This window comes from Halobaculum roseum (assembly GCF_019880245.1).
GTDB classification, from domain to species: Archaea; Halobacteriota; Halobacteria; order Halobacteriales; family Haloferacaceae; genus Halobaculum; species Halobaculum roseum.
In genome coordinates this window covers 1,230,961-1,287,232 of the sequence record NZ_CP082286.1, presented here as the reverse complement: position 1 = coordinate 1,287,232, position 56,272 = coordinate 1,230,961, and the positions used below count along the sequence as shown (strand labels likewise).

General features: G+C 70.2%; 52 protein-coding genes, 1 tRNA gene and 1 pseudogene (2 of these 54 running past the window's edge). 27 read left to right on the top strand and 27 right to left on the bottom strand.

The window, feature by feature from the left end; genetic code table 11:
* Together K6T36_RS06485 and K6T36_RS06480 are read left to right on the top strand one after the other, a co-directional pair.
* On the top strand, window positions 1-2,318 hold the 3' portion of the coding sequence (locus K6T36_RS06485) for an adenosylcobalamin-dependent ribonucleoside-diphosphate reductase (protein WP_222923126.1). 826 nt of this gene lie to the left of the window's left edge; only the last 2,318 of its 3,144 coding nucleotides appear in the window; its start codon lies beyond the left edge, outside the window; its stop codon occupies window positions 2,316-2,318.
* 108 nt (window positions 2,319-2,426) lie between these two features.
* On the top strand, window positions 2,427-3,311 hold the full coding sequence (locus K6T36_RS06480; protein ID WP_222923125.1) for an alpha/beta fold hydrolase: 885 nt from the start codon (window positions 2,427-2,429) through the stop codon (window positions 3,309-3,311).
* Between the two features lie 9 nt (window positions 3,312-3,320).
* Here K6T36_RS06480 and K6T36_RS06475 read toward each other — a convergent pair whose 3' ends face one another.
* Window positions 3,321-5,138, bottom strand: coding sequence for a histidine kinase N-terminal 7TM domain-containing protein (locus K6T36_RS06475; RefSeq protein WP_222923124.1), 1,818 nt, complete (start codon window positions 5,136-5,138; stop codon window positions 3,321-3,323).
* Between the two features lie 274 nt (window positions 5,139-5,412).
* Here K6T36_RS06475 and ilvD point away from each other — a divergent pair, with 274 nt between their 5' ends.
* Both ilvD and K6T36_RS06465 read left to right on the top strand, forming a co-directional pair.
* A complete protein-coding gene (gene ilvD / locus K6T36_RS06470) occupies window positions 5,413-7,206 on the top strand; it encodes a dihydroxy-acid dehydratase (protein ID WP_222923123.1) in 1,794 nt (597 codons plus the stop codon).
* Window positions 7,207-7,315: 109 nt separating this feature from the next.
* A complete protein-coding gene (locus tag K6T36_RS06465) occupies window positions 7,316-8,245 on the top strand; it encodes a class I SAM-dependent methyltransferase (protein WP_222923122.1) in 930 nt (309 codons plus the stop codon).
* 48 nt (window positions 8,246-8,293) lie between these two features.
* Here the strand turns inward: K6T36_RS06465 and K6T36_RS06460 are convergent, their stop codons facing one another.
* The 12 genes from K6T36_RS06460 to K6T36_RS06405 form a co-directional block, all read right to left on the bottom strand.
* The gene (locus tag K6T36_RS06460; protein ID WP_222923121.1) at window positions 8,294-9,568 is read right to left on the bottom strand and encodes a lycopene cyclase domain-containing protein; all 1,275 of its coding nucleotides are present in this window, start codon (window positions 9,566-9,568) and stop codon (window positions 8,294-8,296) included.
* A gap of 71 nt (window positions 9,569-9,639) precedes the next feature.
* A complete protein-coding gene (locus K6T36_RS06455; RefSeq protein ID WP_222923120.1) occupies window positions 9,640-10,014 on the bottom strand; it encodes a CBS domain-containing protein in 375 nt (124 codons plus the stop codon).
* A 190-nt stretch (window positions 10,015-10,204) separates the two neighbouring features.
* Window positions 10,205-10,275 (bottom strand) — tRNA-Pro (locus K6T36_RS06450).
* Window positions 10,276-10,365: 90 nt separating this feature from the next.
* Window positions 10,366-11,478 carry a succinylglutamate desuccinylase/aspartoacylase family protein gene (locus K6T36_RS06445; protein WP_222923119.1) on the bottom strand — a complete coding sequence of 371 codons (1,113 nt, stop codon included), beginning with the start codon at window positions 11,476-11,478 and terminating at the stop codon, window positions 10,366-10,368.
* A 105-nt stretch (window positions 11,479-11,583) separates the two neighbouring features.
* On the bottom strand, window positions 11,584-12,483 hold the full coding sequence (locus K6T36_RS06440; protein ID WP_222923118.1) for an RNA-guided pseudouridylation complex pseudouridine synthase subunit Cbf5: 900 nt from the start codon (window positions 12,481-12,483) through the stop codon (window positions 11,584-11,586).
* Between the two features lie 2 nt (window positions 12,484-12,485).
* Window positions 12,486-13,064, bottom strand: a complete 579-nt coding sequence (cmk, locus tag K6T36_RS06435) for a (d)CMP kinase (RefSeq protein ID WP_222923117.1) — start codon at window positions 13,062-13,064, stop codon at window positions 12,486-12,488.
* A gap of 95 nt (window positions 13,065-13,159) precedes the next feature.
* A complete protein-coding gene (locus K6T36_RS06430; RefSeq protein ID WP_222923116.1) occupies window positions 13,160-13,993 on the bottom strand; it encodes a helix-turn-helix transcriptional regulator in 834 nt (277 codons plus the stop codon).
* A gap of 447 nt (window positions 13,994-14,440) precedes the next feature.
* The gene (locus tag K6T36_RS06425; RefSeq protein ID WP_222923115.1) at window positions 14,441-15,028 is read right to left on the bottom strand and encodes a MogA/MoaB family molybdenum cofactor biosynthesis protein; all 588 of its coding nucleotides are present in this window, start codon (window positions 15,026-15,028) and stop codon (window positions 14,441-14,443) included.
* 26 nt (window positions 15,029-15,054) lie between these two features.
* The gene (locus tag K6T36_RS06420) at window positions 15,055-15,531 is read right to left on the bottom strand and encodes a hypothetical protein (RefSeq protein ID WP_222923114.1); all 477 of its coding nucleotides are present in this window, start codon (window positions 15,529-15,531) and stop codon (window positions 15,055-15,057) included.
* A 76-nt stretch (window positions 15,532-15,607) separates the two neighbouring features.
* On the bottom strand, window positions 15,608-15,808 hold the full coding sequence (locus tag K6T36_RS06415; protein ID WP_222923113.1) for a helix-turn-helix transcriptional regulator: 201 nt from the start codon (window positions 15,806-15,808) through the stop codon (window positions 15,608-15,610).
* Window positions 15,805-16,215, bottom strand: coding sequence for a DUF2178 domain-containing protein (locus tag K6T36_RS06410; RefSeq protein WP_222923112.1), 411 nt, complete (start codon window positions 16,213-16,215; stop codon window positions 15,805-15,807). Before K6T36_RS06410 ends, K6T36_RS06415 begins: the two co-directional genes overlap by 4 nt.
* On the bottom strand, window positions 16,212-16,613 hold the full coding sequence (locus tag K6T36_RS06405; protein WP_222923111.1) for a hypothetical protein: 402 nt from the start codon (window positions 16,611-16,613) through the stop codon (window positions 16,212-16,214). Before K6T36_RS06405 ends, K6T36_RS06410 begins: the two co-directional genes overlap by 4 nt.
* 142 nt (window positions 16,614-16,755) lie before the next feature.
* Between K6T36_RS06405 and K6T36_RS06400 the strand changes: the two genes are divergently transcribed.
* The 3 genes from K6T36_RS06400 to K6T36_RS06390 all read left to right on the top strand — a co-directional run bounded on the left by K6T36_RS06400 (window position 16,756) and on the right by K6T36_RS06390 (window position 19,150).
* Window positions 16,756-17,796 (top strand): zinc-binding dehydrogenase, encoded by a 1,041-nt coding sequence (locus tag K6T36_RS06400; RefSeq protein WP_222923110.1) that lies wholly within the window; start codon window positions 16,756-16,758, stop codon window positions 17,794-17,796.
* On the top strand, window positions 17,786-18,148 hold the full coding sequence (locus K6T36_RS06395) for a DUF7977 family protein (RefSeq protein WP_222923109.1): 363 nt from the start codon (window positions 17,786-17,788) through the stop codon (window positions 18,146-18,148). Before K6T36_RS06400 ends, K6T36_RS06395 begins: the two co-directional genes overlap by 11 nt.
* Window positions 18,149-18,247: 99 nt before the next feature.
* Window positions 18,248-19,150, top strand: coding sequence for an alpha/beta fold hydrolase (locus tag K6T36_RS06390; RefSeq protein ID WP_222923108.1), 903 nt, complete (start codon window positions 18,248-18,250; stop codon window positions 19,148-19,150).
* A 318-nt stretch (window positions 19,151-19,468) separates the two neighbouring features.
* Here the strand turns inward: K6T36_RS06390 and K6T36_RS06385 are convergent.
* Window positions 19,469-21,145, bottom strand: a pseudogene (locus K6T36_RS06385) (ABC1 kinase family protein); the annotation flags it as partial.
* Window positions 21,146-21,150: 5 nt separating this feature from the next.
* On the bottom strand, window positions 21,151-21,507 hold the full coding sequence (locus K6T36_RS06380) for an Hsp20/alpha crystallin family protein (RefSeq protein WP_222923107.1): 357 nt from the start codon (window positions 21,505-21,507) through the stop codon (window positions 21,151-21,153).
* A gap of 106 nt (window positions 21,508-21,613) precedes the next feature.
* Between K6T36_RS06380 and K6T36_RS06375 the strand changes: the two genes are divergently transcribed.
* From K6T36_RS06375 to K6T36_RS06360, 4 genes are all read left to right on the top strand, one after another.
* Window positions 21,614-21,853 (top strand): hypothetical protein, encoded by a 240-nt coding sequence (locus K6T36_RS06375; RefSeq protein ID WP_222923106.1) that lies wholly within the window; start codon window positions 21,614-21,616, stop codon window positions 21,851-21,853.
* A gap of 115 nt (window positions 21,854-21,968) precedes the next feature.
* Complete coding sequence (locus K6T36_RS06370; RefSeq protein WP_222923105.1) at window positions 21,969-23,297, top strand: molybdopterin molybdotransferase MoeA; 1,329 nt, start codon at window positions 21,969-21,971, stop codon at window positions 23,295-23,297.
* Window positions 23,294-25,291: a molybdopterin biosynthesis protein gene (locus K6T36_RS06365; RefSeq protein WP_222923104.1), complete on the top strand. Its 1,998-nt coding sequence runs from the start codon at window positions 23,294-23,296 to the stop codon at window positions 25,289-25,291. The genes K6T36_RS06370 and K6T36_RS06365 overlap by 4 nt, the downstream gene beginning before the upstream one ends.
* A gap of 99 nt (window positions 25,292-25,390) precedes the next feature.
* The gene (locus K6T36_RS06360) at window positions 25,391-26,035 is read left to right on the top strand and encodes a hypothetical protein (RefSeq protein WP_222923103.1); all 645 of its coding nucleotides are present in this window, start codon (window positions 25,391-25,393) and stop codon (window positions 26,033-26,035) included.
* Window positions 26,036-26,085: 50 nt separating this feature from the next.
* On the opposite strand, the gene K6T36_RS06355 is transcribed toward K6T36_RS06360, so the two are convergent.
* Complete coding sequence (locus K6T36_RS06355; protein WP_222923102.1) at window positions 26,086-27,147, bottom strand: phosphate uptake regulator PhoU; 1,062 nt, start codon at window positions 27,145-27,147, stop codon at window positions 26,086-26,088.
* 282 nt (window positions 27,148-27,429) lie between these two features.
* On the opposite strand from K6T36_RS06355, the gene K6T36_RS06350 reads away from it, so the two are divergent.
* From K6T36_RS06350 to pstB, 4 genes are all read left to right on the top strand, one after another.
* Window positions 27,430-28,437 carry a PstS family phosphate ABC transporter substrate-binding protein gene (locus K6T36_RS06350; RefSeq protein ID WP_222923101.1) on the top strand — a complete coding sequence of 336 codons (1,008 nt, stop codon included), beginning with the start codon at window positions 27,430-27,432 and terminating at the stop codon, window positions 28,435-28,437.
* 68 nt (window positions 28,438-28,505) lie between these two features.
* Complete coding sequence (gene pstC / locus K6T36_RS06345) at window positions 28,506-29,465, top strand: phosphate ABC transporter permease subunit PstC (RefSeq protein ID WP_222923100.1); 960 nt, start codon at window positions 28,506-28,508, stop codon at window positions 29,463-29,465.
* Between the two features lies 1 nt (window position 29,466).
* Window positions 29,467-31,122 (top strand): phosphate ABC transporter permease PstA, encoded by a 1,656-nt coding sequence (gene pstA / locus K6T36_RS06340; protein ID WP_222923099.1) that lies wholly within the window; start codon window positions 29,467-29,469, stop codon window positions 31,120-31,122.
* 9 nt (window positions 31,123-31,131) lie between these two features.
* On the top strand, window positions 31,132-32,022 hold the full coding sequence (pstB, locus tag K6T36_RS06335) for a phosphate ABC transporter ATP-binding protein PstB (RefSeq protein WP_222923098.1): 891 nt from the start codon (window positions 31,132-31,134) through the stop codon (window positions 32,020-32,022).
* 94 nt (window positions 32,023-32,116) lie between these two features.
* Here the strand turns inward: pstB and K6T36_RS06330 are convergent, their stop codons facing one another.
* Window positions 32,117-33,190 carry an Ig-like domain-containing protein gene (locus K6T36_RS06330; protein ID WP_222923097.1) on the bottom strand — a complete coding sequence of 358 codons (1,074 nt, stop codon included), beginning with the start codon at window positions 33,188-33,190 and terminating at the stop codon, window positions 32,117-32,119.
* A 176-nt stretch (window positions 33,191-33,366) separates the two neighbouring features.
* Here K6T36_RS06330 and phoU point away from each other — a divergent pair, with 176 nt between their 5' ends.
* Window positions 33,367-34,038, top strand: coding sequence for a phosphate signaling complex protein PhoU (gene phoU / locus K6T36_RS06325; protein WP_222923096.1), 672 nt, complete (start codon window positions 33,367-33,369; stop codon window positions 34,036-34,038).
* Between the two features lie 386 nt (window positions 34,039-34,424).
* Window positions 34,425-35,504 carry a pyridoxal-phosphate dependent enzyme gene (locus K6T36_RS06320; protein ID WP_222923095.1) on the top strand — a complete coding sequence of 360 codons (1,080 nt, stop codon included), beginning with the start codon at window positions 34,425-34,427 and terminating at the stop codon, window positions 35,502-35,504.
* Between the two features lie 106 nt (window positions 35,505-35,610).
* Here the strand turns inward: K6T36_RS06320 and K6T36_RS06315 are convergent, their stop codons facing one another.
* Window positions 35,611-36,099 (bottom strand): hypothetical protein, encoded by a 489-nt coding sequence (locus K6T36_RS06315; RefSeq protein WP_222923094.1) that lies wholly within the window; start codon window positions 36,097-36,099, stop codon window positions 35,611-35,613.
* Window positions 36,100-36,460: 361 nt separating this feature from the next.
* Window positions 36,461-38,686 carry a CDC48 family AAA ATPase gene (locus K6T36_RS06310; protein WP_222923093.1) on the bottom strand — a complete coding sequence of 742 codons (2,226 nt, stop codon included), beginning with the start codon at window positions 38,684-38,686 and terminating at the stop codon, window positions 36,461-36,463.
* 271 nt (window positions 38,687-38,957) lie between these two features.
* Here K6T36_RS06310 and larC point away from each other — a divergent pair, with 271 nt between their 5' ends.
* Window positions 38,958-40,418: a nickel pincer cofactor biosynthesis protein LarC gene (larC, locus tag K6T36_RS06305; RefSeq protein ID WP_222923092.1), complete on the top strand. Its 1,461-nt coding sequence runs from the start codon at window positions 38,958-38,960 to the stop codon at window positions 40,416-40,418.
* Window positions 40,415-40,582 (top strand): FmdB family zinc ribbon protein, encoded by a 168-nt coding sequence (locus K6T36_RS06300; RefSeq protein ID WP_222923091.1) that lies wholly within the window; start codon window positions 40,415-40,417, stop codon window positions 40,580-40,582. The genes larC and K6T36_RS06300 overlap by 4 nt, the downstream gene beginning before the upstream one ends.
* Window positions 40,583-40,639: 57 nt before the next feature.
* On the opposite strand, the gene K6T36_RS06295 is transcribed toward K6T36_RS06300, so the two are convergent.
* Complete coding sequence (locus K6T36_RS06295) at window positions 40,640-41,380, bottom strand: RuvC family protein (RefSeq protein ID WP_222923090.1); 741 nt, start codon at window positions 41,378-41,380, stop codon at window positions 40,640-40,642.
* 117 nt (window positions 41,381-41,497) lie between these two features.
* On the opposite strand from K6T36_RS06295, the gene K6T36_RS06290 reads away from it, so the two are divergent.
* The 3 genes from K6T36_RS06290 to K6T36_RS06280 all read left to right on the top strand — a co-directional run bounded on the left by K6T36_RS06290 (window position 41,498) and on the right by K6T36_RS06280 (window position 45,147).
* A complete protein-coding gene (locus K6T36_RS06290; RefSeq protein ID WP_222923089.1) occupies window positions 41,498-43,909 on the top strand; it encodes a methyl-accepting chemotaxis protein in 2,412 nt (803 codons plus the stop codon).
* Between the two features lie 116 nt (window positions 43,910-44,025).
* Window positions 44,026-44,718, top strand: a complete 693-nt coding sequence (radB, locus tag K6T36_RS06285) for a DNA repair and recombination protein RadB (RefSeq protein ID WP_222923088.1) — start codon at window positions 44,026-44,028, stop codon at window positions 44,716-44,718.
* A gap of 54 nt (window positions 44,719-44,772) precedes the next feature.
* Window positions 44,773-45,147 carry a 30S ribosomal protein S8e gene (locus K6T36_RS06280; RefSeq protein ID WP_222608583.1) on the top strand — a complete coding sequence of 125 codons (375 nt, stop codon included), beginning with the start codon at window positions 44,773-44,775 and terminating at the stop codon, window positions 45,145-45,147.
* A 91-nt stretch (window positions 45,148-45,238) separates the two neighbouring features.
* On the opposite strand, the gene K6T36_RS06275 is transcribed toward K6T36_RS06280, so the two are convergent.
* The 5 genes from K6T36_RS06275 to pyrG form a co-directional block, all read right to left on the bottom strand.
* Window positions 45,239-45,574, bottom strand: coding sequence for a cupin domain-containing protein (locus K6T36_RS06275; protein WP_222923087.1), 336 nt, complete (start codon window positions 45,572-45,574; stop codon window positions 45,239-45,241).
* 351 nt (window positions 45,575-45,925) lie between these two features.
* On the bottom strand, window positions 45,926-46,795 hold the full coding sequence (locus tag K6T36_RS06270) for a hypothetical protein (protein ID WP_222923086.1): 870 nt from the start codon (window positions 46,793-46,795) through the stop codon (window positions 45,926-45,928).
* Window positions 46,796-47,022: 227 nt separating this feature from the next.
* The gene (locus K6T36_RS06265; protein ID WP_222923085.1) at window positions 47,023-47,358 is read right to left on the bottom strand and encodes a DUF7126 family protein; all 336 of its coding nucleotides are present in this window, start codon (window positions 47,356-47,358) and stop codon (window positions 47,023-47,025) included.
* Window positions 47,359-47,455: 97 nt separating this feature from the next.
* Window positions 47,456-48,373, bottom strand: a complete 918-nt coding sequence (guaA, locus tag K6T36_RS06260) for a glutamine-hydrolyzing GMP synthase (protein ID WP_222923084.1) — start codon at window positions 48,371-48,373, stop codon at window positions 47,456-47,458.
* Window positions 48,373-50,070 carry a glutamine hydrolyzing CTP synthase gene (gene pyrG, locus K6T36_RS06255; protein WP_222923083.1) on the bottom strand — a complete coding sequence of 566 codons (1,698 nt, stop codon included), beginning with the start codon at window positions 50,068-50,070 and terminating at the stop codon, window positions 48,373-48,375. Before pyrG ends, guaA begins: the two co-directional genes overlap by 1 nt.
* A 180-nt stretch (window positions 50,071-50,250) precedes the next feature.
* Between pyrG and K6T36_RS06250 the strand changes: the two genes are divergently transcribed.
* From K6T36_RS06250 to K6T36_RS06235, 4 genes are all read left to right on the top strand, one after another.
* The gene (locus tag K6T36_RS06250; protein WP_222923082.1) at window positions 50,251-51,189 is read left to right on the top strand and encodes a complex I NDUFA9 subunit family protein; all 939 of its coding nucleotides are present in this window, start codon (window positions 50,251-50,253) and stop codon (window positions 51,187-51,189) included.
* Between the two features lie 267 nt (window positions 51,190-51,456).
* Entirely contained in the window at window positions 51,457-52,638 is a 1,182-nt protein-coding gene (locus tag K6T36_RS06245; protein WP_222923081.1) for a tubulin/FtsZ family protein, read from the top strand.
* Window positions 52,607-53,398: a hypothetical protein gene (locus K6T36_RS06240; RefSeq protein ID WP_222923080.1), complete on the top strand. Its 792-nt coding sequence runs from the start codon at window positions 52,607-52,609 to the stop codon at window positions 53,396-53,398. Before K6T36_RS06245 ends, K6T36_RS06240 begins: the two co-directional genes overlap by 32 nt.
* A gap of 21 nt (window positions 53,399-53,419) precedes the next feature.
* The gene (locus K6T36_RS06235) at window positions 53,420-54,148 is read left to right on the top strand and encodes a CofC family guanylyltransferase (RefSeq protein WP_222923079.1); all 729 of its coding nucleotides are present in this window, start codon (window positions 53,420-53,422) and stop codon (window positions 54,146-54,148) included.
* 41 nt (window positions 54,149-54,189) lie between these two features.
* Here K6T36_RS06235 and K6T36_RS06230 read toward each other — a convergent pair whose 3' ends face one another.
* Window positions 54,190-54,516, bottom strand: a complete 327-nt coding sequence (locus K6T36_RS06230; protein WP_222923078.1) for a hypothetical protein — start codon at window positions 54,514-54,516, stop codon at window positions 54,190-54,192.
* 157 nt (window positions 54,517-54,673) lie between these two features.
* Window positions 54,674-55,342, bottom strand: coding sequence for an alpha/beta hydrolase (locus K6T36_RS06225; protein ID WP_222923077.1), 669 nt, complete (start codon window positions 55,340-55,342; stop codon window positions 54,674-54,676).
* Between the two features lie 438 nt (window positions 55,343-55,780).
* Between K6T36_RS06225 and cofG the strand changes: the two genes are divergently transcribed.
* Window positions 55,781-56,272, top strand: the beginning of a protein-coding gene (gene cofG, locus K6T36_RS06220) for a 7,8-didemethyl-8-hydroxy-5-deazariboflavin synthase subunit CofG (protein ID WP_222923076.1). It continues 654 nt past the right edge of the window; only the first 492 of its 1,146 coding nucleotides appear in the window; it begins with the start codon at window positions 55,781-55,783; its stop codon lies off the right edge, out of view.

Sequence of the window (56,272 nt, the reverse complement as noted above, 5' to 3'; positions counted from 1 at the left end):
TCGCGAACACCCTCCGCCTGAACGACCCCGACGACTTCACGCACACCTCGTTCGCGGACGCGCTCGACGAGGCGCGCGAGCTCATCGACGACGACGGGAAGGTGCCCAAGCACCTCCGAAACGCCGTCGAGGGCCACCTCTCGAACTTCAACATCTCCGTCGGCGTCACCGACGACTTCATGGAGGCGCTGGAGAACGGCGAGGAGTTCACGTTCACCAACCCGCGCACGGAGGAGCCCCACGTCGCGACGCCAGAGACGAAGGAGCTGTACGAGATGTTCGGCCTCGGCGAGCACGTCGAGGTCGGCGAGGAGCTGTCGGTGCCGGCCGCGGACCTGTGGGATCACATCGTCGAGGGCGCCCACGAGAACGGCGAGCCCGGCGTCATCTACCTCGAACGGGTGAACAAGCTCCACAGCTTCGACGTGGAGGAGCACCCCGACCACCGCATCCTCGCGACGAACCCCTGCGGCGAGCAGCCCCTCGAGGAGTACGAGGCGTGCAACCTCGGCCACATCAACCTCTCGACGCTCGCGGATCTCGACGCGCCCGACTGGCGCGTCTGGGTCGAGGAGCACGGCGACGAGTACGAGAGCGAGGAGGCCGCCGTCGAGGCGTTCCTCGAGGACGCCATCGACTGGGAGGAGTTCGACTACCGCGTCGAGATGGGGACGCGCTTCCTCGAGAACGTCGTCACCATGTCGGACTTCCCGGTGCCGAAGATCGAGGAGAAGGTGCGCGACATGCGCAAGATCGGCCTCGGCGTCATGGGCCTCGCGCAGCTGTACATCCAGCTCGGCGTCCGCTACGGCTCCGAGACGGGCAACCTGATCGCCGAGGAGCTGATGACCCACATCAACCACGGGTCGAAGGCCGCCAGCCACGAACTCGCCGAGGAGCGCGGTTCGTTCAACGACTGGGAGGACTCGAAGTACGCCGACCCCGTCCGCTACGCCGACTGGTTCGAGCAGTACGTCGGCGAGGACCCCCACGACTGGGCGGACGGCTACCCGATCCGCAACCACAACACGACGACCATCGCGCCGACGGGCACCACGTCGATGGTGGGCAACACCACCGGCGGCTGTGAGCCCATCTACAACGTCGCCTACTACAAGAACGTCTCCGACGACGTGCAGGGCGACGAGATGCTCGTCGAGTTCGACGACTACTTCCTGCGCACGCTGGAGGCGAACGACATCGACGTCGACGCCGTCAAGGAGGAGGCGCAAGCGCAGATGGCGAACAACGAGTTCGACGGCGTCGACGGCCTGGAGACGGTGCCGGACGCCATCGGCGAGCTGTTCGTCGTCACGGGCGACCTCACAGCGAAGGACCACGCGGGCGTGCAGGTCGCCTGCCAGACGGGCGTCGACTCGGCCATCTCGAAGACGGTGAACGCGCCCAACGACTCCACGCTGGAGGACGCTCAGGAGGTCTTCGAGTACATCTACGAGCACGGCGGCAAGGGCGTCACCTACTACCGCGACGGCACCCGCTCGAAGCAGGTGCTCACCACGCGCGCGGACAACGCCGACTTCGCCGACGAGAGCGAGGCCGCCGAGACGCTCGTCGAGCAGATCTCCGAGGTCTTCGGCGGCATCGAGGGCTTCCTCGAGAACGAGGACGTGCAGGCCGCGCTCGACGAGGAGGTGTCGGACCTGCTGGAGGCGGCCGACGAGAAGACGGTCCACATCGACTACACCGAGAAGCGCGCCCGGCCGGACTCGCTGCGCGGGGTCACCCAGCTCATCGAGACCGGCTACGGGAAGATGTACATCACCATCAACGAGGACCCCGAGACCGGCGAGCCGTTCGAGCTGTTCGCCAACATCGGCCACTCCGGCGGCTTCACGAACTCCTTCACGGAGTCGCTGGCGAAGGTCATCTCGACGGCGCTTCGCTCGGGGGTCGACCCCCGGGAGATCGTCGACGAGCTCCAGGGTACCCGCAGCCCGAAGATCGCCTGGGACAAGGGCGAGCAGATCCAGTCCATCCCGGACGCGATCGGCACGGCGATGCGCCGCTACCTCGACGACGAGGTGGAGAAGGGCTACCCCGAGCAGACGAGCCTCGACGAGGTCGGCGCCGGCGCCGACGCGCCCGCCCCCGAATCCGACGGCGGCACCGCCGTGGACTCGCCCGGTACCGGCGCACCCGGCCCGGAGGACGCCGGCGACGTCGAGCGGACGACCGACGCGGTCGACGAACTCATCGCCAACGGCGAGTCGCCCGAGTGTCCCGACTGCGGCAGCATGACGCTGTACTACTCGGAGGGCTGCAAAACCTGCGAAAGTTGCGGGTGGAGCGAGTGCTGAGCCGGGACTGACGGCGCAGTCCACGACTATTCGTCCGCGATCTTCCGTTTTCGCGCGCCCCCGGAAGCCGAGCAACCGCTATCCTCGCCCGGCGCGTACCGAGCGGATATGCCAACCGTGGAGACGAACGACATCGAGACGTACTACGAGCGCCGCGGGGACGGTCCGCCGGTCGTGTTCGTCCACGGTGCGGCCGTCGATCACACCCAGTGGGCCCCGCAGGTCGACGCGCTCGCCGACGAGTACACGGTCGTCGCGTACGACGTTCGCGGGCACGGCCGAACGGGCGGCTCCGACCGCGGGACCTACAGCATCGATCTCTTCGCCGACGACCTCGCGGCGCTCATCGACGCGCTCGATCTCGACCGGCCCGTGGTCTGCGGGCTGTCGATGGGCGGTTGTATCGCGATGACGTACGCCGCGCGCCATCCCGACGGACCGTCGGGACTCGTGCTCGCCGATACGTTCGGCCCGGTGCCGCTCACCCTCGGCGAGCGCCTCCAGCGGCAGTTACTCCGAGCGACGATCCCGCCCGCGCGGCTGGTCGGCTACGAACGCGTCGAGCGGGCGATGGTGTGGCTCCAGCGGCGCGTCTCCGGCGAGGGCGTCGCCGGCGACTACGACCGGATCGAGGCGATCCGCGAGCGGGGGCCGACGATGTCGACCGCGGAGTTCGCGAAGGTGATCCGCGCGCTCGCGGCGTTCGACCGGTCGGCGGTTGACCTCACGGCGATCGACGTGCCGACGCTTGCGCTGTACGGCGAGCACGACGCCGGGTTCATCCGGCGACAGATGCGCAGTCTCGCGTCGCTGGTGGGACACGCGCCCCTGCTCGTCGTCCCGAACGCGGGCCACGCGTCGAACCTCGACAACGAGGCGTTCGTCGACGGCGCGATCCGCGGGCACCTCCGGCGCGTGTGGCCGCACCACTCGCCGCGCCACGAGGCCGGACCGGGGCCGGCGCCCGCGCCGCCGGCGGGAGCGGACGGCTGAGTCACGAGGTCACGTCGACCGGACGGCCGCGGGGGGCTCCGACGCCTCGGCGAGGGGGACGGTCAACGAGACGACGGTCCCCTCGGGCTCCCTGTCGGTCACCTCGACGTCGCCCCCGGAGAGGCGGGTGATGCGGTTGATCAGCCACAGGCCGAGCCCGCTGGCGTTCTCGAGGGACGGCTCGATCCCGACGAGCACGTCCCGGTCGGCGGCGGGGATCCCGGGGCCGTCGTCGGCGACGCGTACCTCCGCGACCGACCGATCCGGGTCGACGGCGACCGACACGCCGAGCCACGGCCGCTCCCGCCCGGAGTGTTCGATCGCGTTCTCGATCAGGTTGTCGACGACGGAGGGGAACACCGCGACGGCCGACACCGACACCGGCTCCTCGGGGATCGTCGTCTCCAGTCGCACCTCCGGGTGTTCAACGCGGACCTGTTCACACCGGGAGCGAACGACCGTCGCGAGGTCGATCTGCCGGACCTCCGGGTCGCCGTCGACGATCCGTTCGGCGAGCGCGGCCTGTTCCGTGACGGCGAGCATCCCCTCGGTCCTGGCGATCAGGACCTCCAGCGCGTCGGTGACCGTCTCCGACTCCGCGTCCGCGAGTTCCCGTTCGAGGAGGTCGAGGTAGCCGTCGATCACGGAGATGTCGTTCCGGAGGTCGTGGCGCAACACGCGGTTGAGAACCGTCACTCGCCGTTCGGCGGCGCGCCGGTCGGTGATGTCCCGGAGCACGAGCACCGTCGCGTCGGTTCGATCGAGCGACCCGACGGAGACGGCGAACGTTCGCCGGTCGACCGCGACGGTCCCGTCGCCGGGGTCGGGCGTGTCGGGGGGAGCGGCGTCGGACGAGCGGTCCTCCGGCCGGGGGCGACGCGTTTCCCAGTCGATCGTGACGGTGGCCGGCGACTCCCCCGACGGCGGGCGCGTCCGGACCGCCTCGACGAGTTCCGGGTGCGCGCCGAACACGTCCCCGACCGATCGACCGACGACGCGGTCGTCCGCGAACAGCCGGGTCGCCGCCTCGTTCGTCGCCCGGATCGTCGCGTCGCCGTCGACGATCACCACCGGATCCGCGAGGTGGTTGGCGATGTGATCCTGTGCGACCGCGACGGAGTCGAGCAGCCGGTAGCGCGTGATCGCGACGCCGGTGAGCACCGTCGTCACCGCGAACATGGCCGGCGTGAAGTCGATCGGCGGGCCGTCCGTGGGGATCACGAAGATGCTCACCGCCCCCGCGACCGTCGGCAGCACCCCCGCCCCGAAGACGGCGATCCGCCTGGCTCGGGTCTTCCCGGTCGAGTCTCGGACGCTTCCCACCAGCCGCCAGAGCACGTACAGGTTCAGCCCGTACGACCACACGAGGAACACCGCGAAGCCGATCCCCGGCGTCACGCTCGCCCGGGTGACCCCGCCGACGACGACCAGCGACACGTCCGCGTAGACCAACCGGTGTGCCGGGTTCGATATCGCCAACCCGGCGAACACCAGCGGCACTCCCGAGACGACGGGAAGCCGTCGTCTGGTGAGCCATCGCTCGTCGCCGGCGACGGCGAACGCGAAGACGGGCCAGGCGGCCCCGACGACGCCGGTCCCGATCCACAGGAGGTTGTTGTACGCGAGGATCGTCGCGAGGGAGTCCGCGCGCAACTGGAGGGCGTACGACCACGACCAGACGGTCGCGCCGGCCGCGAGGCCGACGAACCCGACGATCTCGGGGCCGCCGATGCTCACGCTGCGACGCCACAACACCACCGCCAGCATCGTCGCGGCCGTGGCTCCGCCGATCACCAACAACGGTACGAGGTAGGTGACTGGACTCATCGTATGCGATCCCTCTGCGCGACCACGCCCGTCGGGATCCGGCACCCCCGTCGACGACTCGTGTGCGGACCTGCGAGTATACGCGATGCTCGTCCGGCCTCGGTTTAAGAATAACGTCGGACGCAACCGACTCCGAACCGCCACACGCCGTTTCGATCTCGCCCGTCCGCGTTCGTTCCCGCCCGATCCGTCCGTCTCGGTCGCGGTGGGCGTCCGCGACAGCAACATCTGTTCGTGTACGGCAGTTTATGGGGGCGGACGCCGACCCCGAAGTATGAGCAAGCAGGAGCCGCCCGAGCGCGACCGCGCCGGCGACGCGGCAGACGACGCCGCGGACGCCGACGCGTTCGCCGGCGAGAAGGACGAGTCCCTCCGCAGCCGCGAGGTCACGGCGGGCGCCGAGCGCGCGCCCCACCGCGCGATGTTCCGCGCGATGGGATACGACGACCAGGACCTCTCCTCCCCGATGGTCGGCATCCCGAACCCGGCGGCCGACATCACGCCGTGCAACGTCCACCTCGACGACGTGGCCGACGCCGCCCGCGAGGGGATCGAGTCCGCCGAGGGGATGCCCATCGAGTTCGGCACGGTCACCATCTCCGACGCCATCTCGATGGGGACCGAGGGGATGAAGGCGAGCCTCGTCTCGCGCGAGGTGATCGCCGACTCCGTCGAGCTGGTCTCCTTCGGCGAGCGCATGGACGCGCTCGTCACGGTCGCCGGCTGCGACAAGAACCTCCCCGGCATGCTGATGGCCTCCATCAGGACCGACCTCCCGTCGGTGTTCCTGTACGGCGGGTCGATCAAGCCGGGCGAGCACGCCGGCCGCGACATCACCGTCCAGAACGTCTTCGAGGGCGTCGGCACCTACGCCGAGGGCGACATGAGCGCGGAGGAGCTCGACGAGATGGAGCGCCACGCCTGCCCCGGCGCGGGCTCGTGTGGCGGGATGTTCACCGCGAACACGATGGCGAGCATCTCGGAGGCGCTGGGGATGGCGCCGCTGGGTTCGGCGTCGCCGATGGCCGAGTCGGAGGGCCGCTACGACGTGGCCCGGCGCGCGGGCGAACTCGCCTTGGAGTGCGTCGAGCAGGACCGGCGTCCCTCGGACATCATCAGCAAGGAGTCGTTCGAGAACGCCATCGCGGTGCAGGTGGCGATGGGCGGCTCGACCAACGCCGTGCTCCACCTGCTCGCGCTGGCGGCCGAGGCCGACATCGAGCTGGACATCACGGAGTTCGACGAGATCTCCCGGCGCACGCCGAAGATCGCGAACCTCCAGCCCGGCGGCACGCGCGTCATGCAGGACCTCGACGCGGTCGGCGGCGTGCCGGTCGTGATCCGGCGGCTCATCGAGGGCGGCTACATGCACGGCGACGCGATGACGGTCACCGGGCGGACGATGGCCGAGGAGATCGCACACCTGGAGGAGACGGGGCAGCTCCCCGCGGACGACGACATCGAGGCGGACTTCCTGTACACCGTCGAGGAGCCCTACAGCGAGGAGGGGGCGATCAAGATCCTGACGGGCAACCTCGCGCCCGACGGCGCGGTGCTGAAGGTCACCGGCGACGACGCGTTCCACCACGAGGGACCGGCCCGCGTGTTCGAGGCCGAGGAGGACGCCATGAAGTACGTGCAGTCGGGCGAGATCGAGTCCGGCGACGTGATCGTCATCCGCAACGAGGGGCCACGCGGCGGCCCCGGGATGCGCGAGATGCTCGGCGTCACCGCCGCCGTCGTCGGCGCGGGCCACGAGGACGACGTGGCCCTCCTCACCGACGGCCGCTTCTCGGGCGCGACACGCGGACCGATGGTCGGCCACGTCGCCCCCGAGGCCGTGGAGGGCGGGCCGATCGGCCTCGTCGAGGACGGCGACACCGTGACCGTGGACATCCCGAACCGTGACCTCTCGGTCGACGTGAGCGACGAGGAACTGGACCGCCGCGCCGACGCGTACGAGGCGCCGGAGCCGCAGTACGCGGGCGGCGTGTTCGCGAAGTTCGCCCGCGACTTCGGCAGCGCGGCCAACGGCGCCGTCACGAATCCCAAGGCGAAGCGGGACTGATCCGGCGCCCCTTCTCGACGCGTCGCCCGGCTTCGACCGTCGTATCGACACGCGAACAGAAACGACGTTCGCGGAACGTCCAAGTACGGCGCCGGCGACGCCCAGACGTATGCACGGTGGCGACGGCGAGTACGACGGCGTTTCCGACCGGGACCTGTCGGCGCGCTTCGAGGCGAACCGCGAGCACTGGGAGCGCATGGTCGAGCCGGTGTCGGTCGCCGACGGCACCGCCGAGATCGAGGCGTTCCTCGACGGCGAGTCGGCGCTGCTTCCGGTCCAGCGCCGGGAGGTGGGCGACGTGGCCGGCGACCGCCTGCTGGACCTGCAGTGTTCGATCGGCACCCGGACGCTGTCGTGGGCGCGGGCCGGAGCGACGGTGACCGGCGTGGACATCTCCGGCGAGAGCGTCCGGGTGGCCCGCGACCTCGCGGCGGCGGCGGGCCTCGAGGACGACGCGACGTTCGTCCGCGCGAACGTGTACGACCTCCCCGAGGCGCTCCCCGACCCGCCGGAGGGCGGGTACGACACCGTCGTCAGCAACTTCGGCGTGCTGTGTTGGCTGCCCGACCTGGACCGCTGGGCCGAGGTCGTCGCCGAGTCGCTGGCGCCGGGCGGGACCGTCCACCTCGCGGAACACCACCCGATCGCGACCGCCCTCTCGGACGACCTGAGCGGCGGTGCCGTCGCCGGCGACGACGCCGACGACGGCACCGGAAACACCGACGGCGACAGCGCCGGCGACGGAGACACCGCCGCCGACCGCGACGGCATCTCGGTCGAACATCCGTACTTCTCGACCGACGAGCCGATAGCCGACGGCGACACGCACAAGTGGACCCACGGGCTCGGGGAGATCCTGACGGCGCTCGTCGACGCCGGGATCGACGTTCGGTTCGTCCACGAACACCAGTTCTCGCCGGTGCAGCGTTCCGAGGCGATGGTCCAGGACGACGAGGGCCGCTGGCGCTTCCCGGACCACGACCTCCCGCTGCTCGTGACGGTGAAGGGGACGCGGCGGGACCCGGGTACCGGCGAGTGAGCGGCCGACGCCGCCCGCTATCGGGGAGTGGCGCCCTCGACGGGTCGCTTACTGCCCGCCCGTGTCGGGATCCGGGCCCGCGTCCTCGTCGCCGACGGCCGCGTCCCCGTCCCTGTCCCCGTCGCGGTCGGCGGTCGCCTCCGCCGAACGCCGACGCGGACGCGGGTTCACCGTCTCGTGGACGCCGAGCACGAGCGCCGGCACGACGAGCATGAACAGGTGCTCCTCAAGCGGGATCCCGAGCAGCTCGATCCCCGTGCGCATCGGGATCGAGAACACGCCCACCTCCAGGGTGTACCAGTCCCAGACGTACGCCACGGGGTAGACGGCGGCGACGGTGCGCGCGGCGCGCCACGACGCGTCCCTCCCGGCACGAACGAGCAGCACGGCCGCGGCCGCGCCGAACAGCGCCTCCGTGGCGAGGTAGGTGTACGGTCCGAGGAGGCTCACGTCGGGGAGCGCGACGCCCGCGGCCGCGAGCGGCCGGAAGAAGGTCGCGACGAGCAGCCCCGCGAGAAAGAGGTACGCCCCGCGGACGAGCAGCATCGTCGCCGTCGTCGCGTCCCGCCGCACCGCGACGGCCGCCACGGCGCCGAACGCGAGGCTAGCGGCGGGCGCGCTCGGGGGCAACACCTCGACGACGGTCAGCGGGACGACCGCGAACAGCCCGAGTGTGAGGGCCGCGGTCGCGACCCGACGGGCGCGCTCGGGACCGAGCGCGACGGCGACGGTCCGCTTGTCGATCGATCGGTCGTAGTCGTAGTCCTGGGCGTCGTCGATCACCTTCACGCCCGCGAGGATGACGACGAACACGGCCGACAGCGCCAGCGGCGCGACCGCGAGCGTCCCCGTCTGTGCGGCGTAGCCGCCGAGGAGACACAGGCCGATGCCGACCGGGTAGCCGAGGGTCGTCGTCGCGGGGTTGGTGTCGAGCTGCGGGGCGTGGAGGTAGCCGATGAGCCACATCGGCGCGGCGATCGCGACCGCGAGGGGCGTCGCCGCCGCCGCTAGGGCGGCGAGACACGCGAGAAAGCCGACGGTCGCGCCCGCGAGGCCGAGGCGACACCCCCGTTCGGTCATCGGGTGGTCGTCGTCCTCGCCGCGGCGGTGGAAGTCGACGTAGCCGTCCTTCACGTGGGCGGTGTAGACGGCGAAAAAGGCGGCGCCGGCGTACACGAGCGCGACGACGGGGTCGAACTCGCCCGCCAACGCCGCCCCGAACAGCGCCGTCGCCACCGGCGGGAGCATGAACACCGGGTGGACCTGCGAGGCGTACGCGCGGGCGGCGGCCGCGGGACCGGCGCCGTGGCGAGCGATCGCCATGGTGACACGTCGGCGCGGACCCGGTTAAAACCGCGCGCCGGCCCGGCGCGCCGGGTGCGCTCCCCGCCCGGTCACGAGAGGTACGCGGTCACGTCGGTCGAGGAGATCATCCCGACGTAGTCGTCGTCGACGACGGGGAGGTGTTTGATCCCGTAGGTGGTCATCATCTGTGCGACCTCCTCCATGTAGAGGTCCGGGGTGACCGTCTCGACGTCGGTCGTCATCACGTCGGCGACAGTGAGCTCGGAGACGTCCCGGCCCTCGGCGACGGCGTCGAGCACGTCCGTGCTGGAGACGATCGCGCGGGGCGTGGTCAACACGACGAGCGCGTTGATCCCGTCCTCGCGCATTCGCCGGGCCGCCTCCCGGACGGTCGCGTCCTTCGAGACGGTCTCCAGCGGCGTCGACATCACGTCCGCGACGGTGACCCTGTCGGTGGAATTCACGGTGGATCGGTCGTCCGCGGACGGTATGGTGTTTTCCCCGATGACGGTGAATGCCCCGTCGTCGTTCGGCCGTGGACCCGTCGGTCCGGTATCGGTCCGGTCGAATTCGAGTCGGGCCGTCGCAGGCCTCGCCCCGACGCCGTCCGGTGGCAGTTACACTGTGTCGGATGGTTTGTCTCAGAACGTGGAGTGGGACCGCCGAGATTCGAACTCAGGTCCTACGGACCCCATCCGCAGAGGATACCACTACCCTACGGTCCCGCACTCGGGTAGAAACGAGCGCCGGGGTTAAGCGCTTCGTTTCATCGAAGCCGCGTCGTCGTGCGATCCCACGGCGCGGGCTCGGGGAACTCACTCGTCCGCATCGTCTCGATCCCTCGGAACCACAAGACCCCCGTCGTCGCGGACGGCCATGCTCGCCACCGGCTGCCCCTCGTAAACCGCGACCCCCTCGGCGCGGCCGATCACGTAGCCGTCGTGCTCACTCTCGACGGTCTCGACCACTTCGCCGTGGGGGGTCACCACCTCGGCGACGGCATCGCCGGCCTCGACCGCCTCGCCGACGGACACGCGGTGCCGGACCAGTCCCGCCTCCTCGACGCGCGGGCCGACGAACCGCCGCACCGGATAGGTAACCGGCGCGCCCGGCACCCCCGACCCCGCCTCGGCAACACCCGTGGGTACGGAGTCGAGCAGTCCGAACTCGACCGCGGCGGCGACGACGCCCGCCACCCCGGCCCGCCTGGCGTCCTCCTCAACGACGCTGTGGCCGCCCAGTTCCGCCGTCACGGCCGGAACGCCGGCCGTGTTGAGCGCCGCGCCGCCCGTCGAGCGCTGGAGCGACTGCTCGACGTACTCCTCGGCGGGGTACTCGGTGAGGATCGGGAGCCCGAGCGCCGTCGCGAGGCGATCCAGGTCCTCGGCGAGGTCCTCGGCCTCCGCCTCGGTGCGCTCCTCGCCGTACAGCACCCGGTCCCTGATCGTGAACGGCATCGACCCGACCTGCGCGGTGTGGCAGTCGACGAGCAGGTCCGCCGACTCGGCGAGGGCGTCGAACAGCCGGGTGTCGATGCGCTCCTGTGTCTCGGGCGGGCGTGAGTCCTCGCGCTCCGTGTCGGGGAAGTAGCGGTTCGGGTCGCCCCCGCCGTAGTAGGAGGTACGCTCGTTGCGGCGGAGGCCCGCCGGGTTGACGACGGGAACGACGACGACGGCGCCCGCGAGGGTTCCCGCCCCGAGCTCGCCGTCGAAGGCCGCGGCGGCGTCCTGGGCCACGGCGACGCCGGTGGCCTCGTCGCCGTGGACGCCCCCCGTGACCCACAGCACCGGTCCCGCCTCGGCGCCGTTGAGCACGGTGACGGGAAGTCGCTCGCTCCCGCCGGTCGGGAGTCCGGTCGCCTCGATCCAGCCGTCCGCGCGCTCGCCGGGCGGCGCCGTCGCCGTGCCGACGGTGAGTGTCTCGTCCATGACGGACGCTGGGCTCCGGGGTCGAAAAAGGCCCGAGCATCGGCAGTCGGTGCGATCGGCGGCAGCCGGCCGCCGACGGGTGGTCGGGGCCGGTCCTCGATGTTCTCAGACCAGCACGCGCTCCAACTCGACGACCTCGCCGGCGTCGGCGTCCGGGTCGCCGACGAGCGTCCCGAGACAGACGGCCGAGCCGTTCGGCACGTAGCACGCGAGAAGGTCGCCCTCGGCGGGCGTGCCCGCGCCGACCTCGCCGCTCGCGAGGACGCCCGGCGCGTAGACGGGGGCGCCGTTGGCGACCTCGCGGGCGGCCGAATCGGCGATCGTCAGCGACGGAAGCCCCGTCAGCGCCTCCTCGGCCGGCCGGAGCACGTCCCGGAGCAGCGATTCGTCCGGCTCCCCGTCGGGGGTGTCCTCGCCCTCCGCGAACGCGACGCCGTCGACGAGGTCGTGCAGGGTGTGGAGGTCGCGGTCGTCGAAGGGGTCGGTCGCGGTGCGTCGGAGGTGGCCCATGTGGCCGCCGGTGCCGAGCGCGAGCCCGATGTCGTGACACAGCTTCCGGATGTAGGTGCCCGACTCACAGCGAACTCGGAGGAGCACCTGCCGGTCCGTCCGGTCGAGCACGTCGAGATCGTACACCTCGCGGGTCCGGAGTTTTCGCTTGACGGCGGACTTACGCGGCGGCTTCTGGTACACCTCGCCCTCGAACTCCCCGACGACGCGGTCGAGGTCCGTCGGGGCCGTGCCGTGGAGTTCCAACACGGCGACGTACTCCTTGGCCCCCTCGAGGAACACCTGCGCCATCCGCGTCGCGTCCCCGGTCAGCGTCGGGAGACAGCCAGTCACCTTCGGGTCGAGCGTGCCCGAGTGAGCCGCGCGGTCGACGCCCAGGACGTCGCGGACCCAGCCGGCGACCTGGTGGGCCGACGGGCCCGCGGGCTTGTCGAGGTTGACGACGCCGAAGTCGGCGAGGTCGTCGACCGTTCGCGTCTCGGGCGCCGGGCGCATACTCAGAAGTCGTAGTCGACGCCCTCGACGGAGATCTTCCCCTCGTCGGTGTCGGGGTCGTAGGAGTCGATCGCCGTGGTGAGCATCCCGAGCATGCCCTCGGGCGACCACCGGGCCGTGTTGTACACCAGGTCGTAGATGCTCAGGTCGTCGATGTCGATGTTGTAGTACTCGCGGTAGCGCTTCGCCTCGCTGCTCTCGCGGCGCCGCGTCTCCTCGATCACCTGTTCCAGCGGCTTGTCCTCGCGGTCGACGATCCGCTCACAGCGGACGTCCAGCGGCGCGTCGAGCCAGATGCGCAGGTCGGCGTGATCGCCGGCGAGCCAGCCGGCGAGGCGCGACTCCAACAGCACGTCCTCGCGCTCGACGGCGACGGTGCGCAGTCGGCGGTCGAGGTCGCGGTCGATCTGGTCGTCGTCCTCGGCGAGCTCGTTGAACTCGACGGGCGTCATGTCGCGCTCGGCGGCGAGTTCGCGGAAGATGTCGCCCCCGGAGACGTGTTCGAGGTCGAACGCCTCCGCGAGCGCGGCGGCGGTGGTGCTCTTCCCGCTTCCCGGCGGGCCGGAGACCGTTAGCAACATAACGACACTCGGCCCGTCGCGGTCAAAAAGGCGTCCATGTCTCCCGCGGTGTGTGGCGCGCTCGCGTGGGACCCCCGGCGGTCGTGGCCCGCGACTCACTCGGCGCCTTCGGCGTTGGCCGCCACGCCGTCTCGGCCGTCGCGGACCGTCTCGGGCGTCACCCGCTCGGCGCCGTCCCGGGCGCGCTCGAAGCGCTCGCGGGCCCAGTCCACGGCCGTCGGGTCGTCGTTGACCGCGACGCCGCCGACGCCGGTGTCGGTGTAGACGACGACGCCGGCCTCGTCGTCGCCGCCGTCGTGCGCGGCGATCCAGAGCCCGAAGGTGATCTCCACCGAATCGCAGAAGAACTCGAACGTGCCGTCGCGCAGGTTCGCCGCGAACCGCTCCCCGCGGCGCTCGATCAGGTGTTCCAGCACGGCGGGCGTGACGACCATCCGCGGCACCGCGCCGCCGGCGGTCGCCTCGTCGTCGAAGGTGTCGAGGTGGCCCGTCAGCGCCGCGGGGGCGACGCCGTACACCGCGTCCGCGCCCCGGACCGACTCGAAGAGGCGTTCGACGACGCCGTCGGGGACGCTCGGGTCCGGCCGACTGACCGCAGCGCCGGCGAGGAAGCGCCCGTCCAGCGGCGTCTCCTCGGGCAGCGAATCGAACAGCGGTTCGCCGCGCGCGAGCCCGTCGAGGCGCGCGTGGTACCGGTCGTGGGCGTCGAGCGCGTTCGTCCCCACGGCGGTCGCGCGGACGCCGCCGTCGGCGCGCTCGGCGAGCCCGGCGTCGACCAGTTCCCGGACGCCGCGGTCGAGCGTCGTCCGCGGCACGTCGAGCCGTTCGACGAGGGTCCGCTTTCGCACGGGCCCGCCGCACAGCGCCGCGAGGACCTCGCGCCGCTTCGCGAGCACCCCCGCGATCTCCGTCGCGTCGCCGGTCGTCATTCACCGGGAGAACGAACGGCCGACCCATGTTTGTTCCGCTTACCGGACTGTCGACCGAACAGTGGGAAGATCACCGGACGGTGAAGTAATACGTGGCTCCCCACTAGGATCGACCGCCCCCGAACAGACCGGTTCCCGACTGATCGGCCCTCCATGCCGAACCAACGGAACGCCGTGCCACCGCTCGATCCACTGCCACCACCCGAACCGCTGCCACCGACGGTTTCGCCGGTTCGTCTTCTCGCCGTTCGCAACGAGGTCTCGTTTCGCTCGACCTCGCTACTCGCGCCTTGCTATGTTCTGGGCGGAGCGGCACAAGACCGCTCCGCCGGTGACCGAGACGCTCGTTCGGGCTTCGCCCTCACTCGCGACTCGCTAGTTTCTGGGCGGCTCGCCCACGAGCTCGCCGCCGCGGGGTCGAGCCGCTCGTTCGCTTCCTCCCGTCGCTCACTCGCGGCTCGCTAACCCCGCGAGATGCCCCGCCTCCTCGACGATGATCTCCTCGCTCCCGAGCCGCGCGGCGTTCTCGCTGCCGGGCAGACAGAACACGGGGACGCCGCCGGCGACGCCGGCGGTCGCGCGCGTGCCCACGACCATCGTCCCGATCTCCTCGCGGCTCATCGCGCGGAACAGCTCGCCGAAGCCCGGAAGCTCCTTGTCGAACAGCGGAACCACCGCCTCGACGGTCACGTCGTCCGGGGTGACGCCCGTCCCGCCGGTGGTGACGACGCAGTCCACGTCGTCGCGGTCGACGAGGCGGTCGACGGTCACCTGTACGCCGTCGAAGTCGTCGGCGACGACCTCGCGGACGACCACCTCGTCGCCGGCGCCCTCGACGGCCGACTCGATGGCGTCGCCCGCGGCGTCGTCCTCGTGCCCTCGCGACGAGGAGACCGTCACGACCGCATATCGCAGGCTTTCGATGTCGTGGGCGTGGTGCTCGTGGTCGTCGTGGGCGCCCCCGTGGTCATGGCCGCCATGGTCGTGGTGGTGACCGTCGTCGTGGTCGTCTCCGTGATCGTGACCGTCGCTCATAGCGTGGCCTACCGGCCGCGATCGCTTCAACCCCGGGCACCCGCGCCGTCCCGGACCGCCCCGGCGACGAGGCGAACCCCGACGAGCAGGCCGCCGAGCGCGAGCGCGACGAGCCCGCCGACGAGGAGCCCGGCGCCGACGACCCAGACGGCGACCGATGCCATCCCCTGGAAGAGGAACGCGACCCCGAGCGTCAGCGCGAGCCCCACGGCCGCCGCGACCGCGCCGCCGGCGACGAGACGGTATGTGTTCGACCTGTCGACCAGCGGGCCGACGCGGAGCCGTCCCGCGCCGGGCGGGAGGCCGTAGCCGATGGCCGCGACGACGCCGGCGGCGACCGCGCCGACCACGGCGATGGCGAATCCGAACGCCGAGGGGAGCCCGTCGCCGGTCTCGGGCGGCGGCGGGAGGTCGAACGCGAACGCGGCGGCGGCGACGAGGCCTGCGAGGCCGACGGCGACTGTCGTGACGCGGAGGGCGGCGAGGGCGGTGGACCGATCCATGACCGGGGATCGACAGCACCGAACGATGGGTTTTGTGGTGGTCGAGCGACGCCGCGTGGCCGCCGACCCCGTCTCCTCATTCGTCGCCGTCAGGGTGGAACAGGTCCTCGATCCGGCACTCGAAGAAGTCGGCGAGCGCGAACGCGAGCTCCAGCGACGGGTCGTACCGTCCGCGCTCGATGCTGTTGATCGTCTGGCGGGTGACGCCGACCGCCTCGGCCAGCCCCGCCTGGCTCAGCCCGCGCTCCTCCCGTCGGGCGCGTACGTCGTTGTTCATCGGCCGCGCGCGGTCCAGGCCAGCGCCAGCGCGAACACGACCGCCATAGCGACGTACCCGTAGAGCGCGCCGGCGACGAACGGCGACCCCTCGTAGACGCCCAGCGCCGCGAGCGTCCGCGACCCCGACGCCCCGAGGACGAGCACCACCGCCATGACGACGAGGGTGATCTGACTCGCACGGCGTTCGAGGGCGTCGTCGCGTTCGTCGAACAGCGTCACCGGACTGAACCGCCACGCCGCGAGGGCGACCACGATACCCAGCCAGTAGACCGCCTCGGCGGCGATGGGGTACGAGGCGATCCGCAGCGCCACGTTCGCGATCACCCCGACGCCGATGGAGCCGAACAGGAGCCGGCGGTACCGCTGTCGGCTGGAGACGGTCGGCGCGGAGCCGGTGGCGGTCATCGCCCGGCCCTCACGACCGCGACCGCGGCGATCCACAGCAGGAACACCGCCGCGACGGTCGTCGCGACGCCGGCGGCGAAGGCGGTCCACGTGAAGTATCCCAGCCCCGACGCGAGCACGAGCGCCGGGAACACGACCGCCGATGTCAGCCCGAGCACCCGTATCGTGTACCCCGAGGCGGTTTCGAGCACGTCCGTGTCGCGCTCGTCGAACCGCACGCCGGCGAATCGTCGGTAGCCGACGGCGACGGCCGCGAGGAGGACGAACGCGCCGGCCGCGGCGATCTCGCGGCCGAGGGTGAGCAGTGCAACGTACGCGAGCGTCGCGGTCGCCCACACGGCGACGTACGCGAGGCGGTTCCGTGTCGGTCCGTCGTGGATGGCGTGTGTCGTCGTCATGGATGGGGGACGCGGGCTGTAAAGCTCGCTTTACAGTAAAGGAAACTTTACACACTCACTTATACCTGTCGCCGCGCCGATCCGTTCCGGTTCGCCGCGGGGAGTAGGGTTTAGTCCCCCGACGTGACAGAGGTAGACACGCATGAAGGCAGTCCAGTTCTCGGAGCACGGCGACCGCGACGTGATCGAGTACGGCGACTTCCCGGACCCAGAGCCGGGCCGCGAGGAGGTGCTCGTCGACGTGAAGGCCGGCGCGCTCAACCACCTCGACATCTGGACCCGAAAGGGGCTCCCGGGGATCGACCTGGAGATGCCGCACATCCCCGGTTCCGACGCGGCGGGCGTCGTCACGGAGGTCGGCGAGGGCGTCACCCGCTTCGAGGAGGGCGACCACGTCGCCGTCTCCGCGGGCGTCTCCTGCGGGGAGTGTGAGTTCTGCCGCCACGGCGAGGAGTCCCAGTGCGTCCGCTTCTCGATCATCGGCGAGCACCAGCGCGGCGTCCACTCCGAGCTCGCGGCCGTCCCGCAGGACAACCTCGTCCACGTTCCCGAGCACGTCGACTGGGAGGTCGCCGGCTCCGCCTCGCTCGTGTTCCAGACGGCCTGGCGGATGCTGCTGACGCAGGGCGAGCTCGCGCCCGGCGAGAAGATCCTCGTGCTCGGCGCCTCCGGCGGCGTCGGCCACGCGGCGGTGCAGATCGCCGACTACGTCGGCGCGGAGGTGTACGCGACAGCCTCGACCGAGGAGAAGCTCGGATACGCCGAGGAGCTGGGCGCGGAGCACGTCATCAACTACGAGGAGGACGACTTCGCGGCCGAGATCCGCGAGCTGACGGGTCGCCGCGGCGTCGACATGGTCGTCGACCACATCGGCGCGGCGACGTGGCACGACTCCCTGAAGAGCCTCGCGAAGGGCGGGCGCGTCGTCACCTGCGGGGCGACCACCGGCGGGCGCCCCGAGACCGACATCAACCGGATCTTCTGGAACCAGCTGAAGGTGATCGGCTCGACGATGGCGACGCCGGGCGAGGTCGACGACGTGCTCGAACTCGTGTGGGACGGCACCTTCGAGCCGCGGATCCGCGAGACGCTGCCGATGAGCGAGGCCGCGCGGGCGCACGAGCTGATCGAGGACCGAGAGGGCTTTGGCAAGGTGGTGGTAAGGCCCGACAGTGAGCTCTGAGGACTCCACCGCCCGCGGCGACCGCGTCGTCAACACCGGCGACGGGTTCGAGCGCGTCGACGACGCGGACGCCGGCTCGGCTGCGGCAGCCGCCGATCCGGACGTGGCCGACGCCGACGCGGACGCGGAAACCTCCGGGGGCGCCGAGGACGACCTCGGGCGTGCCGGCTGGGTGCTCGTGGCCGTCGTCGTGGTCGCGTTCCTGGTCGTCCCCGGGATCATCTACCTCCGCCCGACGGCGCCGGGCGAGCTCGGGCTCCGCTTCTTCGCGGCGATGCTCGTCCTGCCGTTCCTCCCGGCGCTGTTGCTCGGCGTGACGGCGGTGTGGAGCCTCGTCGCCGGCGACGGGTAGCCGTCGACGGCGCCCGGTGGGACGCCGCTGATCCGGCCGGTCCGCCTCGGCGACGTGGCCGGTACGTTTTGGCCCGCCGAGCGCGTACGGCCGTGCGAGATGCCATCCTCGCTCAGCGCGGCCGCCGATCCGGAGTCGCTCCCGTCGGACGTTCCGGGCGAGTCGACGTTCGTCGAGGCGAACGGGCGGACGTTCCACGTCGTCGAAGCCGGCCCCGAGGGCGGCGAGTTGGTCCTCCTGCTCCACGGGTTCCCCGAGTTCTGGTACGGCTGGCGCGACCAGATCCGCCCGCTGGCCAACGAGGGGTATCGCGTCGTCGTCCCGGACCAGCGGGGGTACAACCGCAGCGAGCGACCCGGCCGCGTCCGCGACTACCGGATCGAGGCCCTGTCGGCCGACGTGACCGGCCTGATCGACGCGTACGACCGCGAGACTGCGGCGGTCGTCGGCCACGACTGGGGCGGCGTCGTCGGCTGGTGGACCGCGCTTCACTCCCCCGACCGGCTGTCGTCGTTCGTCGCCGTCAACGCGCCCCACCCGACCGTGATCCGGCGGACGCTCTCGGGAGACCCTGCCCAACTCCTCCGGTCGAGCTACGCGTTGTTCTTCCAGCTGCCGAAGGTGCCGGAGGCGCTGACGCGGGCGGCGAACTGGCGGCTCCCGGTGCGGATGATGCGCGCGTCGTCGATGCCGGGCACGTTCTCGACGGCGGACTTCGACCGATACCGCGCGGCGTGGGGACGCGAGGGCGCGTTCACCGCGATGTTGAACTGGTACCGCGCGGCCGCCCGGCGACGGCCGACGCCCGAGACCGACGAGGTCGCGGTGCCGACGCGGCTGATCTGGGGCGTCCACGACCAGTTCCTCAAGCATCGCATGGCATACGACTCCCTCGACTACTGCGCCGACGGCCGGATCACGACCGTCCACGAGGCGACCCACTGGGTCCAACACGAACAGCCGGTGAAGGTCGCCGACGCGATCCGCGAGGAGCTCTCCTAAGCGGGGTGCCCGGTGGTAGCCTGGCGGTTGTCTGGCTGTCGTCCGGCGGTCGTCTGGTGGTCGCCCGGCGGTCGTCTGGTGGTCGCCCGGCGGTCGTCCGGATCGAGGGCGCGGCTACTGCTTCCCTTCGTCGTCGACGCCGATCGCGACGCCGCCGTCGTCGTCCCAGTCGCGGCGGTCGCGTCGCCGACCGCCGCCGGCCGCGTCGCCCGCGCCGGAGGTGGCGTCCGCGCCGCTGTCGTCGCCGCCGGCCTGGTTCACCGCGCCGGGCATCATCGAGCCGGCGGCACCCGATCCGTCCTCGCCCGCCTCCGCGGACTGCCGTTCCCGCATGCTCTGGCGGGTGAACTGCGGCTGCGCGCGGATACCGCGCTTGTCCTTCGTGAACGATCGGTAGAGGAAGAACACCATCGGCAGCGTCGCCACGACGATCCCGATCGAGAGGTACACGTCGAGCGTGTTCGACCCGAACGAGTAGATGATCGCCGCCGAGAGCCCGCCGACCGCGGTGAGCACGGAGTAGGCGATCCGTCGGGCGAGCCGGTCGAGGACGTGGTTACCGTCCTCCAGGGTGACGTTGACCGCGAGGTCCTCGCGCTGGACGGTGTCGAGCACGTCGTCGAGCTTCGGCGGTACCGTGAACAGCGCACGCGCCGTCTCGCGCGTCTGATCGGCGGCATCGCCCGCGAGCCGACGGGCCGTGTCCTCCAGGTACCCCTCCTCGGAGAGGTACTCGGTGGCGACCTCGATGAAGTCGAAGTTCGGGTCGAGCGTGACGCAGACGCCCTCGACGACCGTCGCCACCCGGAGCACGAGCGCCATGTTCTGCGGGAGCCGAAGCGGGAAGTCGTAGATCGTCGACTCGACCTGCTCGATCACCTGCTGGACGCGGTACTGTTCGATGTCCTCGCCGCGCACGTCGGCGATGGCCAGCTCCATCACGTCGGACATCACCTTCCGGTCGGCCTCCGGCGACAGCGTCCCCATCTCCACGAGCGAATCGAGGATCGCGTCGATGTCCTGGTTCGCGACGGCGATGTAGAAGTCGATGATCTTCTCCTGGATGAACGGGTCGACGCGGCCGGACATCCCGAAGTCGTAGAAGATGATCCGCCCGTCCTCGGTCACCGAGAGGTTGCCCGGGTGCGGGTCGGCGTGGAAGACGCCGTCCTCGGCGATCATCTGGAGGTACGCGCGCTGGAGCGTCGTCGCCAGCTCGGTGCGGTCGATCCCCCTCGCGTCGAGCGCGGCGGTGTCCGAGATCTTCGTTCCCGGGATGTACTCCATCGTGAGCACGCGCGGGCCGGAGGCGGCCGCGACGGGTTCGGGGATCACGACCCGGTCGTTCTCCTCGAAGTTCGCGCGGATCTCGCGAAGCACGCGCTGTTCCCGGGAGTAGTCCATCTCCTGGTGGATCGTCTTGTCGAACTCCTCGGCGAGGTTGTCCAGCGAGAACGCCTGCCCCTGCCCGACGAACCGCGAGAGGAACGGCACCGACCACTTGATGATCCGGAGGTCGGCCTCGACGAGCTCCTCGATCCCGGGGCGGCGGATCTTCACCGCGACTTCCTGTCCCTCGTAGGTGGCGACGTACACCTGCCCGAGGCTGGCGCCCGAGATGGGGTCGGTGTCGAACTCGTCGAACACCTCCTCGACGGGGCCGAGCTCGTCCTCGATCACGTTCTTCGACTCGGACCACGGCGCCGGCGGTACGTCGTCCTGTAGCGACGACAGCACCTCGATGTACGACGCCGGGAGGACGTCCGGCCGCGTCGAGAGGATCTGCCCGAGCTTGATGAACGTCGGCCCGAGGGTGAGCAGGGTGTCGAGCAGCACCTCCGCGCGCCGGAGCCGCATCTCGCGGGTCACCTCCCGGGACCCGCCGACGACGACGAACCGCTTCCGGTCGCGGAGGTACGCCCAGATCAGCGGCAGGAACCGATAGAGGACGAGGGGGAACCGTCGGTACGCACGCAGTGAGACCAGCGTCACCACCCGGATTACGCGTCCGTGACGGCGATATCGTGTTCGGGGGCGGCGGCCCGCTTGGGGAGCCGGACCGAGAGCACACCTCGCTCCATCTCCGCCTCGCTCCCCTCGTGGGTCGCGTCCGGCGGCAGCGGGATCTCGGCGTCGAGGAACAGCGGGCGGTCCTCCTCGACGTAGCTGAACTCGCGGTCGGGCGACTTCTCGCGGCGGGCCTCGACGTGGAGGCGACCGCGTTCGAGGCTCACGTCGGTCGTCTCGGCGCTGGCGCCGGGCAGGTCGATCACGAGGAGGTACGCATCGTCGCTCTCCAACAGATCGGCGAACACCGGCTCGGGAAGGTCACGGAGCGCCTCGCGTAGCTTCGACATGGACGGGCTAAGGGGCGGCGCGTCGAAAAATGCCGCGGTGGCGGCGGCGCGTCTGCGTGTGAGTGACTCCCGTGGGTTTTTGTGTGCGTGGCCGATCCGGTCGCACATGGTGGAGGGAGCGGACGAGTCCGACCGGGGGCGACCGACCGGTCGGGAGGACGACAGGGACGTGCAGGTGCGCGTCGAACCGGACGCAGCGGTGGTGTCGATGCACGCGCAGGTGCCGCCGGCGGCCGACGAGACGCCCGTCGCGTTCCGACCGGTGGCGACGGCGCGGGCCGTCGGCGGTCGGATCCGGCGGTTGGTGACCGAACGGGGAGGGGCGCGCTCGTCGGGCGACCGCTGACGCCGGCGACCGACCGGCCGTCGCGGACGCGGGGCGTCGCCGCGGCTCCTCGGCCGGCCGCGCGTCGCCCTCGGCGACTGGCGGCCTTTTTACTCCGGGACCGTAACGACACGGTATGAGTCACGACCGCACACGCTCCGGGTTCAAGGACCGAACCCGGGTCGCAGACGCGCGCGAGCGCCTCCTCGCGGCCGCCGCCCCGCACGGCCGCACCGAGACGGTCCCGCTGACGGCGGCCGACGGCCGCGCCGTCGCCGACGCGACGACCGCGCCGACGCCGGTGCCGGGGTACGACCGCGCCGCGATGGACGGGTGGGCCGTCCGCGCAGAGGACACCTTCGGCGCCTCCGCCCGATCGCCCGCCGTCCTGTTCACGGAGGACGACGAGGTCGCCCCCGAGGGAGCCGTTCGCGTCCACACCGGGAGCGAACTGCCGCCCGGCGCCGACGCGGTCGTCAAGATCGAGGAGGCCGAGCGCGTGCCGCGCAGCGGCACGGCCGGGTCGAGCGGGGAGGGAACCGACCCGCGAGACGAGATCGGCGAGGAGGTGGAGGTGTTCGACGCCGTCGCCGAGGGCGAGAACGTCGGCCCGACCGGCGAGGACGTGGCCGAGGGACAGACGCTGTACGAGCCGCCCCACCGGCTGCGACCGTCCGATCTGGGGCTTCTGAAGTCCGTCGGGATCGACGAGGTCGAGGTCGCCGACCGCCCGCGCGTGTCGGTGATCCCGACCGGCGAGGAGCTGGTCCAGGCCGATCCCGACCCCGGCGAGGTCATCGAGACGAACGGCCTGACCGTCTCGCGACTCGCCGAGCGCTGGGGCGGCGACGCCACCTACCGCGACATCGTCACCGACGACGAGGACGCGCTCCGCGGGGCGGTCGAGCGCGACCTCGACCACGACGTGGTCGTCACAACCGGCGGCTCCTCCGTCGGAGAGCGCGACCTGATCCCCGAGGTGGTCGACGAGATCGGCGAGGTGCTCGTCCACGGCGTCGCGCTCAAGCCGGGGCACCCGGTCGCGCTCGGGGTCGTCGAGGGGACGCCGGTGGTCATGCTCCCCGGCTACCCGGTCGCGTGCATCGTCAACGCCGTCCAGTTCCTCCGCCCCGTCATCCGCGAGATCGGCTCGCTCCCGCACGATACGCACCCGACGCGACGGGCGATCCTCTCCCGGAAGGTGTCCTCCGAGCCGGGCGTGCGGACGTTCGCGCGGGTGACGCTGGACCCGATCGACGGGCGCGGCGCCGACACCGACGGGGCGGGCGACGCCGCCCGCGACGGCGACGGGCCCGCGTTCGAGGCGACGCCGACGCGCGCCTCCGGGTCGGGGATGCTCTCGTCGGTCGCGCTGGCGGACGGCTGGGTCGTCGTCCCCGAGTCCCGGGAGGGACTCGACGCCGGCGAGGCCGTCGACGTGGATCTGTGGGAGGTGAGCGAATGAGCGACCGCCGGGAGTTCCGCGATCTCGCCGAGCCCGAGGAGGCCCACGAGGCGATCGCCTCGCTCGATCTGGCGCCCGAGCCGGAGACGGTGTCGCTGGACGAGGCGCGGGGGCGGGTGCTCGCCGAGCGGATCGACGCCGAGCTGGACGTGCCCGGCTTCGACCGCGCCTCGATGGACGGTTACGCGGTCCGCGCGCGCGACACGTTCGGTGCCGACGAGATGGACCCGGCCACGCTCGACCTGATCGGGGCGGTCCACGCCGGCGCCGAACCCGACGTGACCGTCGAGCCGGGAACCTGCGCGGAGATCTCCACGGGCGCGGTGATGCCCGACGGCGCCGACGCGGTGGTGATGGTCGAGCGGACCACCGAGGTCACGGGCGAGGACGAGAGCGGCGCCGACGCGGACGTGGAGTCCGTCGAGATCCGGACCTCCGTCGCCCCCGGCGACCACGTGATGTTCGCGGGCGCCGACATCGCCGCCGGCGGGCGCGCGCTCGGTCCCGGAACCGAGATAACCCCGCGCGAGATCGGGCTGCTGTCGGCGCTGGGACTCGACGAGGTGCCAGTTCGCGGGCGTCCGACGGTCGGTATCGTCTCCACCGGCGACGAACTCGTTCGCCCCGGGGAGGAGATCCACAGCGAGCGCGGGCAGATCTACGACGTGAACAGCTACACCATCGCCGCGGGCGTCGAGGAGGCCGGCGGCGAGGCCGTCCTCTACCCCCACGCCGGCGACGACTACGACGAGATGGAGCGCCTGCTCGTGGAGGCCAGCGAGGAGTGCGACCTGGTGCTCTCGTCGGGGTCCACCTCGGCGTCGGCCGTCGACGTGATCTACCGGGTGATCGAGGATCGCGGCGACCTCCTCTTACACGGCGTCGCGGTCAAGCCGGGCAAGCCGATGCTCGTGGGCCGCGTGGGCGACTCCGCGTACGTCGGCCTCCCGGGGTATCCCGTCTCGGCGCTGACGATCTTCCGCACGTTCGTCGCGCGGGCGGTGCGCGAGGCCGCCGGGAAACCGGAGCCGCGGACCGCCGCCGTGACCGGTCGGATGGCCCGGCAGGAACGCTACTCGGAGGGCCGGATGCGGCTCATGCCCGCGGGGCTGACTGAGACCGGGCCGACAGGCCCGGACCGGGGCGGCGAAGCCGCCGGAGCCCGGTCCGGGAACACGCTCGTCTACCCCGTCGACAAAGGGTCGGGCGCGACGACGAGCCTCGTCGAGGCCGACGGCGTGGTCGTCGTCGACCCCGACACCGAGTACCTCGCCGCGGGCGAGGAGGTCGAGGTGCAGCTGTTCTCGCCGGACGTGCGCGCGCCGACACTGTTCGCCGTCGGCGAGGACGACCCCGCCCTCTCCCGGCTGCTCGACCGGGTCGACCGCCCGCGGCACCTCGCGGTCGGTTCCCGTGAGGGACTGCGCCGCCTCCGCGACGGCGTCCCCGACGCCGCCGTCGTCGCCGGCGAGCCCGGGCGGGAGCCGGTCGCCGCGCCGGACCCGACCGCCGACGACGAGCCGGTCCCGACGGAGGTCCTCGGGGAGTGGACCCGCGAGTGGGGGCTGATCGTCCCCGCCGGCAACCCCGACGACGTGACCGGACTGGCGGACCTGATCGACCGCGACCTCCGGTTCGTCAACCGCGACTCGAACTCGGGGCTGCGGACCACCCTGGCGAACGCGCTCGCGGACCTGGCCGACGAGCGCGGGACCACTCGCCGGGAGGCGACCGAGGCCGTCGACGGCTTCGACCGCGCCGTCAGGGCCCACGAGTCGCCCGCGCGGCGCGTGCTGGCGGGCGACGCGGACGCGGGACTCGGGCTACGGGCGACGGCCGAGCGGCTCGACACCGGGTTCGTTCCGCTGGGAACCGAGCCGGTTCGCGTCCACGCGAACCCCGCCCGCGTCGACAAGGCGGGCGTGCGGCAGTTACGCGAGGCGGTCGCCGACGGCGACGACGTGTTCCAGGCACTGGCGGGGTACGATCACTGACTACCGGTCTTCGAGCGGTATTGCCGGTCATCCAGCGGTCGGTCGCCACGCCGCCGTTGGGGGGTGACTAACAATGCCTCGACGGGCCGGATCGCGACCGTGGCAACACGTACGTCCGGCGTCGGGGGTTCGATCTCGCGCCTGTCGGGAGTGGTCCGGCTGTCGGCGCTCGTCGTCTCGTTCACCGGCGTGGAGACGGTCGCGCTCGTGGTCTGGCTCGCGCTCGTCCGGGATGTCCCGGCGACATCGACGACCGCGGCCGTCGGGCTCGGCGTGCTCGGCGTCGGCCTCCTCCTCGAACACTACCTCACCAACCGGGCCGTCAACGGGGCGGGTGCGTCGTTCCCGCTCGGTCGGGGGGCGCTGTTCAGCGCCTCCGAGGCCGTCCTGTGGGCCCTGTGGCTCGGGATCGCCGAGCGCGTCGCCGGGGCGCGAGGGCTCCTCGTCGCCGCGGTCGTGCTCGCCGTCCTGCTCGTTCCGCAACACACCGTCGAGGACAACGTGCTCCGAGGGCGGGGGCTGTTCTCGTCGGTGCTCGACCCCCGAACGATCGGGTTCAGCGTCATCGAGTCGGCGGGCGCGACCGTCTGGCTCGCGTTCGTCCTCCACGGCGACGAGGCCGCCCCGCTCCTGCGGGACCTCGGCGCCGCCGGCGTCGACCCGGAGATCGTCGGGATCGCGGTCCTCGCGGCGTCGCTCCTGGTCGAACACGTCGTCGGCGTGTCGCTCTCGCGTCGGCGGTAGAACCGGCACGGTCGACGGAGGGAACCGGGTACCGGGGGACCGTTGACCCGTTACGGCGTCGGCGCGGCCTTCTGGAGGGCGGTCTCGGCGATGTTGCCGCCGTAGTCGGCCGACCGCGAGACGGAGTCGACGATGAGCCCGAGCAGCTGCGCGCGTGCGGGGTCCAACTCGCGGAGGAGCTCGTCGATCTCGCGTGCGCGCTGGTCGACGCCGAGCACGGCGCCGCGCGCCTCGTTCGCCAGCTCGGTCGCCTCGGTGCTGTCGTCGGCGAACAGCGCCTCCATCGCGCGGTCGACGACCTCGCGCGCGTCCTCGTCGAGCGCCTGGAGCGCCTCGTTGAACTCCGCCGGGAGCACCTCGCCGACGCCGTCCTCCGGGCTCGGGACCTCGCCGCCGACGGCGTCGGCCGCCTCGCTTCCCAGCAGCTCCAGGGTGAGATGGGCGATCTTCGTCGCGTGGTCGGCGACCCGCTCGAGCTGGCGCGCGCTGGAGTGGTAGTCGAAGCACACCTCCCGCGAGAGGCCGATGTCCTCGGCGGCCTTCGGCGTGCGCAGCGTCGCCCGGAAGATGCGCGAGACGACCATGTACAGCCGGTCCACGTCGTCGTCGCGCTGGATCACGTCCAGCGCCATGTCCTCGTCCCCGGTGGTGAGCGCGTCCACCGCGTCCTCCAGCATCGAGACGGCGATGAGGCGCATCCGGGTGACGGCGTTGTGGATCGACAGCTCCGAGGAGTCGAGCAGGTCGCGGATCACGACGCGATCGCGCGTCTCCTCCAGCACCTCCAGGCCGACGAGGCTCTGCACCGAGTCGCGGATGGTGCGTCGCTGGTCGTTGGTGATCCGGGCGGCCTCCAGCGCGATGATGTCGAACCCGGAGACGTACATCGTCATCACCGCGCGCGTGAGCTGGTCGCCCGACAGATCGCCGATGTCGAGCGTCCCCTCGGTGCGCTCCTCGTCGCTCACCGGCGTGAGAAACAGGGAGTCCCCCTCGGGGTAGAACTCGACCTCGGTGCCCGCGCTGACGCCGTTGTCCGTCGCCCACTCCTTCGGAATGGAGACGGTGTACGTCGACCCGCCCGTCACCTGCACCTTCCGTGTCTCGACCATCGTGGTAGGGTGTGGCCGTCCGCGAATTAAATCCACCGGTGTTCTATATATTCCAGTTTGTGTCCGCCGGATATGTCACAGTTATCTTCCTCGACTGATACTAATTCGCCGATCTCGATAGATCAGTCCTCTCGTCTATCTCTTCGGGTACGGTGATACGGTCCGTTTCGTGGCGTGTATCGAGCTGCTTCCGAACAGCCGCTCCGGATCACACGTTCTCACAGTATATCTATATATTTCTCATAGTAGGGTACTTACGTCTCACTCGGCTCCGATCGGGTGATGACGGATCAACCCGACTCCGCGACGCGGCGTGCCTTCATGACTGCTGCGGGAACGGCGGGCGTCCTCGGCCTGGCTGGCTGTACGAGCAACCCGGACTCCGGCGGGTCCGGCGGGTCCGACGGCGGTTCCGAGCAGCTCTCGGGCGACATCGACATCGCGGGGTCCTCGACGGTGTTCCCCCTGGCGACGGCGTTCGCCGAGACGTTCCAGCAGGAACACTCCGAGGTCAACGTCAACATTCAGTCGACGGGCTCGGGCGGCGGGTTCGCGAACTTCTTCTGTGCCGGCGAGACGGACTTCAACAACGCCTCCCGGCCGATCCAGCCCGAGGAGGAGGAGGCGTGTGCGGACAACGACATCGTCCCCGTCGAGCTGACGGTCGCGACGGACGCGCTGACGGTCATCGTGAACAACGAGGCCGACTTCATCGACTCGATGACCGTCGAGGAGCTTCGGACGCTGTGGTCCGCCGAGGAGCAGCCCGAGACGTGGAGCGAGGTCAACTCCGACTGGCCCGACGAGGAGATCGAGCTGTACGGCCCCTCGGACGCCTCCGGGACGTACGACTACTTCATCGAGTCCATCATCGGCGAGGAGGGTCCGGGCCACCGCCAGGACTACTCCGCCACCGAGCAGGACCGCACCATCGTCCAGGGCGTCCAGGGCTCGCAGTACGCCGTCGGCTACCTCGGGTTCGCCTACTACAGCGCGAACACCGACGCGGTGAAGGCGGTCGCCATCGACGACGGCGACGGCCCCGTCGAGCCGTCGCTCGAAACCGCGCGGACGGGCGAGTACACCCCGCTGTCGCGTCCGCTGTTCACCTACCCGAAGCAGTCGGCGCTGGCCGAGGACCACATCGCCGAGTTCGCCCGGTACTTCGTCGAGAACACGACCAACGAGGAGGTCGTCGCCGAGGATGTCGGCTACGTTCCGCTGACCGACGAGCAGCAGGCCGAGCAGCTGGAGACGCTGGAGGCCGCGATCGAGGAAGCGAACGCCTAGACCTGTCACCGAGGCCACGAACGGCCGAACGGAGAAATTTTTCACTACCCCACACAACCACCAACTGAATGAGCACCGACGACATCACGGAGGACCTTACCCGGGACACACAGAACTCGCCCGCGGAGCTGCTCACGCGGTCGTTCTTCTTCCTGTGCGCGGTGCTCTCGATCGTCACGACGATCAGTATCGTCGTCCTCCTCGTGACCGAGGCGGCGAAGTTCTTCACGCTCACGGCGCCGCTGATGGGCGTGGAGGGACCGACCGCCTCCATCGTGGACTTCCTCACCGGGACTACGTGGGAGATCAACAACGGGGAGTTCGGCGTGCTCACGCTCGTGTCCGCCACGCTGATGATCACTATCGGCTCGGCGGTCATCGCGCTCCCGCTCGGGGTCGCGACGGCCATCTACCTCAGCGAGTACGCCGCCCCGCGACACCGCGCGTTCCTGAAGCCGGCGCTCGAGGTGCTCGCGGGCATCCCGACGGTCGTCTACGGCTTCTTCGCGCTCATCTACATCACCCCCGCCATCCAGACCGTCCTCCCGGAGACGGGCACGTTCAACCTCCTGTCGGCGAGCATCGTCGTCGGTATCATGATCATCCCGATGGTCGCGTCGATCAGCGAGGACGCGATGTCGGCGGTGCCCGACGAACTCCGGCAGGCGGGCTACGGGATGGGCGCGACCAAGTTCGACGTGTCCACCGGCATCGTCGTCCCGGCGGCGCTGTCGGGGATCCTCTCGTCGTTCATCCTCGCGCTCTCGCGGGCCATCGGCGAGACGATGGCCGTCACCGTCGCCGCGGGCTCGCAGGCGCAGTTCCTGAACCCGATCGACCCCACGGCGTACCAGGAGGGCGCGCTCCCGATGACCGCGGCGATGGTCCAACTGCTGTTGGGGGACATCACCGGCGGGGGGCTCGCGTACCGGAGCCTCTTCGCCATCGGGCTGACCCTCTTCGTCATCACCCTCGTCATGAACGTCATCAGCGACCTGATCGCACAGCGGTACCGCGAGGAGTACTGAGATGGCGACCGACACGTCCACCGGCGATATCGAGAGCTTCGGAACGGTCAACAAGACCGTCGGCACCGTCTTCAAGTACGTCCTGCTGGCGGCGACGCTGTTCGGGCTCGTCGTGCTCGGCGCGCTGCTGGTGTACGTCGCCAACGACGCCATCCAGCCGCTCACCGCCGACCCCGGCTGGCACCTCACGTTCCTCCTCACGCTCGTGCTCCCGACGATCGGGGTCGGCACGTTCCTCTACCGACGCGATACCGACGCCCTCCGATTCGGCGCGACGACCGTCGGGATGACGGTCGTGACGCTCATGTTCTCCGGCGGCGTCGGGATGATCTTCGTCGACATCCTCTCGCCGTTCGTCTTCCTCTCGTACGTGCTCGCGCTGGCGCTTCCCTTCGTGCTCGTGCTCGCGCTCCAACGCCGGGCGCGACGGATCCCGTTCTTCACGCGGGCGGCCGCGACGACGGTGGCGTTCTACCTCTCGCTGTTCGGTCTCCCCGGGCCCGTCGGCGCGGTCGCCGGCATCCCGGCCATCGTCCCCGGACTCCCCGCGGTGATCCAGTCGGTCCCGACGATCCCGCTCCCTTGGATGTCGCTCACCGCGACGCTCGGCCTCGGCGTCGCCGCACTCGTCGGCGTGTACGCCGCCCGGATCCGCGACCGACGCGCCGGCCTGATCGCCGGGGCCGGCGCGCTGGCGGCCATCGGGGCGAGCGGCGCGCTCGGGCCCGCGCTCGGCGTCACCTCGGTACCCGCGGTGGTGCTCGCCTCGGTGGCCGTCGTTCCGACGGCGGCGTACGCCGCCGGCACCGCGGTCTCGCTGCCCGAGCGCCGGATCGGCCTGCTCGTGCCGGCGGTCGTCATCGGCGGGGCGCTCGCCGGCGAGGTCGCCGTCGGCGCCCTCGGCTTCGCGGGCCCGCAGTCGTGGGTCGACTGGCAGTTCCTCACGAGCGCACACAGCCGGACCGCCGTCAACGCCGGGCTGTACCCCGCGATCGGCGGCTCCATCCTGCTGATGGTCACGGTCGCGATCCTGTCGTTCCCGCTCGGCGTCGGCGCCGCGGTGTACCTCGAGGAGTACGCCCCGGACAACCGCTTCACGCGCTTCATCGACGTGAACATCTCCAACCTCGCGGGCGTCCCCTCCGTCGTGTACGGGCTGCTCGGGCTGGGCGTGTTCGTCACGTACCTCGGTCGGCCGACCGGGACCGTCCTCATCGGCGGCGCGACGCTGGCGCTGCTCATCCTCCCGATCGTGATCATCTCCTCGCGGGAGGCGATCCGGAGCGTCCCCAACGAGATGCGGCAGGCGTCCTACGGGATGGGGGCGACGAAGTGGCAGACCGTCCGCCGGGTCGTGCTCCCGCGGGCGTTCCCGGGGATCCTCACCGGAACGATCCTCGCGCTCGGCCGGGCGATCGGCGAGACCGCGCCGCTCATCATGATCGGGGCGCCGAGCGTCCTGTTCTCGCTGCCGACCGGCTTCACCTCGAAGGTGAGCGCGATGCCGCTGCAGGTATTCGCGTGGTCGAGCCTGTTCGCGAGCGAGGACTTCTACACGAAGGCCGTCCCCGCGGGCGTCGTGGTGCTCGTGGGCGTCCTCCTGGCGATGAACTCGATCGCGATCGTCCTGCGAAACAGGTATCAGAGCGAGCAGTAATCCACAACCATGACTGACGGACACGGACCGACGGACGACGGAATCGAGCCCGACGGCGGCGAAACGACCACCAGCGATCCGGCGACCGAGATGTCGATCACGACGGACGTCAGCGAGAGCGTGACCGCCAGCGACACCGACGGCGAGGCGGAGACGCTCGTCGAGGCACGCGACGTGAGCGTCTACTACAACGACGACCGCGCGCTCAACGACATCTCGATGGAGATCCCCGAGAAGCGCGTCACCGCGATGATCGGCCCCTCGGGCTGCGGCAAGTCGACGTTCCTCCGATGTATCAACCGGATGAACGACATGATCGACGCCGCCCGCGTCGAGGGCGACCTGTTCCTCCGCGGGAAGAACGTGTACGACGCCGACGTGGACCCGGTCGCGCTCCGACGGCGCGTCGGGATGGTGTTCCAGAAGCCGAACCCGTTCCCCAAGTCGATCTACGACAACGTCGCGTACGGGCTGGAGATCCAGGGGAAGGAGGGCGACTACGACCGGATCGTCGAGGAGTCGCTCAAGCGCGCGGCGCTGTGGGACGAGGTCAAAGACCAGCTCCACACCTCGGGGCTGGACCTCTCGGGCGGCCAACAGCAGCGCCTCTGCATCGCGCGGGCCATCGCGCCGGACCCAGAGGTCATCCTGATGGACGAGCCCGCCTCGGCGCTGGACCCCGTGGCGACCTCGAAGATCGAGGACCTCATCGACGACCTCGCCGAGGAGTACACGGTCGTCATCGTCACCCACAACATGCAGCAGGCGGCCCGCATCTCCGACAAGACGGCGGTGTTCCTCACCGGCGGCGAGCTCGTCGAGTTCGACGACACCGACAAGGTGTTCGAGAACCCCGACTCCCAGCGCGTCGAGGACTACATCACCGGCAAGTTCGGGTAACGCCCCGGGTCCCGCAGCCCGGCCCGTCGCGCTCCGTCGTTAGTCTCGGTTCTCGCGCTGTCCGGTTCCGTACCCTCCCGGTTCCCTTCTCCCTTCAGCGGTCGCCATCGGCAGCCCTCGATCCGATATCGATCCTCCCGTCCGTCAGCCGAACCACGAGCGGCCCGCGAGCCGGACACCGCGCGAACGACCGTCGCGTCTCCTCGCCGTCGCGGGTCGCCGAGACGGTGAACCACCCCGCGGGCGGGACCGCCGTCGGCAGCCGAACCGTCGCGCCCGCGGCCGGGTAGACGGTCCGGTCGAGGACCCGCTCCCCGTCGGCCCGGACGCGTACGTCGACGGGGCCCTCGTCGTCGGTCGCGTTCTCCACGAGCAGGTCCCGAACGAGGAGGTCGCAGACGAGCCGCGGCGTCGGACCCAACAGGCAGTACAGCGTGCCGTCCTCGAACGGCCGCCATCCGTGACGGTCGCGTCCCTCGTCGGTCTCGACACGGACTGAGATCCGTCCCCGCGACACCGACAACGGCACGGGCACGCGCGAGCCCGCCGGGACCCGGAGGTCGACCTCCGCGGACCCTCCGCCGCCCGAGGCGGCGACCCTGACGCGGCCGCCCGCGCCGGGGGCGTCGACGGCGAGGGTCGTCCCGTCCGCCGTCGTCGACGCGAGGAGTCCGCCGGTCGAGCCCTCGACGAACGCCGGGGCGGCCGACGGCGGGTACACGTCCCGGACGCTCACGCCCCCGTCGAGGTCGATCCCCAGGTCGTCGCCGCCCGGACCGGGCGCCCACTTGACCGTCCGTCGGCGGTTGTCGGCGGTCCGAACGGACACGGTGTACGGACGCGCGGCGCCGAACACGTCCGCGAGGGTGGTCCGGCCCGCCGGCGGAACACGGACCGTTCGGGAGCGCACCCCCGTCCCGTTCGCCTCGATCCGGAGCGTGACCCACTCGGACCTGACGAGCCGGTTCGAGAGGATCACCGACCGCGGGCGGTCGAGCGCGTCCGCGTCGCCGGCGCCGTAGGCGGTCGGCTCGGGCGTCGGGGTAGGCGAGGCCGTCGGCGTCGCCCGCAGGGCGGGGTTGACCGTCCGGCCGCCGGCGTCGCTCCCCGTGGACGAACAGCCGGCCAGCGCCGCGACCCCCGCCAGCAGGAACGACCGACGAAACACGCCGATCGTAGGGGCGACGCCGGCATAACGTCGGCGGCGACCGAACGGGACGGGCGGGACGGCACGAGCCGCGCTCGTGGTCGCTCGGGACCGCTCGGGAGCGTTGGGGTGGGCTCCATACACGAACGAGCGCGCGAACACAAACCCTTACGACCCGCGCCGAGGGAGTCGTGAGTATGCCACGGAAACAGTATCAGGAACGCCTCGAGGAACTCCGCGAGGACGTGCTCTACATGAGCGAGATCGTCGCCGAGCGCCTCCGCATGGGGATGGACGCCCTGGAAGCGAAAGACGAGGAGCTCGCCCAGCGCGTCATCGACGAGGACGCGGAGGTGAACCAGCTGTACCTCGATCTGGAGCAGGACTGCGTCGACCTGCTCGCGCTCCAGCAGCCGGTCGCGGGGGACCTCCGGTTCATCGCGGCGTCGTTCAAGATCATCACCGACCTCGAACGGATCGGCGACCTCGCCACCAACCTCGGGGGGTACACCCTGCAGGCCGAGCGCGACGTGTTCCCCGACGTGGACGTCCAGCGCATCGGCGAGGCGACCCTGGAGATGCTCGACGACGCCATGACCGCCTACGCCGAGGAGGACGCCGACGCCTGCTACGCGGTCGCCGAGGCCGACGACGACGTCGACGCGCTGTGTGAGGACGCCTCCAGCGCCGTCGTGCGGGAGCTGCTCGAACGCGAGGGCGTCGACGCCGAGGACGTCGACGAGCTGATGACGGACGTCTCGCGGCTCCTGCTCACGGTCCGCGACCTCGAACGCGTCGGCGACCACGCGGTCAACATCGCCGCCCGGACGCTGTACATGGTCGAGAACGACGACGAACTCATCTACTGAACCTCTTTTCGCCTCGGGTTTCCTCGGCCGCCTCCGGAAGACTCGCTTCACTCGTCTTCCGTGCTCTCGTTCGCTTCGCTCACGAGAACTCCGGCGGCCTGCGGGAACCGCTCGGCGAAAACCCGTTCATGCCAAAAAGCCGCCGTCGCGGGGTTCACCCCGCTCCGGCGGTGAACCGCTCGCTTCGCTCGCGGATGCTATTCTCGCAGTCTCGACCTACGAGTTGTTCTACTTGGGACCGTTCTGGAAGGAGGAACGGTCAGCGATAGATACAGAGAATGTATTCAGCAATCAGTAACTACAGGGCACTTATCGACTGTCGCGTAGTGAGAGATGTGTTGCCACACACCGAAACATTCCTCTATACCTCTTGACTAGAAGAGTCCATGAGTACTCCCGAACTTGTCTGTTCTTCGTGTGGGCGGACATACACCAACCAGTGGCGGTGTGAGTGTGGCGGCGTCCTTGACTTCACTCACCAACCGCTTCCGGCATCCGACCGGCCAGACCCAAGTCAATTCGATACCCGAGACGGACTCTGGTCGTTCGATATGTTCATTCCAGTTGAGAAAAGGACATCTCTCGGCGAAGGAATGACACCGCTGGTTTCGTCATCAATATGGGATGCGCAGTTTAAACTCGAATACGTCTCGCCAACGGGGAGCTTCAAGGATAGGGGTGCAACCACGACTATCAGCCATGCCATTGCGTGTGGCGCAGAACGAGTCGTCGAAGATTCATCAGGGAACGGCGGGGCTGCCATCGCAACGTACGCGGCTCGCGCTGGCCTCGACGCGGAGATTTACGTTCCGGCCTCCGTAAGAGACGGGAAGCTCCGCGGGATCGAACGGGTCGGTGCGACACCCGTTCGAATCGAAGGCGGACGCCAAGCCGCGACCGATGCATGCATCGAGGCTGTCGAGTCGGGCGACGGCTGGTACGCGAGTCACTCGTGGAGTCCGGCGTTCTCCGCTGGGACGGCGACGTTCGCGTACGAACTCGCGCTCCAACGTGACTGGAACGTCCCTGACGCGATCGTGATGCCGCTCGGCCACGGAACGCTGTTCTTGGGCGCGTACCGTGGATTCAAAGCGCTGTCCGAAGCAGGGTGGATCGAGACGGTGCCGCGTCTGCTCGGCGCGCAAGCCGCAGGACACGCCCCGATTGCGAGCGAACTTCACGAGGTTCCCGAGAGCGAGAACGACGTCGCAGATGGCGTCCATATACGGGAGCCGACACGAAAGCAACAACTCCTGGATGCGATCGCTGAAACCGATGGTGACGCGATTGCGATTACGGAAGATGCGGTGCAAACGGAGCTAGACCGGCTCCACTCACACGGGTTCTACGTGGAACCGACCTCAGCGATCGCGCCAGCGGCACTTGCGGCGTATCGAGAACGCGGAACGCTTGGGCCAGATGCAGACGTGGTGATGCCACTTACGGGACATGGATTAAAGACGTAACCAGACGGGACGTTCGCCGATACGTTCGCAATCCCGGCCTATCAGTCGTTTTAGTTGGGGGCGTTCTGGAAAGAAGAGCGGTCAGCGATAGATACAGTCTGTACAGTTAGCACCGGAGCGAAGTTGTGAGAATCGTCGAGCGAATCTCACCGCTCGAAAAGACTCCAATTTGGGTGGTTGATTCGTTGCAATCGAATCGCTGTGACGGTACTCGCAACGTCTGTTGGGCGTCAAGAACGGGTACTCGGAGTTCGATGGTGTACGTTGAGCGATCGGGAAGTGTCACCTTCAAGGCGACATCCACCGGGACTGTCTCGGTCATTTCGAACAACCCGCGCTGGTTCGACCGGTCGGTGATTTCGAGGCTGATTTGCCGAGGCTCGTCGGTGGCATTCCAGACCGACACATGATGGGGTTCGTAGTCGCCATTCTGTTCGACGACTGGATTATCGACATCCCCTCGGTCGTCCCTAGTTGTCGGGTCGAACCGCTCTAGATCGTTCGTGCTCTCCGGTGGGTGCGATCCCATGGCTGCACAGCCACTCATCGTGACAACACCAGCTGCCGCCGCGTGCAGCACAGTGCGGCGCTTCACACCAACTCGTCATCTCGAATGTGTATATGTTTTGTGCGCTGTCAGTTGAAAGAAGAACCTGTCGTCCGTCCGCATGAGCAATAAGCAGCCCCCATTAAGCAGATATTTCACCCGGAAATGACTGAAATATTGATCTACCACTACTCTCAGGCACACAGATAGATAACCGTCTGCGGTTGCGGTTCGCACTAGCGATTGTTCCGCGAGCGAGGCCGAAGGCCGAGCGAGCGGCAGTTTTGGCATTACGGGAAATCGAAGATTTCCCGTCAGCAGTCGGATTCCTGCGGAATCCGACGACATGAACGGGTTTTGACGGGGGTCGAGCGCGCCGAAGGCGCGCGAGGCCCCCGTTAAAAGAGGTTCATTGGAAGCCGATCCGCCCGCCGCGGTCGGCGCGGAGGCTGTCGGTGCCGCCGCCCTTGAACTGCTCCTCGATGTCCGCGTAGTAGCTCATGATCTCCTCGGAGATGGTCGGCCGGACCGCCTCCATCGCCTGCTCGAAGTGGCGCATGTGCACGTCCTCGGCGTCGTCGTCCTCGCGAAGCGCCTGGATGGCGGCCTCGCGGGCGATCGACTCGAGGTCGGAGCCGACGTAGCCGTCGGTGCGCTCGGCGAGCTCCCGGAGGCTCACGTCTGTCGCGAGGGGCGTGTCGTCGGTGTGGATCTTGAGGATCTGCTCGCGCCCCTCCTCGTCGGGCTGGCCGATCATCACGAGCCGGTCGAACCGCCCCGAGCGGATGAGCGCCGGATCGATCATGTCCGGGCGGTTCGTCGCGCCGATGACCATGACGTTCTCCATCTCCTCCAGCCCGTCGAGCTCGGTCAGGAGCTGGTTGACGACGCGCTCGGAGACGTTGTTCCCCATCTCCTGTCCGCGGCTGGGCGCGAGGCTGTCGAGCTCGTCGAAGAAGATGACCGTCGGGGCCACCTGCCGCGCCTTCCGGAACGTCTGGCGGATCGCCTTCTCGGACTCGCCGACCCATTTGCTCAGCAGCTGCGGGCCGCGCACCGAGATGAAGTTCGCGTTCGTCTCGTTGGCGACGGCCTTCGCCATCAGCGTCTTGCCGGTGCCGGGCGGGCCGTACAGCAGCACGCCCTTGGGCGCCTCGATGCCCATTCGCTCGAACTTCTCGGGCGTCCGGAGCGGCCACTCGACGGCCTCCTTCACCTGCTGTTGGGCGTCGTCGAGGCCGCCGACATCCTCCCAGGTGACCTTCGGGAGTTCGACGAGCACCTCCCGCATCGCCGAGGGCTCCACCTCGGCGAGCGCGCCCTGGAAGTCGTCGCGCTTGACGATCATCCGGTCGATGAGGCTCGGCGGGATGTCCTCCTCGTCGAGGTCGATCTCCGGGAGGTAGCGCCGCAGCGCCTTCATCGCCGCCTCCTTCGTGAGGCTCTCGATGTCGGCGCCGACGAACCCGTGGGTCTCGTCGGCCAGCCGGTCGAGGCCGACGTCGTCCGACAGCGGCATGCCGCGGGTGTGGATCTGGAGGATCTCCTTGCGGCCGACCTCGTCCGGGACGCCGATCTCGATCTCGCGGTCGAAGCGACCCGGCCGCCGGAGCGCGGGGTCGACGGAGTCGACGCGGTTGGTCGCCGCGATGACGATCACCTGTCCGCGCGTCTCCAGCCCGTCCATCATCGTGAGGAGCTGGGCGACGACGCGGCGCTCGACCTCGCCGGTCACGTCCTCGCGCTTCGGCGCGATCGAGTCCAGCTCGTCGATGAAGATGATCGAGGGCGACTCGTCTTTCGCGTCCTCGAAGATCTCGCGGAGCTGTTGCTCGGACTCGCCGTAGTACTTCGAGATGATCTCGGGACCGGCGATCGAGAAGAACGACGCGCTCGTCTCGTTGGCGACGGCCTTCGCGAGCAGGGTCTTCCCGGTGCCGGGCGGGCCGTGAAGCAGGACGCCCTGCGGGGGCTCGATCCCCAGCTTCTTGAAGATCTGGGGATGCTTCATCGGCAGCTCGACCATCTCGCGGACGCGCTGGATCTCCTGTTGGAGCCCGCCGATGTCCTCGTAGGTGATCCCGCCGCCGGTCTTCTCGAACCCGGAGATGGGCTCCTCGCGGAGTTCGACCTCGGTGTCCTCGGTGATGAGACAGACGCCTTCGGGCTCGGTGTCGACGGCGATGAGCGGGATCGCCTGCCCCGGCGAGCGCATGAACGGGTGGTTCGTGCTCGACATCACGGGGACGATGTCGCGCTCGACGACCGGGCGCTTGAGGATCTGGCGTTTCACCATGCCGGCGGCGTCGGAACCGAACTGCACCGACGCCTCCTCGGGCGGCGCGAGCGTCAGTTTCTCCGCCTTCTTGGCCTCGGCCTTGCGGATCGTGACGCGTTCGCCGATACCGACGTCGGCGTTCTGGCGCGTGAACCCGTCGATGCGGACGGTGTCCGTGTTCCAGTCCTGCCGGTCGGCGCGCCACACCTTCGCGGCGGTGGTTTCCGCCCCCTCGATCTCGATGATGTCGCCCGGAGAGAGCTTCAGGTGCAGCAGGGTGTCCGGGTCGAGGCGGGCGATCCCCCGGCCGGAGTCGTTCGGGTACGCCTTCGCGACTTCGAGTTGGACTTCATTCATGATGGGGTTGACTGGTGTTCGTTCGAAATACGTCCGTCCGGACGGCTGTTAAGCCCTCCGTTGCGCGCCGTGGCGCCGGAACGTGGAAATCCCGGGTCGGCGGCGGGGACGCAAGACGTGCTAATCACTCGCACGATACGGGGCCCGGACTGAAAACACCACCGCCGACGGCGACCGAGTCGGGATCCGGTCGGCCCGACGACCGCGGCCCCTGCGGCGCCTGCGGCGCCGTGGCGGTAGCGACTTCACGACCCGGGGCGATCGGACGACCATGCGAACGATCGCCTTCGACGGCCGGATGGGCGCCGCCGGCGACATGGTCCTCGGCGCGCTCGTCGCCGCCGGCGCCGACCCCGACGTGCTCGCCCCCGTGGAGGACGCCCTCCCGGTGCGCTACGAGTTCGAACCGACCGAGCGGAACGGCATCGCGAGCACCCGCGCTCGGGTGCGACACCTCGGTAGCGACGACGAGCCCGCCCACGGCGACGATCCGGATCACGATCCCGCCCACGGCGACGATTCCGACCACAGCCACGGTCACAGTCACGACGGCGATCACGGTCACGAGCACAACCACGACCACGAGCACAGCCACGACCACGAGCACAGCCACGACCACGATCACAACCACGACTACAGCCACGACCACGATCACAACCACGACTACAGCCACGACCATGATCACGACCACAACGCGGAGGGCCAGGGGCCCCAGCGCACGTACGCCGAGGTCGTCGAGGTCGTCGAGGGGATGGACCTCCCGGAGTCGGTCCGGGCGGACGCGCTCGCGACGTTCGAGATCCTCGGCGAGGCGGAGTCCTCGGTCCACGGCACGGACCTGGAGGGAACGCACTTCCACGAGGTCGGCGCCGACGACGCGATCGCGGACGTGGTCGGCGCGTGCCTGCTGTTCGACGACCTCGACCCGGACCGCGTGGTGACGACGCCGCTCGCGACGGGCGACGGCGAGGTCGACTTCAGCCACGGCGTCTACCCGGTTCCGGTGCCCGCGGTCGTCGAGATCGCCGAGCGCGCCGACTGGTCGCTGCGCGGCGGCCCCGTCGACGCCGAGTTGCTCACGCCGACGGGCGCGGCGATCCTCGCCCACCACGCGGAGGGCGTCGAGCGACTCCCCTCGCTTCGGGTCGAGGAGTCGGGCTACGGCGCCGGCGGCTGGACGTTCCCGGACCGCCCGAACGTGCTCCGGGCGGTCGTCGGCGAGGCCGAGCGCGGCGAACTCGTCCGCGACGACGTGGCCGTGCTGGAGACGAACCTCGACGACGCGGCCCCGGAGGTGCTCGGCGGCCTCCAGGACACCCTCGCCGACGCGGGCGCCCGCGACGTGTCGATCCTCCCGGCGACGATGAAGAAGTCGCGTCCGGGCCACCTCGTGAAGGTGATCTGCCGGCCCGAGGACGCCGACCGCGTCGCCCGCCGGCTCGCCGAGGAGACCGGCACGCTCGGCGTTCGCGAGGGCGGCGCGAGCCACCGCTGGATCGCCGAGCGTCGCTTCGAGACCGTCGAACTCGCGCTTGCGGAGGACGGCGACCCCCACGAGATCCCGGTGAAGGTCGCCAGCGACGCCGACGGCGACGTGTACGACGTGAGCGCCGAGTACGACGACGCCGCGGCGGCCGCGCGCGAGGCGGGCGTCCCGGTTCGGGAGGTGCTCCGCCGCGCGGAGGCGATCGTTCGCGAGCGCCTTGCGGAGCCGACTGCCGACGACCGATGACCGACGGAGCGGACTACACCTGCGACAACTGCGGTGCCGAGTTCACGTCGGCCGAGGCGACCCGAACCGAGACGATGGGCGGCCTCGACGCCGACGCGTGGCAGACGCTGTGCTGTCCGAAGTGTGGCGCGCGGGTGAAGACCGTGTTCGTGGGTCGGGACTAAGCCGCGTTCCGTCGCCGTCCGTCGGCGAGGGTTGGCCGACACGCCGTCCGGCGACGGTCAGCCGTCGCGTTGTTCGTCTATGGCCTCCGCGATCGTCAGCTCGCCGAGGGCGACCTCGCGGGCGAGTTCCTCGCTCACGGTGAGATCGCCGCTCGACCGGTCGCGCGACTCGTTTTTGATCCGTTGGATCTCGCCGGCGGTCGGCTCGACCGCGCGGGTCTCCACCGGCTCCCCCTCCATGCGGGCGATGTTGACGGCCGCGAGCACGTCGGCCATCCCCTTCCCGCCGGCGCCGCGGCCGAGCGTCGGCGTCGTCCCCGACTCGTCGACGAGCTCGACGGAGACCTCCTCCAGTCCGTTCACGACCCGTGCGCTCCGAAGGCGGTCCCCGTCGCCCACGCGCACCAGCGCGTCCGGCTCGTCGTCCACCGCCGCGAGCACGGTGTCGACGGCCTCGCCCAACGGGACGTGGTAGGCGGCGACCACCGTGTCGCCCGAGATCACGGCGATCCCCGGCTGCTCGCCCGGGTCGACGCCGACCACCGTCCGGCCCTCGGTCCCGCGGAGCCCGCCGAGCGCCTCCTCGACACCGTCGCGGACCCGGTCGGCGGTTGTGGTGACGTGCTCGACGGACTCGTCGGGGAGGTCGAGGTCGTCGTCGGGTGCGGAGATGACGACCGCCGCGCGCTCGGGGAGTTCGACGCCGGGCTCGCGGGTGGTGAACGTCGCGCCGCGCTCGCGCAGCTCGGCGACCGCGGCGTGATACAGGGCGAAATCGTCGGTGACGACTACGATCACTCGCCCACACGTACGGCGCTCGTCGGCTTGACGGTGACGCCGGCCGCCGTCACTGATTCTCCGCTGTGATACCTGCGGGGCTACTGTTAAGCGTGGGATGGAGAAGGTCGAAATAAGATGACGGATCGTTCCGAGCGTTCGGTAGGTGCCCGGCTGGTTCCGGACGTGATACGTCGCGGGATCGTTCGCAAGTTCGCGACGGTGTTGTTCGTGTTGATCCTCGCGACGGGAGGCGTCGGCGCGTACGCCGTCTCTTCGACGACCGCGGACCTTCAGGAGAACGTCAGGAACGACCTGACGACGGTGACGACGTCCGAGGCCGACGGGCTCTCCGAGTGGATGAGCCAGCGGAGCACGGCCGTGCGGATGATCTCCGAGTACCAGGACGTTCGGGAGGGGAACACCGCGAAGCTCCGGCCGGTGTTCACCACGGAGCTTCGGGCCCTTCCGAACGACGTACACGCGATCCACTACGTCGACACCGAGGAAGGGACCGTGCTCGCGTCCAGCGACCCGGACCTCGAGGACGCGTCGCTCGCGGAGGCGTCGCTGGCGTGGGCCCCGGCGGTGACCCCCGCCTCCGCCGACCGAACCGCCACCTCGTCGGTGTACCGGACGAACGACGGGCCGTTGATCGGCTTCGTCAGCGCGGTCCCCTCCGCGCCCGACCGGGCGGTGGTGCTGGTCGCCGACACGCGAGCGGTCGGCGAGGGGTTCTCCACGCCCGTCGACGGCGGCTTCGTTCGCGTCGTCGACGACAACGGCATCGTGGTGATGGCCGACGATCCCGACGCGATCAGCCAATCGTACCTCGGCGCCACCGGCGGCGATTTCCAGCGTGCGCTCGACGGAAACGAGGTTGTCACCGAGGACGCCGCGATCGAGGACTCGCTGAACCGCGAGCTCGTCGTCTCGTACGCACGCGTTCCGGGGACCACGTGGGTGATGTCGGTGCACGTCCCGGCGGAGGGCGCGTACGCGGTCGCCGCCGGCGTCCGACAGAACATCCTCCTGCTCGTCGCAACCGCCCTGGCAGGGTTCCTGTTCGCGGGTGTGGTCATCGCCAAGCCGACCGGCGACGCGCTCGACGACCTCAGCGACCGCGCCAGGGCGCTCGGCTCGGGCGACCTCGGCGTGTCCGTCTCGACGGACCGGATCGACGAGATCGGTACGCTGTACGGCTCCTTCGGGAACATGCGCGACGACCTGTCCGACCGGATCGAGCAGGCGCAGACGGAACGCGAGCGTGCCGCGGACGCGAAAGCGGAGGCCGAGGCGCTGGCCGACTCGCTGGAGCGCCGCGCGAACGAGTACGGCGACGCGATGGAGCGGGCCGCCGACGGCGACCTCACCGTCAGGCTCGACGAGAACGCCGACATCGAGGCGCTCGAGGAGATCGCCGCCTCGTTCAACCGGATGGTCGACGACCTCGAGGACACCGTCGGCACCGTCCGCACGTTCGCCGACGAGGCCGACGAGCGCGCCGCGGCCGTCGCCGCCGGCGCCGACCAGATCGAGGACGCCAGCGCCTCGGTCAGCCGTGCGATGACCGACGTCGCCGGCGCGAGCGACGAGCAGGCCGAGCGACTGAGCGAGGTCAGCGGCGAGATGAGCGGCCTCTCGGCCACCGTCGAGGAGATAGCAGCGACCGCCGCGGACGTGTCCACCCTCTCGGCGGAGGCCGCCGACAGCGCCGACGACGCCGGCGACGCCGCCGAGGACGCGTTGGAGGCGTTCACCGCCGTCGCGGACCGAACGGACCGGACCGCCGACGAGGTGGACCGGGTCGCCGACGAGATGGCCGAGATCACCGAGGTCGTCGATCTCATCGACGGGATCGCCGAGCAGACGAACCTGCTGGCGCTCAACGCCTCGATCGAGGCCGCCCGTGCCGGCGAGGAGGGCGACGGCTTCGCCGTCGTCGCCGACGAGGTGAAGAACCTCGCCGAGGAGACGAGCGACGCGACCGACGAGATCGCCGCCCGGATCGAGACGCTGCGGGAGGCGTCGACGACGGCGGCAGACGACATGGCCGCGACCGAGGAGGTCGTCGACGACGGCGTCGAGGTCGTCGAGGAGGCGCTCGACGCCGTGGAGACGGTCGGCGAGCGGATCGACGACGCCAACGACGGCGTCGCGTCGATCGACGCCGCCACGGACGACCAGGCGGCGACCACCGAGGAGGTCGTGACGATGGCCGAGGAGGTGGCCGAGATCGGCGAGCGCACCAGCGCCGACGTCGACAGCGCCGCCGCGTCCGCCCAGGAGCAGACCGCCGCAGTCACCGAGGTGAGCGAGTCCGCCGAGACGCTCTCGGCGCGGGTCGAGGAACTGCGCGAACTCGTCGCCCGGTTCGACGTGTCCGAGGACGCCGACGGCGGAGCTGTCGTCGGCGACGACGCCCCGGTCGGTGACGATATCAGGCCCGGTGACGAGAGCGGCGCCGACGGCTCCGGCGTGGCGATGACCGACGGCGACGGCTTCGAGTACGTCGACGAGCGCGGCGGTCCCGCGAGCGGCGACGACTGAGCGCGGCGGTCCCGCAAGCGGCGACGATCGAGCGCGGCCACTTCGCCCGGGCGGGGCCCGCCGTCGCTCGCCCCGCACTCGGGAGGTTTTTGCGTGGTGCCGACCCACCACCGCCCGTGTCCGAGTTCCTCACGACCGGCAGTGACGCCGTCGACGACCTCCTCGGGGGCGGCATCGAGCGCGGCGTCGTCACCCAGCTGTACGGCCCGCCGGCGTCGGGGAAGACGAACCTCGCGCTGACGGCGGCCGTCGAGGTCGCCGCCGACGGCGGCTCGGTCCTCTACATCGACACCGAGGACCTCTCGATGACCCGCTTTCGCGACATCGCGGAGGCGCGCTCCGACGAGCCGGTCGAGCAGGTCGCCGGCCGGCTCGTCGTGAGCGAGGCGATGAGCTTCGCCGAGCAGGGGGAGGCGGTGAAGGACGCCTCCGAGCTGGCGGACGGCGTCGACCTGATCGTCCTCGACTCGGCGACCGGCTTCTACCGGCTGGAGCGCACCGAGGACTCCCGCGGCGGCGAGTCCGTGCGCGAGGTCGCGCGCCACGTCACCCACCTGCTGTCGCTGTCGCGCAAACACGATCTGGCGGTCGTGATCACCAACCAGGTGTTCACCGACCCCGACGCCGACCGCGACCGCCCGCTCGGCGGCAACACCCTGGAGCACTGGACGGGCGTGATCCTCCGATTGGAGCGGTTCCGCGGCGGCAACCGACGGGCGACGCTGGAGAAACACCGTTCGCAGGCCGCCGGCGAGTCCGCCCGGTTCCGGATCACCGACGCCGGCGTCGAGGACGCCGACGAGCGGTAAGAGGGCGAGATCCGATTCGAGCGATTCAAGTAGCCGCACGGGGTTTTACCCGCTATGAAAGACCAGAGCGGACGCAGGAAGCGCAAGCGGACCGGCGGCCTTCGACGACCCTCCAGCAACAAGAAGCGACACGAGCTCGGCCGCGAGCCCGCCGAGACGACCGTCGGCGAGCCCCGGTTCCGCGTCATCGACTCGCGCGGCACCGAGGAGAAGACCCGCGCGCTCTCGACGAACGTCGCGCAGGTCGCCACCGGCGAGGAGACCGTCGAGGCCGAGATCGAGGGCGTCGAGGAGAACCCCTCGAACGTGAACTACGTCCGCCGGAACATCATCACGAAGGGCGCCGTCATCGCCACCAGCGAGGGCGAGGCACGCGTCACCTCCCGACCCGGCCAGACGGGCCAGGTCAACGCCGTCCTCATCGAGTAACGTCGCTTCCGACTTCTCCGTTCTCGCCGTTCGCTCCGTCAGCGTAGCGACGGCGCCGTCCGTCCGGCGCAGTCCTTTCGGCGCGGTCGCCTCAGCCGCTTCCCGGCAGCGGACAGAGGCTCGCGGTGAAGGCGACCACATCATCCGTCTCGTTTCGCGCGCCGTGCACGTCGCCGCGCTCGTGGAGAACCACGCCCGGCGCCGCCACCGCCTCCGTCTCGTCGTCGCGGACGACGGTCACCTCGCCGTCGAGCACGTGGAAGACGTTCGTGCTGTCGGCGTGTTCGTGGGCGTCGAGTTCGGCGTCGGGGCCGAGCGCGAACAGCTTCACGAGCACGTCGTCGGTGACGACGAGTTCGGCGGTGTCGACCTCGCCCTCGTCGGGATCGAGGTCCTCCAGCGCGTCCGCGAGGAGTTCGAGTGCCATGGGAACGGGTCGCCGTCGAGCAGTAAAAGCGACCCGGCGCGTGCTGCCGGGAGATCGCTTCCGCGGGCGACGCCGCGCTCGAGAGAACCGTCCCGTTCGGTGGCGGCGCGGCGCCGCCGTCCATCGGCGATCCGACCGCGGTCGACCCGGTGGAATCGCCCCCGGTCGTCGGCCGTCCCGTCGTGCCTCTCTCACCCCAGGTCCGGGGGTACGGGGACCCCCAGTCGCGTGTGTCAGTGTGGTGTGCCGGCGCGTGGGCCGGCGTTCGGTCGCGACCGCGCGGCGGTTGGTCCCCGAAGGAACGTGTCCGCGCGGTCGGTGCGTGCGTCCGGCGTGACCGGTCGTTACCGGTTATCGACCGTTTCCGTTCCCGTTGCCGTTGTTACCGCGGGCGTCGTCCTCGTCGTCGTCATCCTCGTCCTCGTCGTCGTCATCCTCGTCGTCGTCCTCGTCATCCTCGTCGTCATCGCCGTTGGGACCGACGTCCTCGGGGGGACCGCGGCGGTCGTCGTCGTCGGTCTCGTTCTCGTCATCGCCGTTGGGACCGACGTCCTCGGGGGGACCGCGGCGGTCGTCGTCGTCGGTCTCGTTCTCGTCGTCGCTGTCGGGACCCACATCGGCGGGCGGGCCGCGCTCGCCGTCGGGGCCGTTCCCGGCGACCGAGCTGACGGCCTCGCCGAGCGTGCTGGCGTTCGACTCGCCGCTCAGGTACGCGTTGATGGCCGAGAGCACGTTCTTCGCGTTGTCCGAGGCGTCCTCGGGCAGGCCGATCGCGGGACCGCGGCGGTCGGTCTCGTTCTCGTCGGTTTCGTTCGCCTCCTCGTCGTCGATCTCGGACTCGAACTCGGCCTCCTCGACGGTCACCGAGCCGTTCTCGAACGCGAGCACGACGGTGCCGGAGACGTTCTCGCCGGTCACGTCGAGCTCGACGGATTCGGTCTCGGAGTCGTTCACGTCGAACGCGACCGAGCCGTCGTCGTCGGTCGTGCCGAGCGACTCGTTGTCACGAACGACGGACAGTCCCTCGACGCCGCTTCCGTTGGCGGTCACGGTGAGCGTGGCCGTCCCGTTCTCGTAGGAGGCGTCGGCCTCGTACTCGTCGACGGACGCGTCGGTCGCGGCGATCGTCGCCCCTGTTCCGGTACTCGTCGCGGCCGCGCCCACGCCGGCGCTCACGAGGAGCGTCGCCAGGGCGACCGCGAGCAGCTTCGTCGCGTTCATCACGACTGTCGCCTGTCGTCCCGACCTAAAGAAGGGGGTAAACGACGAACTCGAGTTCCGGGTTTTGAAGCGCTGTGAACCCGAATTAAGTCCGATTAACCGTCGGACCACCGACGGCCGGCCGGGGCGGCGCGGGGCGAGCCGGAGGCTCGGTGATGCGATGGCTCAGGCGCGGATCGATCGCCGATCGAGAACGGCCGGCCGGGACGCGCGACCGGGGGCGCGGCTCACGCGCCGGCGACGAGTTCGTCGGCGACCACCGACGCCGAGAGCAGCTCCGGGTCGACCGCCAGATCGGTCTGTCCCCTCGCGAACTCCGGCAGCGACTCGGTCGCGTAGACGACCGCGCGCACGTCGGGGTTGCGCTCCTTCGCGACGGCGATGCCCGTCGCCTCCGAGAGGTCGGTGAGGACGAACAGCGCCGCGTCGTCGATGCCGGCGTCCTCGAGGGTGCCGCCGGTGACGGCGCCGTCGATGCGCGAGACGGCAACGTCGTGGGATTCGAGTTCCTCGGCCAGGTTCTCGGCGTCGGGGCCGGCGACGACGGCGGAAATGTCGGTCATTACCGGGTGTGAGTCGGCTGGCGGGGATAAGCTTCGTGTCTCCGATCCGTGGTAGTCGCCGCCGGCAAGACCAGAAACGGTGGACGGCCGAACCGAGCTATTCGTACTCGATCGTCGCCGGCGGCTTGTGGGTCACGTCGTACACGACGCGCGCGACGTCGTCGTTCTCGCCGGTGATCCGCGACTGGATGCGCTGGAGCGTCTCCCACGGGAGGTTCTGCGCCCGCGCGGTCATGCCGTCCCGGCTCTCGACCGAGCGCACCGACACGACCCAGCCGTGGACGCGGTTGTCGCCCTTCACGCCCGTGGCCTTCCCGATGACGGCGGCGAACGCCTGCCACGGGTCGTGCTCCGCGACCTCCTCCTCGACGATGTGGCACGCGTCGCGGGCCACCTCCAGCTTCTCCTCGGTGATCTCGCCGATGATCCGGACGGCGAGCCCCGGACCGGGGAACGGCATGCGCTCGGAGATGACGGCCTCCAGATCGAGCGCGCGGGCGACCTCGCGAACCTCGTCCTTGTAGAGGTCGCGCACGGGCTCGACGATGCCCTCGAAGTCGACCACGTCGGGCAGGCCCCCGACGTTGTGGTGGGACTTGATGTTGCCCTCGCTCTCGATGCGGTCGGGGTAGATGGTCCCCTGGACGAGGTACTCGGCGTCCGTCTCCGTCGCCTCGCGCTCGAACTCGCGGATGAACTGTTCGCCGATGACGTGGCGCTTCTTCTCGGGATCCGTGACGCCGGCGAGGGCGTCGAGGAAGCGTTCCTGCGCCTCCACGACCTCCAGCGACTCCATGAAGGAGAACGTCTCGCGGATCTGGTCCGTCTCCCCCTTGCGCATCAGGCCGGTGTCGACGTACACCGGCGTGAGCTGCTCGCCGATGGCGCGGTAGGCGAGCGCGGCCGCGACCGACGAGTCGACGCCGCCCGAGAGGGCGATGATCGCGTTCGCGTCGCCGACGGCCTCGCTGATCTCGGTCGTCGCCTCGTCGATGAACTCCTCGACGTTCACCATCAGGCGGTCACCTCCTCGTCGGCGACGGCGTCGCGGTCGTCCGTCGACTCGTCCTCGCCGCCGTCCGACCCGCGCGGGTCGGTCCCGTCGAGCACCGCATCCAGCAGGCCGACGAACGGCGGCGACGCGCGGTCGGGGCGCGAGCGGAACTCGGGGTGGAACTGCGTGCCGACGAAGTACGGGTGGTCGTCGCGTTCGAGGATCTCCATCCGGGGGCCGGCGCTCCCGGAGAAGACGAGCCCCTCCGTCTCCAGTTCGTCGATGTAGTTGGGGTTCACCTCGTAGCGGTGGCGGTGGCGCTCCGTGCAGGCGGTGTCGCCGTAGACGCGCTCGGCGAGCGTGCCCGGCTCGATGTCCGTCTCGTGGGCGCCCAGCCGCATCGTGCCGCCCATGTCCTCCTCGTCGTGCTGGTCGGGCAGGAGGTCGATGACGGGGTAGGGGGTCTCGGGCTCGAACTCCGCGGAGTCGGCGTCGTCCCAGCCGAGGACGTTGCGCGCGTGCTCGACGACGGCCATCTGGAAGCCGAGACACAGCCCCAGGAAGGGGACGCCGTGCTCGCGGGCGTAGCGGACGGCCTCCACCTTCCCCTCGGTGCCGCGGGAGCCGAAGCCGCCCGGGACGACGACGCCGTCGGCCGACTTCAAGCGCTCTCGGTGGGCACCGTCGGCCTCGTCGGCGTCGACCCAGACGACGTTCACGTCGACGCCGTGCTCCAAGCCGGCGTGTTTGAGCGCCTCGTGGACGCTCATGTACGCGTCCTCCAGGTCGTACTTGCCGACGAGCGCGATGTCGACCTCGCCGGTGCGCTTGCGCGTGACGAGTTCCCGCCAGGTGTTCTCGCGCTCGGCGGGCGCGAGCGCCTCATCGGCGAGGCCGAGGCGGTCCATCACGTACTCGTCGAGGCCCTCCTCCTCGACGGTGAGCGGGACGTGGTACACGTCCTCCACGTCCGGGTTCGAGAAGACGGCCTCGGTGGGCACGTCACAGAACAGGGCGATCTTCTCCTTGGTCTCCGGGTCCAGTTCGTCGTCACAGCGCCCGACGAGGATGTCCGGCTGGAGACCGATCGAGCGCAGTTCCTTCACCGAGTGCTGGGTGGGCTTGGTCTTCTGCTCGCCGTTCTTCGAGTACGGGACGAGCGTGACGTGGGTGAAGAGGATGTCCTCGTCGTCCTCCTCGTGGGCGAACTGCCGGAGGGCTTCGAGGTAGGGCATCCCCTCGATGTCGCCGACGGTGCCGCCGATCTCGACGAGACACACGTCGGTCCCCTCGGCGGCCTCGCGGATGCGGCGCTTGATGTCGTCGGTGACGTGCGGGATGACCTGCACCGTCTTGCCGAGGTAGTCGCCGGCGCGTTCCTTCTCGATGACGTGCTGGTACGTCTTCCCCGTCGTGACGTTGTGGTCGGAGGTCATGTCGACGCCGAGGAAGCGCTCGTAGTTCCCCAGGTCGAGATCGACCTCGCCGCCGTCCTTCAGCACGTACACCTCGCCGTGCTGGTACGGGTTCATCGTCCCCGCGTCGACGTTCAGGTACGGGTCGATCTTGACCGCGGTCACGTCGAAGCCCGCGTTGGCCAGAAGCCGCCCCGTCGAGGCGGCGGTGATCCCCTTCCCCAGGCCGGACATCACCCCGCCCGTAACGAAAATGAACTTGCGACCCAGCGACGGGTCGTATCCCGTTTGTTCAGTCGGCATACTGAGGGTGCGGCAGGCCCGTGGAAAACCGTTTCGGAGGCGCCGCTCCCTGCCCTCGTCGCGGAGGCGTTTCCGGACGCCCAGCGGACACGCTCCGGGCCGCCGCCGCCGACACGGTCGACGCCGGACCGCCCCGCCGGCGTCCGCACCTTTAGGGTGGTTCCGCCCGTGGATCGGTGCATGCGCGTAGTCGTCGCCGGCGGCACCGGCTTCATCGGGACGAACCTGTGTACGGAACTCGACCAGCGCGGCCACGACGTGGTCGCGCTCGCCCGCGACCCGACCGGCGCGGGCCTGCCCGACGGCGTCATCACGAAGGCGGCCGACGTGACAGATCGCGACTCCCTCGACGGTCCGATCGCGGGTGCCGACGCGGTGGTGAACCTCGTGTCGCTGTCGCCGCTGTTCAAGCCCGACGGCGGCGACGAGATGCACGACCGCGTTCACCGACGAGGGACCGAGCACCTCCTCGACGCGGCGGCGGAGGCGGACGTCGACCGCTTCGTCCAGATGTCCGGACTGGGCGCGGACCCGGACGCCCCGACGCATTTCCTCCGCGCGAAGGGGCGCGCCGACGAGACGGTTCGCGAGTCGGAACTCGAACACGTGATCGTCCGTCCGTCGGTCGTCTTCGGCGACGGGGACGAGTTCGTCTTCTTCACGAAGCGGCTGAAGGAGATCTTCGCGCCGGGCGTTCCGCTGTACCCGCTCCCGGGCGGCGGCCGGAACCGCTTCCAGCCGATCTGGGTCGGCGATCTGGTGCCGATGCTCGCCGACGCCGTCGTCGACGCCGAGCACGCCGACCGAACGTACGAGTTCGGCGGTCCCGACGTGCTCACGCTCCGGGAGATCTCCGAGCTGGTGTTCGAATCGGAGGGACGGTCGATCACGGTCGTCCCGCTCCCGATGGGCCTGGCGAAGGTCGGGCTCACCGTGCTCGGGTCGGTCGGCTTCCCGATGGGCCGAGATCAGTACCGGTCGTTGCGGATCGACAACGTCGTCTCGGACAACGACGTGGGCGCCTTCGGCGTCGCGGAGGCGGACCTGAAGTCGTTCGAGGAGTACCTCGGGCTGGCGACGGAGACGACGGACGCGGCCGACTCGACCGTCACCGCGTGAACGGCCGCGTGGCGCGCCCGAACAGCCCAGGGAAGGCCGTTCGGCCGAAAGGGTCTCCACGTCGAACCGGCCGACCGCAAGGGATAAATGTGTCATACACTCGTCCGGTTCGCTACAATATAAACGGGCTTACATGAATTCAATCCCGGCGCCTGCTTGCGATTTTCCGCAGTTCGCGACGCGCTCGGGGTCTCGTCACTGATAGCCCCATCAGAAGGTTTATCACCGTTCTCTCTCTGAATCTGGCGTAATGAGGAGGGGAGACGTATGAAACTGGCACTCATCGGATTCGGTCAGGCGGGGGGGAAGATCGTCGACAAGTTCGTCCAATACGACCAGCGCACGGGCAGCGACATCGTGCGAGCGGCGGTCGCGGTCAACACGGCCAAGGCGGACCTCATGGGGCTCGAGGAGATCCCGCAGGATCAGCGGGTGCTCATCGGGCAGTCCCGTGTCAAGGGACACGGCGTCGGCGCGGACAACGAGCTCGGCGCGGAGGTCGCCGAGGAGGACATCGACGAGGTGCAGGGGGCCATCGACTCGATCCCGGTTCACGAGGTCGACGCGTTCCTCGTCATCGCCGGGCTCGGCGGGGGGACCGGCTCCGGCGGCGCGCCGGTGCTCGCGAAGCACCTGAAGCGCATCTACACCGAACCCGTCTACGGACTCGGCGTCCTGCCGGGCTCGGACGAAGGCGGTATCTACACGCTCAACGCCGCGCGCTCGTTCCAGACGTTCGTCCGTGAGGTGGACAACCTCATGGTGTTCGACAACGACGCGTGGCGCAAGACCGGGGAGTCGGTCTCCGGCGGCTACGACGAGATCAACGAGGAGATCGTCAAGCGGTTCGGCATCCTGTTCGGCGCCGGCGAGATCGACCAGGGCCAGGAGGTCGCCGAGTCCGTCGTCGACTCCTCGGAGATCATCAACACGCTGTCCGGGGGCGGCGTCTCGACGGTCGGCTACGCCAGCGAGGAGGTCGAGGAGACCGCCGGCGGCGGCGGGCTGCTCTCGCGGCTCACCGGCGACGCGGGCGACGACGACCTCGACACGGCCCACACGACCAACCGGATCACCTCGCTCGTTCGCAAGGCGGCGCTGGGTCGCCTCACGCTCCCGTGTGAGATCGAGGGCACCGAGCGCGCGCTGCTGGTCATGGCCGGTCCGCCCCAGCACCTCAACCGCAAGGGGATCGAGCGCGGCCGCAAGTGGCTCGAGGAGCAGACCGGCTCGATGGAGGTCCGCGGCGGCGACTACCCCGTCACCGGCTCCGGCTTCGTCGCGAGCGTGATCCTGCTGTCGGGCGTGACGAACGTCCCGCGGATCAAGGAGCTCCAGCAGGTCGCGATCGAGGCCCAGGACAACATCGACGACATCCAACAGGAGAGTCAGGACAACCTCGACAGCCTCATCAGCGATGACGAGGACGAGCTTGAATCGCTGTTCTGAGCTCACTGCGGTCCTCGCGGTTCTCGCCCTCCTGATCGCGGCGGTCGCTCCGGCGGCGGCGGTGTCCGTCCAGGAGACCGACGTGCCCGACAGCGGCGAGGTGGACTCGCAGGTGACGGCGACGGTGACGATGACGGAGCTGTACGACACCTACGAGACGTGGCAGCTCGCCGGTCGGACCGAGCTCCGGAACGTGACCTGGACGGTGACGTTCCTGAACCAGGCGGGCAACCAGGTGCGCCAGGAGTCGTACGACGGGCAGAACTTCTCGGGCGCGACCGTCGACATCGACGAGGGGACCTCCGAGGTCCGCGTCCGCGTGACGGGTACCGTGCCGGCCGTCGAGGCGTACAGCTACGACCCGCAGCAGTCGTTCACGCTGCTCGCGCTGGACCAGACCCGGGAGGGCGGCACCTCGAACGAGCTGACGAACCGGTCGGCGACCCACTACACCGCCGACAGTCGGGAGGCCCGTGAGGCGATGGACTCCGCACGCGAGGCGATCGACGCCGCGGGGAACCCCGAAACGGCCGAGGAGTCGTTCGCCAGCGCGGTCGACGCCTACGAGGCGGGGAACTTCGACAACGCCGCCTCGCTGGCCGAGCGCGCCGAGAGCGAGGCCAACCAGGCCGAGAGCAGCCGACAGCGCACCCAGCTGATCATGTACGGCGTCGCCGGACTGGTCGTGCTCGGCGTCGTCGCCGGCGGCGTCGTGCTGTTCCTGCGCAATCGCGGGGACGGCTACGACAAGCTCGGCTGACCCGGCCGGCGACCGCTTTTCGTGACCGACCGCGTCGACGCGCTCGTTCCGTTCTCGCCCGACCGCCCGAAGACGCGGCTGTCGGACACGCTCTCTCCCGCGGAGCGACGCGACTTCGCCGACGCGATGTTGACCGACGTGCTCGCGGCGCTGGAGGGGGCGGGCTTCGCGCCGCGCGTGCTCACGACCGAGCCGACCGGCCGCGACGTGCCCGAGACGGTCGACGACCGCCCGCTCACCGAGGCGGTCAACGCCGCCCTCGACGCGCACGACCCCGGTCCGGAGTCGCCGCTGGCGGTGGTGATGGCGGATCTCGCGCTGGCGACGCCGCGGGCGCTCGCGAGACTCCGCGGCCCGCACGGCGGCGACGGCTCGACCGCCGCCGCCGACTCCTCCGACCCCGCCGGCGACTCCTCCGACCCCGCCGGCGACTCCTCCGACCCCGCCGACGTTGCCATCGCGCCGGGTCGCGGCGGCGGAACGAACGCGCTGCTCGTCCGGCATCCGGAGTTCCGGGTCGACTACCACGGCGCCTCGTCCCTCGATCACCTCCGGGCGGCTCGTGATCTCGGCGCGACCGTTCACGAGCTCGACTCGCGGCGGCTCGCGACGGATATCGACGAGCGCGAGGACCTGGCGGAGGTGCTGATCTCGGGCGACGGCGCCGCCCGCGACTGGCTGGTCGAGGCGGGGTTCCGGCTGGAGACGGGAGACGGCCGGGTGACGGTCGAACGGAACGGGGACGGGTAGGCGAGCCGGCGGCGGCCCCGACCCGTCCGCCCACGACACCGTTAGGTGGTCCGCGCGGCCGACCCGGCGTTCAACCGGTAGAGGAGGCGTCCCACGTCCAACAGTATCGCCGCCCCGACCAGGACGGTGAGGGACGACGGCGGATCCGTCACGCTCGCGAGCGCCCCCACCGCGAGGACGGCGACGCCGACGCGGAGGACCGTGTTCCCGGCCATCTCCCCGACGACATCGTCGGGAAGCGACGAGGTCGACTCGTCGTACCCGGCCAGCAACCACGTCCATCCCGCGAACCTGATGAGCGCACCCAGGAGCGTGACGACCGCACCGCTCGCGAGCCACTCGACGGCGAGTGAACCGGCGGAGGGCATACGCGAGCGCCTGCACGGGCTGAGAGTAATCGTTTTCGGGAACTATCACTATCGCGAGCGGTTCGTGCGCCCCCGTCGTCGAGTGCCCGCGCGGAATCGAGGGAACTCGGGAACAGCGGCGCCTCGGGGGAGAAGCGGACGGAGAGGGATCGGTCGCCTACTCGCCGGCGAGTTCGAGACTCGTCACCATCCCCTTCGCGGCGTTCAACTCGTCCTCGTTGACGCCGTGGCCCATCCCCTCGTAGATGCGCTCGTCCACGTCCGCGCCCAGCTCCTCCAGCACCTCGGTGGTCTCCTTCACGCGCTCCAGCGGGATGTGCGGGTCCACGTCCGAGCAGCCGAGGAACGCGGGCGTGCCGTCGAGGTCGCCGTCGTACTCGCGGGGTGTGCCCTCCGGGCCGATGAGCCCGCCGGAGAACGCGACGAGGCCGCCGAAGCGGTCGGCGTTGCGCGCGAGCCACTCCGAGGAGAGACAGGCGCCCTGCGAGAAGCCAAGCAGGAGCACCTTCTCGCGGCCGACGGCGTCGGCGGCGGCGTCGACGACGCTCCCCACGAACGCGAGCGCGGAGTCGAGGTGCGGCTGGTTCTTCGTCGTCTCCTCCATGAACGAGTGGGGGTACCAGGTGTTGCGGGCGGCCGCGGGCGCGAGGTAGGCGACCGAGTCGGTGCCGAACTCCCCGGCCATCCCGAGGATGCTGCGGGCGGTCGCGCCGCGGCCGTGGACCATCACGACCGCCGCGTTCGCGTCGGCGAGGTCGGCGCCGGCGCGGCGGACGGGCTGTCCGCCGTGGGGCCCCTCGACGTCGGTGGTGTCGATGTCGGTCATCGCTCGCTCACTCGGCCGCGCGCGGGGTATCGGTTGTGGTGGCGGATCCGTGTCGTGGTTCGAGTCGAGTCGTGACTGTCGGCGACCGCGTGGAGTTCTGGTACGAGTCGGCGCGGAGGTTCGGTTCAGGTTCGGTCGGGGGTTCGGTTCGAGTCAGCCGATCGGACACAGGCACCGTCACGTGACAGCCACTTCCTCCCCAGCCGACTGCGTTCCTCGCTCCCTGCGGTCGCTGCGGTACTCGTCCCTCGCGCGCTCGCGGTCGCGACGGAGCGCGACCGCCGCGCGCCACCGCCGTGGCTCGGACGGGTCGCCACCGCGGCGCCCGGTCCGGCTCGTCGACGCGGCGGCTCTCCGCAGGTTCGCTCCACCCGCCCGCCCCCCGATTCGTTCCCCGCGACCGACTCGCTTTTGCCCCTCGGTCGGCGACCTCACGGCGTGTTCCCGGGCGCCGCGGAGTACGACCTCGACGTGACGGTCGCCGACGAGGACGTCGAGCACCTGCTGTCCGTCGGCCCCGCGGACGTCTCCGCCGCCGCCGAGTTGACGTTCGCCCGGAACGTGTTCGTCCCGCTGACGACCGCCTGCCGCTACACCTGCACGTACTGCACCTACTACGACGTGCCCGGCGAGGCGAGCCTCCTGTCGGCCGAGGAGGTGCGCGAGCGGTGCCGCGTCGGCGCCGACGCCGGCTGCACGGAGGCGCTGTTCACCTTCGGCGACAAGCCCGACGCGCGCTACACCGCGATCCACGACCAGTTGGCCGAGTGGGGCTACGACTCCATCGTCGACTACCACGAGCGCGCCTGCGAGATCGCCCTGGAGGAGGGGCTGCTCCCGCACTCGAACCCCGGCGACCTCACGGAATCGGAGTTCCGCCGCCTGCGCGACGTGAACGCCTCCATGGGCGTGATGCTGGAGACGACCGCG

What these genes read in the sequence shown, in the direction of transcription:
- K6T36_RS06480 (WP_222923125.1), top strand. Translation starts at nt 2,427, where the DNA reads ATGCCAACCGTGGAGACGAACGACATCGAGACGTACTACGAGCGCCGC.
- K6T36_RS06475 (WP_222923124.1), bottom strand. Translation starts at nt 5,138, where the DNA reads ATGAGTCCAGTCACCTACCTCGTACCGTTGTTGGTGATCGGCGGAGCC.
- ilvD (WP_222923123.1), top strand. Translation starts at nt 5,413, where the DNA reads ATGAGCAAGCAGGAGCCGCCCGAGCGCGACCGCGCCGGCGACGCGGCA.
- K6T36_RS06465 (WP_222923122.1), top strand. Translation starts at nt 7,316, where the DNA reads ATGCACGGTGGCGACGGCGAGTACGACGGCGTTTCCGACCGGGACCTG.
- K6T36_RS06460 (WP_222923121.1), bottom strand. Translation starts at nt 9,568, where the DNA reads ATGGCGATCGCTCGCCACGGCGCCGGTCCCGCGGCCGCCGCCCGCGCG.
- K6T36_RS06445 (WP_222923119.1), bottom strand. Translation starts at nt 11,478, where the DNA reads ATGGACGAGACACTCACCGTCGGCACGGCGACGGCGCCGCCCGGCGAG.
- K6T36_RS06440 (WP_222923118.1), bottom strand. Translation starts at nt 12,483, where the DNA reads ATGCGCCCGGCGCCCGAGACGCGAACGGTCGACGACCTCGCCGACTTC.
- cmk (WP_222923117.1), bottom strand. Translation starts at nt 13,064, where the DNA reads ATGTTGCTAACGGTCTCCGGCCCGCCGGGAAGCGGGAAGAGCACCACC.
- K6T36_RS06430 (WP_222923116.1), bottom strand. Translation starts at nt 13,993, where the DNA reads ATGACGACCGGCGACGCGACGGAGATCGCGGGGGTGCTCGCGAAGCGG.
- K6T36_RS06425 (WP_222923115.1), bottom strand. Translation starts at nt 15,028, where the DNA reads ATGAGCGACGGTCACGATCACGGAGACGACCACGACGACGGTCACCAC.
- K6T36_RS06420 (WP_222923114.1), bottom strand. Translation starts at nt 15,531, where the DNA reads ATGGATCGGTCCACCGCCCTCGCCGCCCTCCGCGTCACGACAGTCGCC.
- K6T36_RS06415 (WP_222923113.1), bottom strand. Translation starts at nt 15,808, where the DNA reads ATGAACAACGACGTACGCGCCCGACGGGAGGAGCGCGGGCTGAGCCAG.
- K6T36_RS06410 (WP_222923112.1), bottom strand. Translation starts at nt 16,215, where the DNA reads ATGACCGCCACCGGCTCCGCGCCGACCGTCTCCAGCCGACAGCGGTAC.
- K6T36_RS06405 (WP_222923111.1), bottom strand. Translation starts at nt 16,613, where the DNA reads ATGACGACGACACACGCCATCCACGACGGACCGACACGGAACCGCCTC.
- K6T36_RS06400 (WP_222923110.1), top strand. Translation starts at nt 16,756, where the DNA reads ATGAAGGCAGTCCAGTTCTCGGAGCACGGCGACCGCGACGTGATCGAG.
- K6T36_RS06390 (WP_222923108.1), top strand. Translation starts at nt 18,248, where the DNA reads ATGCCATCCTCGCTCAGCGCGGCCGCCGATCCGGAGTCGCTCCCGTCG.
- K6T36_RS06380 (WP_222923107.1), bottom strand. Translation starts at nt 21,507, where the DNA reads ATGTCGAAGCTACGCGAGGCGCTCCGTGACCTTCCCGAGCCGGTGTTC.
- K6T36_RS06375 (WP_222923106.1), top strand. Translation starts at nt 21,614, where the DNA reads ATGGTGGAGGGAGCGGACGAGTCCGACCGGGGGCGACCGACCGGTCGG.
- K6T36_RS06370 (WP_222923105.1), top strand. Translation starts at nt 21,969, where the DNA reads ATGAGTCACGACCGCACACGCTCCGGGTTCAAGGACCGAACCCGGGTC.
- K6T36_RS06365 (WP_222923104.1), top strand. Translation starts at nt 23,294, where the DNA reads ATGAGCGACCGCCGGGAGTTCCGCGATCTCGCCGAGCCCGAGGAGGCC.
- K6T36_RS06355 (WP_222923102.1), bottom strand. Translation starts at nt 27,147, where the DNA reads ATGGTCGAGACACGGAAGGTGCAGGTGACGGGCGGGTCGACGTACACC.
- K6T36_RS06350 (WP_222923101.1), top strand. Translation starts at nt 27,430, where the DNA reads ATGACGGATCAACCCGACTCCGCGACGCGGCGTGCCTTCATGACTGCT.
- pstC (WP_222923100.1), top strand. Translation starts at nt 28,506, where the DNA reads ATGAGCACCGACGACATCACGGAGGACCTTACCCGGGACACACAGAAC.
- pstA (WP_222923099.1), top strand. Translation starts at nt 29,467, where the DNA reads ATGGCGACCGACACGTCCACCGGCGATATCGAGAGCTTCGGAACGGTC.
- pstB (WP_222923098.1), top strand. Translation starts at nt 31,132, where the DNA reads ATGACTGACGGACACGGACCGACGGACGACGGAATCGAGCCCGACGGC.
- phoU (WP_222923096.1), top strand. Translation starts at nt 33,367, where the DNA reads ATGCCACGGAAACAGTATCAGGAACGCCTCGAGGAACTCCGCGAGGAC.
- K6T36_RS06320 (WP_222923095.1), top strand. Translation starts at nt 34,425, where the DNA reads ATGAGTACTCCCGAACTTGTCTGTTCTTCGTGTGGGCGGACATACACC.
- K6T36_RS06310 (WP_222923093.1), bottom strand. Translation starts at nt 38,686, where the DNA reads ATGAATGAAGTCCAACTCGAAGTCGCGAAGGCGTACCCGAACGACTCC.
- larC (WP_222923092.1), top strand. Translation starts at nt 38,958, where the DNA reads ATGCGAACGATCGCCTTCGACGGCCGGATGGGCGCCGCCGGCGACATG.
- K6T36_RS06300 (WP_222923091.1), top strand. Translation starts at nt 40,415, where the DNA reads ATGACCGACGGAGCGGACTACACCTGCGACAACTGCGGTGCCGAGTTC.
- K6T36_RS06290 (WP_222923089.1), top strand. Translation starts at nt 41,498, where the DNA reads ATGACGGATCGTTCCGAGCGTTCGGTAGGTGCCCGGCTGGTTCCGGAC.
- K6T36_RS06280 (WP_222608583.1), top strand. Translation starts at nt 44,773, where the DNA reads ATGAAAGACCAGAGCGGACGCAGGAAGCGCAAGCGGACCGGCGGCCTT.
- K6T36_RS06275 (WP_222923087.1), bottom strand. Translation starts at nt 45,574, where the DNA reads ATGGCACTCGAACTCCTCGCGGACGCGCTGGAGGACCTCGATCCCGAC.
- K6T36_RS06270 (WP_222923086.1), bottom strand. Translation starts at nt 46,795, where the DNA reads ATGAACGCGACGAAGCTGCTCGCGGTCGCCCTGGCGACGCTCCTCGTG.
- K6T36_RS06265 (WP_222923085.1), bottom strand. Translation starts at nt 47,358, where the DNA reads ATGACCGACATTTCCGCCGTCGTCGCCGGCCCCGACGCCGAGAACCTG.
- guaA (WP_222923084.1), bottom strand. Translation starts at nt 48,373, where the DNA reads ATGGTGAACGTCGAGGAGTTCATCGACGAGGCGACGACCGAGATCAGC.
- pyrG (WP_222923083.1), bottom strand. Translation starts at nt 50,070, where the DNA reads ATGCCGACTGAACAAACGGGATACGACCCGTCGCTGGGTCGCAAGTTC.
- K6T36_RS06250 (WP_222923082.1), top strand. Translation starts at nt 50,251, where the DNA reads ATGCGCGTAGTCGTCGCCGGCGGCACCGGCTTCATCGGGACGAACCTG.
- K6T36_RS06245 (WP_222923081.1), top strand. Translation starts at nt 51,457, where the DNA reads ATGAAACTGGCACTCATCGGATTCGGTCAGGCGGGGGGGAAGATCGTC.
- K6T36_RS06240 (WP_222923080.1), top strand. Translation starts at nt 52,607, where the DNA reads ATGACGAGGACGAGCTTGAATCGCTGTTCTGAGCTCACTGCGGTCCTC.
- K6T36_RS06230 (WP_222923078.1), bottom strand. Translation starts at nt 54,516, where the DNA reads ATGCCCTCCGCCGGTTCACTCGCCGTCGAGTGGCTCGCGAGCGGTGCG.
- K6T36_RS06225 (WP_222923077.1), bottom strand. Translation starts at nt 55,342, where the DNA reads ATGACCGACATCGACACCACCGACGTCGAGGGGCCCCACGGCGGACAG.